Source organism: Polynucleobacter sp. IMCC 29146, from assembly GCF_021395195.1.
In the GTDB taxonomy this organism is placed as follows: Bacteria; Pseudomonadota; Gammaproteobacteria; order Burkholderiales; family Burkholderiaceae; genus Polynucleobacter.
This window is the reverse complement of the sequence record NZ_JAJVCR010000006.1, coordinates 1-57,263: the sequence shown is the minus strand read 5'-3', so window position 1 is coordinate 57,263 and position 57,263 is coordinate 1. Positions and strand designations below refer to the sequence as shown.

The window sequence follows — 57,263 nt, the reverse complement described above, 5'->3', positions numbered from 1 at the left end:
TCTGGCGATGCGGCTTTAATTAAAGCAAGTTTGCAGTGGGTAGAGGAATTAGCAGTAGACTAGGTAAAAACAACTCGCTAACTAAAAGCGGATGGCCGTTTAAATAATAGATGGTGCGTCGTGCCCACAATTGCGAGGGAAGGGCGGTATATTTTTTTTGACAAGCCCGCCATAGCGCTTGTCTGCGGCTTAGGTGGGCAACATCTCGCACAGTTTTACTTCTGCGTCCATGCGTATTGGCAAATAAAACTGCACCTAAGGGTTTATTGCCCAATTTTAAAATGAGTCGGTTATGGCCTGATGAACTGCTAGTGGGAATGACACTACGTGCCACAACCACTGGCTCACCCTGAATGCAAAGTAGCACTTCACGCACGCGACAACGCTGCAGGGATTTTTTAAATAAGCGGGATTCTTCGGGCAAAATAGTTTGGACCTCATCGGCCAGCACGATGACTTCCAAACGACGGCCAAAAGCCACTTCAATTTTTTTAGTTAGCGAGCCTGCATCACTAAGCCACCCTTGCCAAGCGGGCGGTGCAAGATGCAGCCCACCCTGGGCGCGTAAATTACCACCAGAATCGACTCGATTCCATGCAGAACGGAGGCGATTGTGGTGAACCAAAATTAATTACTACTATAGGATTTGCGCGGCGCGCCCGATTTGGGCTTCGCAAATTTAGGGCCAGTACGATTATCGGTGGGTCGGGCAGAACGTGATTCTGGGCGGGAGTCTGAACGCGCGGCATAGCCACCCGTGCTGGTTTTGCCAGCATAGCCACTACCATCTGATTTACCTGCATATGTACCACCAGTTTTGCCAGCGTAGCCACCGCCTCCGCCACCGCTACCAGAACGCCCACCACCAGCACCAGTTCGTCCACCGGGTCTGCCGCCACCGCCACCACCACCTGAACGACCACGACCGCCGCCAGGCCGGCCAGAGCCAGCGTTGGGGTTAGCGGTGGGCTCAAGGCCTGCGATGACAGATGAGGGAATATCTTGTTGGGTAAAGCGCTCAATTGCCCGAATTTTGACGCGATCACGATGTTCAACCAAGGTAATAGCGGTGCCATTGCGACCTGCGCGACCAGTTCTGCCAATCCGATGGGTATAGTCTTCGGGCTTCATGGGTAAGCCAAAATTAATGACGTGACTAATGCGTGGCACATCAATACCGCGCGCAGCAACATCGGTAGCAACCAAAATTTTTGTATGGCCTTTACGTAAGGAATCTAGGCGTCGCATACGCACTGCTTGGGGCATTGCGCCGTGTAAAGCACTGGCTTCATAACCATTCGCCCGCAAGGTATCAGCAATTTTTTCGCTTTCAACTTGGGTGCTAGCAAAGACCACAGCTTGATCTAATTCAGGATCCGAAAGTAAGTGGGCGAGTAAGCGATGCTTGTGCGCCATGTTATCGGCCCAATGTAATTTTTGGGCAATATTGGCATGAACATCACCAGCATGGGCTAATTCAATACGACCAGCTTGTTTAGTTAAGCGGGTTGCCAAGGACATTACCTTGGGATCAAAGGTCGCTGAAAACATGAGGGTCTGTTTGCGGCCACGACATAGTTGATCAATCGCTTCGAGATCTTCGGCAAAGCCCATATCGAGCATCCGATCGGCCTCATCGATGACTAAATGTTGCACATCATCTAAACGAATCGCACGGGTTTTATTCAAATCGAGTAATCGACCGGGAGTGGCGACAACTAAAAGCGCACCTTTAAGCGCTTGTATTTGTTTGCCATAGGGCATACCACCCATGACGATTGCAATGCGGATCCCTTTGATGCCGCGCGATAAATTAATCGCATCAGCAGCAACTTGTTGCGCTAATTCACGGGTTGGGCAAAGCACTAATATTTTCGGTTGTGCGCGCCCAGGTACTGGTGAACCATGGGGGTTACTAGTCACTAATTGATGTAAGAGGGGTAATAAAAAGGCGGCGGTTTTGCCGCTACCTGTTTGACTGCTTACTAGCCAGTCGCCACCACTCATTGCAGCAGGAATAACCTGTGCTTGAACAGGTGTCGCAGCAGTAAAGCCTAAGCCAGTAACATTGTTCAGCAGGGGTTCTGCTAAACCAAAAGAGGCAAACAGAGTTGGCTCTAAGGGATTCTTGCCTTTGCTAGGCGTGTGTGTTGTTTCATTTGTGTAAGTCATGTCTTCACATCCCATTTGGGATGTCTCCGGTTGTGCGCTTCGGTTCTTCTCTAGAGGAGATAGGCGAGCGCGATGGTCTATATAAGGCATCGACCATCAGACAAGCGGCAGCGGGGCTATAAACACAATTTTTAAGCAACTTTGAATTACAGTAGTGCTGAATATGTGAAGCAAAATCGCTGAAAATGTGTAAATTGCTGGGGGCGATGTTTCAAAAAGCCTCTTATTATGGCAGATTTGATCAATTAAAGCAAGGGTTTATCACTCGCAATGAATTGGACTGAGCTCGGTTTAAGTGTTGGTATTGTGAATTTCCCCACCTATCTTTTGGGTACGATCATCATCGTACTTTTACCCGGCCCAAACTCATTGTATGTTTTAACCATTTCTGCACAGCGGGGATGGCGCGCGGGCGCATGGGGTGCGTGCGGGATATTTTTGGGCGACTCGGTATTGATGTTGGCCATTGCTCTTGGTGTGACGAGTTTATTAACCGCTTCACCAATGACGTTTGCGGTGGTGCGTTATGTTGGTGCGGCTTATTTAGCGTGGCTCGGGTGGGGGCTTATTCGCGGCGGGGTAAGACGCTGGCCAAAGGCGCAAGCACTTACACCCAAAGACACTTTTGCGGCAATTCGTTTGGCTCAACTTCATCCTTTATGGGCTGCATTGGCTTTATCGCTGACTAATCCAAAGGCAATTTTTTTCTTTGTTTCATTTTTTTCACAATTTGTTGAGCCTACTTTTGCTTATCCAAGCTTGAGCTTTTTCTATTTAGCACTAGTTACTCAAATTTTGAGCATGGCATATTTAGCTATGCTGATTGGTACAGGACAATTTTTTTTACATTTATTTCAAACTCATTTACGTTGGTCAGCAATTTTATGGATGATGGTCGGTGGACTCTTTATTGTGTTTGGCATCCATTTGCTGATTGCTTAGGGCTCGGCTAAGATTAGTAAATACAAAGACCAACAATTACCAAGTTAAGATCAATCAAAATCCATCACAAAGGACAAGTTATGAATGGAGTGAAATTAGAAACAGCCACCTTGGGTGGTGGATGCTTTTGGTGTCTTGAAGCGGTTTACCAGCAGGTACGTGGAGTCACAGCTGTCGTTTCCGGTTATGCAGGTGGCGCAGGAGCCAACCCAACTTATGACGCAGTTTGCGCTGGCCTTACAGGACATGCAGAGGTGGTGGCGGTTGAATTTGATCCTCAGGAAGTCAGCTATCGCGATTTATTGGAAATCTTTTTTGTGATTCATGACCCTACGACCTTAAATCGACAGGGCAATGATATCGGCTCTCAGTATCGTTCGGTGATATATACCAATAATGCGGAGCAAGAGAAAACGGCCCATGAAGTGGTTGCCGAATTAACTCGCGAAAATGCGTATGGCGCGCCCATCGTCACGGAAATTCAAGCTAGCCCGATTTTTTATGCTGCTGAGGCTTATCACCAAAATTATTTTCGAGATCACCCGGCGCAAGGCTATTGCGCTGCCATCATTGCACCAAAGCTGAGTAAATTTAGAGCTAAATTTAAAGCGTTAATCAATTCCACTGCTTAAGTTGCTCAGCAAGCTTACTGCAACTCACTTTTTACACCACAACGGGTTTTGAACGCTTAGGGAGCTAAACGTGAAATACGCCAAGCAGGGTTGACGCTGGGTGCCGCTGTCTTGACTAGCTGATAACGAATGCGATCATGCAAGCGTGATGGGCGGCCTTGCCAAAACTCAATTTCTTCAGCCTGCAGGCAATATCCGCCCCAATGATCTGGGCGTGGAGGGTTATCACCAAATTGCTTTTCAAAGCGCTGCTCTGCCGCCTCTAAAAAATTGCGGTTGGGGATTTCAGTACTTTGGGGGGAGGCCCACGCGCCAATGCGCGAAGCTACTGGGCGCGAATGAAAGTATGCATCGCTTTCGGCGGTGCTAATGCGGCTAACCAACCCTGAAATGCGCACTTGGCGCTCGAGCTCATGCCAGTAAAATAACAACGCAGCTTGAGGTCGCTCGGCAAGCTCCTGGCCCTTCTGGCTTTGGTAGTTGGTAAAAAATGTAAAGCCGGTGATATCTGCACCTTTCAGTAGCACTGTACGCAAGGACGGTTTACCCGTAGCATCGGCGGTGGCCAAGGTCATGGCGTTGGGTTCTGGACACTGCGCGTTCATGGCTTGTTCAAACCAAGTATGAAAGAAAGTGAAAGGATCTGGCGGCACATCAGTTTCAGATAACTGCCCGCGAGCATAGTTTTTACGCAGTTCTGCAATGGTGTTCATGAATTCAGTATAAAGAGAGCTTATGAGTAAGGGAATAAGAGCAAATTTTGCCATCAACCAAGAGACTGGTGAGGCAGCGACCGAAGGCCTTGGGGTTGCGGTAAACCGCCGCTTTGGTGGGGTAGCTAAATTGTATGGCGATACCGCCTATGCGAGGTTTCAACAAGCTACTGTAGTGGTTGCGGGTCTCGGGGGTGTTGGCTCTTGGGCAGCAGAAGCCTTGGCGCGCTCAGCAATTGGTCATTTAGTCTTGATCGATTTTGATCATGTTAGCGAAGGCAATACCAATCGACAATTACCCGCTTTAGAAGGTGAGTTTGGGCGTGAAAAAGTGGCAGTAATGGCCGAGCGACTCATGCGTATTAATCCTGCCTTACGTTTAACTTGCCATGACGCTTTTTTAGAACCAAATAACTTAGATTTATTCATTCCCTTAGGGGCAATCGTTTTAGACGCAACTGACGCTCCTGAAACCAAAACTGCCCTCGCAGCATGGAGCGTGGCAAAGCAACAAGAATTAGTTATGTGTGGCGGGGTGGGCGGGAAAAGAGACCCGAGTTGCTTACGTGCTGATGACTTAGGACAAGCTATTCAAGACCCTTTGCTGGCAAAAATTCGGGCAGATTTGCGTAAAAACCACGGTTTTTCACGAGACTTAAAGAAAAAGATGGGAATTCGCGCCATCTACTCAAATGAGCCTCGAATGGGCAAAGCCATTGGGGGTTTAGCCTGCGCTGGCTATGGTTCAGCAGTAACGGTGACGGCGGGATGCGGTTTTTTAGCTGCTGCCGAGGTTTTGGCCTTAATTAGCCATAGAAAAGCCGCATAAATTTGCTAAACTCCTGACTTACTTAGTATTCTAAGTAGCAAAACTGTCAACAATTCATTTTTTGAGGCGTTGTATGGCTAGCTTCAAATAAAGGCTACTTCATTATGGCCGTTTTTTTTGAATCGAGTGGTTTTTGTTTGAACTTGCAGGAAACTGCTTTTTATTACCTATATAGGAGTTTTACATGAGCAAATTGATCATTGCTTTGGTTTCTGGTTTATTCGCAGTTAGTGTTTATGCCCAACCTGCTAAGCAAGCCCCAGCTGGTGATGCTGTACAGCCTAAGCTTGAAAAAGAGCAGCGCAAAGCTGAAACTGGCAAAGGTTTACCAACTGCTAAAGATTCAACTAAGGTTAAACAAGCCGCAGCTGGCGATGCAGTACAACCTAAACTTGAAAAAGAGCAGCGCAAAACTGAAACTGGTAAAGATTTAACTACTGCTAAAGATTCAACTTCGCAGAAGCAAAAGAAAGCTGGAGATGAAATTCAGCCTAAAATGGAAGATAAAACACGTGCTGCTGAAGGCAAAAAAATGCCTGCAAGTAAGTAATTTCTACCCGTTTTATGTAAAAAACCTCGGTTCGCCGGGGTTTTTTTTCGCCTCAATCCCCCAAAAACTTGGACAAATTTGCTAGAATTTCGCGTTATTTAGATTTCTAAGTAACAAAACTGTCAACGCTTTGCCTAGTAAGGCGTTGATTATTAAGCTTCAAATGAAAACTGCTTACCGAAAGCGCTTTATTGTGGTGAGTGGTTTTTAGTGGAGTGGTTTTTATTTGAACCTGCAGGCAACTGCAAATTTCTTACCTATATAGGAGTTTTACATGAGCAAAATTATCGCTGCTTTAGTTTCTGGTTTATTCGCTGTTTCCGTTTTTGCTGCTGAGCCAGCTAAAGATGCAAAAGCTGCACCTGCTGCCGCTGCTGCTAAGCCAGCTGCTGCTGCACCTGCTGCGCCTGCTAAAGATGCAAAAGCTGCTGCACCTGCTGCCGCTGCTGCTAAGCCAGCTGCTGACGCTAAGAAGTAATTTTTACTGCTTTAAAAAACCTCGGTTCGCCGGGGTTTTTTTTCGCCTGCGTTTTCACTTATTTCCCTGAATTTAGTTTTAAAAGCGCCTCCTGCTTGGCGCAAGATCAAAATTGATGGAATTGCATCAGGGATTTCCCTGTCAGAAATTTCGTATTTTGCTGTAGGAAGCTCAAGCAGGAATTTGATTTGAGTTATTGCTTGGCTAGAAATGCGAGCAAAGGCCAAGTAGTTTTTTCATTTCTATAACTTTTGGTAGTTTTAGGCTCTAGTGCTTTTCTCTGCGACTCCCTAGACTCTGCTTCGTTGCTTGCTTAGCAACGTCAGATCGAAAGGAGATCTTTTGCAAACAGAATCACACGGATTAAAACGCCATCTGAAGGTGCGGCATATTCGCCTCATGGCTTTAGGATCGACGATTGGAGTGGGACTCTTTTTGGGTTCAAGTACGGCAATCAAACTAGCTGGCCCCTCTATTTTGTTAAGTTACCTGATTGCCGGAATAGTGGCATTTATTGTTTTGCGTGCTTTGGGTGAAATGGCGGTTCATGAACCAGTCGCTGGTTCATTTGCTGCATACGCGAGCAGTTATGTGAGTCCGCTAGCTGGCTATATGGTCGGTTGGGGATATTGGACCTATTGGATTTTGGTTGGTATCGCTGAAGTGACTGCGGTGGGAATTTATATGGGTATTTGGTTTCCCGATATTCCACAATGGACTTGGGCACTAGCATCCATTGTGTCAATGGGTTTGATCAACTTAATTGCCGTCAAAGTATTTGGTGAATTTGAGTTTTGGTTTGCCTTAATTAAAGTGGTCGCGATTATTGTCATGATTGCTATTGGCGTAGCCGTTATTTTTCTAGGCTATACCAATGAGTGGCAGCCACTCGGTTTGGCAAACCTATGGCAGCACGGCGGTTTTTTCCCCAATGGTATTGAGGGTTTATTACTTTCTCTCGAGATGGTTTTATTCGCCTATGTTGGTATCGAGATGATTGGCTTGTCGGCAGGTGAAGCAGAAAATCCCCGCAAAACAATTCCGATGGCGATTAATTCCTTGGCTTGGCGTATTTTAATTTTTTATCTTGGTGCGTTATTGGTGATCTTGGCCATTTTTCCTTGGAATGAAGTTGGCCAGCAAGGCAGTCCCTTTGTGGTGATGTTTGAGCGCATTGGTTTACGTGAAGCAGCTGGTGTCATTAATTTTGTGGTCATCACTGCTGCCTTATCGTCATGTAATGCGGGTATTTTTAGTGGCGGTCGTTTGCTATATGCCTTATCAGTGAATGGCTACGCTCCAGAAAAATTGGCAGCTTTATCAGTTGGCGGGGTACCCCATAAGGCGGTCATCCTGACAGTTTTGGTAGCGATGGCGGGAGTGGCATTAAATTACTTTGCGCCAGCTGCGGCCTTTCATTACGCCATGGCTGGAGTCACTTTTATTGGCTTAATGGTTTGGGTAGCAATTTTATATACCCAACTGCAATTTCGCCGCTCCTTGTCACCAGCACAAACTACTGCGTTGGCATTTAAAACGCCCTGGTGGCCATTCTCGTCTTGGTTCGCATTGGCATTCATCGGTTTAGTCATCGCCATGATGGCAATGAGTGACTATGCCCGAGCGGCCTTAATTGTGGGACCGTGTTTATTGGGGCTTTATTTTGTCCTGTTTTTCGTATTGGGTTTACATCGTAAAAATCAACTTATTAGGGAGAAAATATGATTATTGGTTTACCACAAGAAGTAAAAAATAATGAATTTCGGATTGGACTTACACCAAGTAATGTGCGCGCCTTAAGTATGCAGGGCCATACCATTTTGGTGCAGTGTGATGCTGGAAAGCGCATTGGCTTTACTGATGAAATGTATCGCATTGCTGGCGCTAAGCTAACTGAAGCCGCTGAAGAAATCTTTGCTAGCGCAGACATGATTGTGAAAGTGAAAGAGCCGCAAGCAGAAGAATGTGCGCTGTTGCGGGAGGATCAAATTTTATTTACCTATTTGCACTTAGCTCCCGACCCATTACAAACCAAGGCGCTATTAGCATCTGGCGCGATTTGTATTGCATATGAAACCGTCACTTCAGGTAATGGCACATTACCTTTGCTTGCACCAATGAGCGAGGTTGCGGGCCGCATGTCGATTCAGGCTGCGGCTCATCATTTAGAAAAATCCCATGGAGGCCCAGGAATTTTAATGGCTGGGGTACCCGGTGTAGCACCAGCGAAGGTGGTAATTTTGGGTGCAGGAGTGGTGGGGCGCAATGCCTTGCAAATAGCGGTTGGTATTGGCGCTGATGTGACCATCTTTGATTGTGATATCGAGCGCTTAAGAGCAATTGATGTGATTTATGGGAACCGCGTTAAATCACTTTACTCTGATCCTAGTATTTTAGAGGATGCCGTCTATCAGGCGGATGCTGTAATTGGCGGGGTACTTTTACCTGGTGCCGCAGCGCCTAAATTGGTCACGCGCAAAATGGTCAGCAAAATGAAATCGGGTGCGGTGGTGGTCGATGTGGCAATTGATCAGGGGGGATGTTTTGAAACTTCACTTCCCACTACTCATGCCAATCCTACCTTTGAAGTGGACGGAGTAATTCATTACTGCGTTGCTAATATGCCAGGTGCTGTGGCCAGAACCTCAACTCTGGCCTTAACCAACGCAACTTTCCCATTTGTTGAAGCTTTGGCTAATCACGGTTTAAGTGCCGCCTTAGAGTTCGATCCGCATTTGCGCAATGGCTTAAGCGTTTATCGTGGTAGGTTAACCTCTGCACCTGTGGCGCAAGCACAAAGTTTGAACTATATTTCGGCAGATGAATTGCTTGAGGCTTGCACTTAACTAAAAGGTTAACTCAGATCACTAACTAAAGAGGCTAAGGTTTCGTGAGCGAGGGTTTCAATGTGGAAGGGGTAGCCTTTATGGTCACAGCCCACCATCATTTGTGCTCCCGCTTGCAAAACCTTTTTCATATCGTCGCTGAGCTCAAAGCGCATAAAGTGCACTGCAGACGTTTTTTCTTCAGAGCTGCGCTCTAAATCTTCATCGGCAATCGCGTAAACCCGTGGCTGGCCTTCAATCTCAATGAAGACATGATTTTCAACGCCAAGCAATTTACTCAAGGCAATTTTGCGATCGGCTTCATTGGGATACTCGAGCATCATCGTCGCCTTGAAATTCGAGCCGTTTGGTACCAATGGGTTGTAAGCGTCGAGCTCATCTTGAATGCCCGCGTCATCGAAGGTTTTTTCAACGCGGAGCATTTCTTGAATCTGATAGCGCATCAGAAATTCATTTTCGAAAATCATTGTCAAGTGATCACCTAAATGCACGGTGCGGATACGGCGCTCTTCAATGGCTTTGTGGCGCATTTCTGGGCGCTCCTTGTGATAAGCCTCGAGGCTTAAAAGGCTACTGCGGGTAATCATTCCCATTGTTGATTTATCCTATCTTTCTACTAGTTTACAGCCCATAGCCCTTAGCCATGAGAGTTAATGGGTGCGCCATAGGAGTCGGAGGCAAACCCAACTCAGCCATCCCTTGCTCGATATGGTGACCAGCCAGTTGGCAATCCGAGCTAATAAAATTAGGCTCTTCTTCCGCCATCCGTTTAAAAACCGGTTTACCGATTTTTTTCGCCATTTCATGAAATTCTTTTTTAACACCCCAAGTGCCAGAGTGACCTGAGCAACGCTCAACTACATTAACTACAGTACCGGGAATTAAACGCAAAGCTTCAGCAGTTTTTTGTCCCACATTTTGTACTCGTGAATGGCAAGCAAGGTGATAGCTTACATGACCTAATTCAGTCGTGAAATTGGTTTTCAGTAAGCCATCTTTATGGCGTGCGACTAAGTATTCAAATGGGTCCCACATCGCCTCTTTCACGGCTTGCACGGCAGTATCGCCTGGGAACATCAGTGGCAGCTCTTGTTTAAACATCAGGGTACAAGAGGGAATTGGGGTGAGGATCGCATAGCCAGCGCGAGCAAGTTCGGCTAGCTTAGGTATATTCTTTTCTTTATTGGCTGCCACTGACTCTAAATCGCCAAGCTCAAGTTTAGGCATGCCACAACAAGCTTCCTTCTCAACTAGTTCATAGGGTATTTCATTATGTTGCAAAATTTTAATGAGATCTTGTCCAATCCCTGGCTCGTTGTAATTGATATAACAGGTGGCAAAGATGGCCACTTTGCCCGGTGTTTTCTTGCCATCAATGACTGGAAAGGTAGATGATTTTGCTGCCAATTGAGGAAAGGTTTTTGTGGCGTATTCTGGAAGCCAGGCGTCTTTATGAACGCCGAGGGCGCCTTCTAACATCAAGCGCGCCAGTCCAGTTTTGTTTACCGCATTAACGGCTTGGGTGACAATTGGAATGCCCGCGAAGAAACCCATTTTGTCGGTGGCCGACAGAACTTTATCCCGAACAGTAGCTTTGTCATCTTGAAAGTTTTTGGCTTTTTGCCGCAACATTAAATGCGGAAAATCAATATTCCAAGGGTGGGGCGGCACATAGGGGCATTTGGTCATGTAGCACACGTCACAGAGGTAGCACTGATCAACCACCGTTTGATAATCGGCTTTGTTCACTTGTTCGAGTTCGCCGTCGGGGGTGCCGTCGATGAGATCAAATAAAGTTGGAAAGGATCCGCAAAGATTGACACAGCGTCGACAGCCGTGGCAAACGTCAAAGACGCGCTCTAATTCAGCATCAATTTTCGTCTGATCATAAAACTCAGGATTTTGCCAATCCAAGGGGTGGCGGGTCGGAGCTTCTAAATTACCTTCAGTCATTGCCATTACTATCCTTCAATATGCTTTTCAATATTGGAGAGTGTATGATTCTTCAGCTTAATAGCCAAATTGTATTAATTAAAGATCTCAATAGTAATTAACTAAATAGTCGAATATGTTTGATTTTTCAGCCTTCATCGTTTCAAGCTCGGTCGTCGCTTTGGCTGAAATTGGCGATAAAACGCAACTTCTGTCTTTAATGTTGGCCGCGCGATATCCCAAACAAGCTGGGCCCATTATTGGTGGAATTTTGCTTGCCACCTTGTTTAATCATGCAGGCGCTGCATTGGCGGGTCATTGGGTAGCAGACTTACTGAGCCCCATTGTCATGCAGTGGATTTTGGGGGTCGGTTTTTTATTGATTGGTTTCTGGTTGCTGATTCCAGATCATTTCCATGAAAGCAAAGAGCGGCGCGTCGCGAATCGAGCGTGGCCAGTTTTTATTTTTACCACGACTATTTTCTTTTTGGCAGAAATGGGTGATAAAACCCAAATTGCGACAATTGCGCTCGGCGCTCGTTACGACAGCGTGACTTCAGTAACCTTAGGTACCACAGTAGGGATGATGTTAGCCAATATTCCAGCAGTTTGGTTGGGGCGTAAATTTACCGAGCGCCTACCAATTCAATGGGTGCATGCCATAGCAGCAGTAGTGTTTATCGCCTTAGGGGTGGGCACCTTCATTTTCGCCTAAGCCTACAATACGGTGATGAAAAACGATTTGCCATTAAGCTTTCGAAGGCTTGAATACACCCCTCCACCCTTTACATTTACGCAAGTCGCTTTAGATTTCGCGCTTAATCCTGAGCGCACCATTGTGAAGAGTCGAATTTCAGTTGAACCTACAACCGGTGAGCACACTTCTCTAGTGCTTCAAGGGCAAGACCTAGAATTTATTAGCTTGCGAATTAATGGCACCCCCCATCGTCAATTTGAAATTACGCCCGAATTATTAACCATTCACGCTTTACCAAATCAAGGTAAAGATGCATTTGTTTTAGAAATCATCACCGCTTGTGTGCCAGCTAAAAATACCTCCTTGATGGGACTGTATGTTTCGAATGGTAATTTTTTTACCCAATGCGAGGCTGAAGGATTTCGAAAGATTACTTACTTTTTAGATCGACCTGATGTGATGGCACGCTATCGCGTCACTTTGCGTGCAGTGGAAGCTGATTTTCCGGTATTACTTTCAAACGGAAATTTAATCAGTACCGAGCGCTTAGAAAATGGGTGGCATAGTGCAGTTTGGGAAGATCCTTTTCCAAAGCCTTGCTACTTGTTTGCTTTGGTGGCTGGTAAGTTAGCGTGCGTAGAAAAAAAACTCACTGCGGCTAGCGGTGCTAGTAAGCTACTGCAGGTATGGGTTGAGCCTCACGATTTAGAAAAAACTCAACATGCCTTGGATTCATTGGTACATGCGATTCAATGGGATGAAAAACGATTTGGTTTAGAGCTTGACTTAGAGCGCTTCATGATTGTGGCGGTGAGCGATTTCAATATGGGGGCCATGGAAAATAAAGGCTTAAATATTTTCAACACCAAGTATGTGCTGGCCCAGCCAGAGACAGCAACCGATGCTGATTTTGCAGGCATTGAAAGTGTGGTTGCGCATGAATATTTTCATAACTGGACTGGTAATCGGGTCACTTGTCGTGATTGGTTTCAGTTGTCATTAAAAGAAGGCTTAACTGTTTTTCGAGATCAAGAATTTTCAGCTGATCAAATTGGTAGTGAGTCGGGTAGGGCAGTTAGTCGCATTGCCGATGTGCGCTTATTACGAGCGGCGCAGTTTCCTGAAGATGCTGGTCCAATGGCCCACCCAGTAAGACCTGATGCCTATCAAGAAATTAATAATTTTTATACCGTAACGATTTATGAAAAAGGCGCAGAGGTCGTGCGCATGTACCAAACTTTATTAGGTCGCGATGGTTTTCGTAAAGGCATGGATCTTTACTTTAAACGACATGATGGACAAGCAGTCACTTGCGATGAATTTTTAGCTGCGATGGCAGATGCTAATGGACGAGATTTAAGTCAATTTGAGGCTTGGTATAGCCAAGCTGGCACTCCACGCGTAAAGGTCGGAGAAAATTACGACTCAACTACGCAGCAATATCAATTAACCTTAACCCAAACTTGCACCTCGAAGGCAAGCCAGGCAGAGCTTAAGCCATTTTTAATTCCACTATTAATGCGTTTGTTTGTACCCGTACAAAACTTATCTGCTAATACACGAGCAAATCCACAGCCCAGTCAAATACAACCATGTGGCACAGAACAACTATTAGAATTCAGTGCCAGCTCACAAACTTGGACTTTTTATGATGTGCCCCAACGGCCAATTCTGTCGCTTAACCGTGGGTTTTCTGCGCCCATTATTTTAGATTTTGCACAGAGCGAAACCGATTTATTGATGTTGCTAGCAGGTGACGATGACCCCTTTAATCGTTGGGAGGCGGCACAGAAACTGGCATTAGAATTAATCTTAGCTGGACGTTTGCCTGATGCGCGTCTTCTTGCCGCCTATCGTAGCATTCTGCTTGACGCGGAATTAGATCCCGCATTTAAAGATTTGGTCTTTACCTTACCTGCTGAAAGTTATTTGTACGAGCACTGCGTATCGATTGAGCCTTTACAAATTTATGCAGCGAGGCAGGCGTATCGCCTAGCCCTAGCTAAAACCCTGCAGCCCGATTGGCTCCGTGCTTATCAACAGATGCAAACTTCGGGGCCTTACTCGCCTGATTCAGTTAGTGTAGGCAAGCGTGCTTTAAAAAATCTTGCTTTAAGTATGTTGTTATTAGCGAATCCGCAAGACCTCAGTATTCAGCAATTGGCGCTTGATCAATATCAGCAAGCCAACAATATGACCGATCGTTTTGGTGCTCTCGCTGCCTTGGTATTGCAGGGCGCATCTAAAGCGACAGATTGTTTAGCTGATTTTTATCAGCGCTTTGCTGATAATCCACTAGTGATAGATAAATGGTTTACTTTGCAGGCCATGTGCTCGCTTGATGCCCCCTTAGAGCGAATCCGCAGTTTACGAAATCATCCTGCTTTTAAAATGACTAACCCTAATCGGGTGCGGAGCTTAATACATGCTTTTTGTCTAGCTAATCCAGCAGGGTTTCATCAATGGGATGGTAGCGGCTATGCTTTTTGGGCAGAAACTGTGCAAGCGCTTGATTTAATTAATCCGCAAGTAGCAGCCCGCTTAGCGCGCGCTGCTGACCGTTGGCGTTCTTTTGCCGAGCCTTATCAAAGCAAGATGCGGGCAGCTTTAGAGCAGGTGGCAGCAAACGCTAATCTTTCGGCTGATGTGCGAGAGGTAGTGAATAAAGCTCTAGAATAAGCAGATGAATTTCAAATCCTATTTAGCCGCATTCCGTCTTCAAGATCAAGCTTTGCCAGTGGGATTACAAGAGCTATTGTTGGCGCTAAGCCAAGCTTGTATCGGCTTGAGTCAAGCAGTTGCCCAAGGCCCCCTCATTGGCTTGTTGGGCACGGCTGGTACTGACAATGTGCAAGGTGAGATACAACAAAAGCTAGATATCATTGCCAACGATGCCTTAATTGCAGAGCTGAGCGGCTGTAGCGCTCTAGCAGGTATTGCCTCAGAAGAAATGGAGTTGCCCATTACCGTGGGATCGGGTAGCGGGGATTATTTAATTTTATTCGATCCGCTGGATGGCTCTTCTAATATTGATGTGAATGTATCGATTGGTACGATTTTTTCTATTTTAAAAAAACCTACTCCTAATGTGCCACTAGAGCCAAATGATTTCTTGCAAGCAGGTTCGCAGCAAGTCGCTGCTGGATATGTGGTGTATGGCCCACAAACAACTTTAGTAATGAGCTTAGGCGCGGGCGTTGACCTTTTCACGCTGGATCCATTAACAGACCAATTTATTTTAATAAAACAGGGCATCAGCATTCCACAAGCTGCCAAAGAATTTGCCATCAATATGTCGAATCTACGGCACTGGGCTAAACCAGTGCAACGCTATATTGAAGAGTGTCTAGCTGGCACAACTGGGGTGCGGGCAAAAGATTTTAATATGCGTTGGATCGCCTCGATGGTGGCCGATGTGCATCGAGTCTTGATGCGCGGCGGTGTATTTATGTACCCATGGGATCAGCGTGAGCCCAATAAGCCAGGAAAGTTACGGTTAATGTATGAAGCAAATCCACTGAGTTTTTTAGTGGAACAAGCCGGCGGGCAGGCGATTGACGGTAAACAGCGAATTTTAGAAATTCAGCCGACTGCGCTTCATCAGCGGGTATCAGTAATGCTGGGCGCGGCTGAAGAAATTGAACTGTTACGTGCTTATCATTTACCCCTAAGCTAAAATTTCTATTAGAGTTAAGCCGGAATAGCTCAGTTGGTAGAGCAGCGCATTCGTAATGCGAAGGTCGGAGGTTCGATTCCTCTTTCCGGCACCACCTGTTAGTACCATTTAGCACCAATTTCAATATACTAGTGTAGTGCCAAGAGAGTTGATCACCGTATTAAATAATTAGGCTGAAATAATTAGGCTGCCGTTTTAATCTGCGATAGAAAAGGAAATAGACATGAAAGCCTTTGCACTTTTTTTCACCCCATTATTTTTAGTGGCCTGCGCTGGGGCCAATGTCAAGCCGATCGTCGATATGCAGGGCGTTAATCAGGCTAAATACGATACCGATTTACAGCAGTGTCAGGCTTATGCAACTCAGCAAGATGGGGCAGCAAAGTCTGGTCTTACTGATGCGGCCATGGGAGTAGCTGCTGGCGCTTTATTGGGGTTAGTGGCAGGCGGCACGGGCTCTAATATTGCTCAGTCTGCCGGAGTTGGTGCCATTGTTGGCGGTGGCTATGGACTTTATCAAGGCAATAAGGCTCAAGAAGCCGTGGTGACTAATTGCCTAAAAGGTCGTGGTTATAAGGTCCTTAATTAAGTAGGGGTTTTTACTAAGTATTGAACCCCGCCAGCCACAGAAGTTTTTTTTATTGATGCTGGTCAACAGAAGTTTGCCTTTTTTAAAGAAAAATCAGCGCATCAGTTCTTAATAGTCAAGGTAAGATTGGGAACTAACATTAATGGAGGGGAATCATGAAACAACAAAATCGGTTATTTTTAGCTATTTGTGTCGCAGTAGCAACTATTAGCATTAACCCAGCTTGGGCAGCTTGGGAACCTACTAAACCAGTTGAATTTATTATTCCTGCCGGCCCAGGTGGCGGAGCCGATCAAATGGCACGCATGATTCAAGGCATCATTACTAAAAATAATTTGATGAAACAATCAGTTATTCCAGTCAATAAAGCAGCTGGCGCAGGTGCAGAAGGCTTCTTGGCAATGAAAGAAGCTAAAGGCGACCCCCATAAAATTGTTATTACGCTTTCAAATTTATTCACTACGCCTTTGGCAACTGGAGTGCCATTTAATTGGCGCGATATGACGCCAGTAGCGATGATGGCTTTAGATCAATTTGTTTTGTGGGATAACGCGGAAAAACCGTATAAAACTGCGAAAGAGTTTATTGATGCGGCTAAGGCTGCCGGCCCAGGTAAATTTAAAATGGGGGGTACCGGCTCTAAACAAGAAGATCAAATTATTACCGTTGCCTTAGAAAAGGCTACCGGTACCAAATTTACCTACATTCCTTTCAAGGGGGGTGGTGATGTGGCAGTGCAGTTAGTTGGTAATCACATTGACTCTTCCGTCAATAATCCGATTGAAGCAGTTGCGCAATGGCGAGCAGGCAAATTACGGGCCTTGTGCGTATTTGATGAAAAGCGCATGCCCTATAAAGAAAAAATTACTCCTACTCAATCTTGGTATGACGTACCTACTTGTAAAGAAGTTGGCGTACCAACCGACTATGTGATGTTGCGCGGTATTTTTATGTCGCCTGGAGTATCCCAAGATCAAGTTGATTACTTCATTGGTGTTCTCAAAAAGGTACGCGAGACGCCAGAGTGGAAGAAATTTATGGCTGACGGCGCCTTTAACCAAACCTTTATGACTGGTCAGGAATATGTAAATTGGCTTGGTAAAAATGAGGCTTTACACGTCAAGCTCATGAAAGAAGCGGGCTTTATCGCGCAGTAATCATTGTTAGTCAATAAGGCTTCTACTGCGATATTTAGAAGCCTTATTTTATTTAAATACTTTATCTTTAATCGATTGAACTATGTCTGAACCTGCAAAGCAAGAAATGGTCGTTAGCGTTAGAACGATGGAAATTATTACTGCCTTACTATTTTTAATATTTGGATTTGTGGTGATGACTGGCAGTATTAAGTTAGGTGCATCGTGGGGCAGTGATGGACCACAATCGGGCTACTTTCCTTTTTACATTAGCTTAATTATTTTGCTGTCAAGTACGGTTACTTTGTATCAAGCAGTATTTCAAAACAAGCAAAAAAAAGACGACGCTTTTGTTGAAAAAGAGCCGTTCCGTCAAGTGATGGCGGTTTTTCTTCCAGCCCTTGTTTTTGTCTTGGGCGTGCAACTCATTGGCATTTATGTGTCAGCTGCAATTTACATTGCCGTATTTATGGTTTGGCTAGGTAAGTACGCTTACTGGAAGGCGATTGCCGTTGGTGTGGGGGTGAGTGTGGCCTTATATGTCCTCTTTGAAATCTGGTTTCAGGTACCACTACCGCATGGCTCTTGGTTTAACCCCTTAACCTTTTTAGGTATGCAATAAAAATTTACATAGATAGTTGCACGGCATTTTTAGGAGTTTACGTTGGAAGAAATTAATTTATTGTTTCAGGGTTTTGCGGTTGCAATGACACCGTTTAATTTATTGCTGATGCTCGTTGGCGTAACGTTGGGCGTGATCATTGGCGTATTACCAGGTTTAGGTGGCGCCAACGGCATTGCGATTTTATTGCCGCTCACCTTTACGATGCCACCTACTTCAGCCATCATCATGCTCTCGTGTATTTATTGGGGCGCTTTGTTTGGCGGAGCAATTACTTCGATCTTATTTAATATTCCTGGCGAACCATGGTCGGTGGCAACGACATTTGACGGTTATCCAATGGCGCGTAATGGAAAAGCAGGGGCTGCCTTAACCACGGCTTTTACTTCTTCATTTGTGGGCGCATTTTTTGCCATTGTGATGATCACTTTCTTGGCGCCATTGGTGGCGAAGTTTGCTTTGCAATTCGGGCCACCTGAATTTTTTGCTGTTTATTTTTTAACCTTTTGTAGCTTTGTGGGTATGAATAAAGGCTCACCGTTTAAAGTGATTTCCGCCATGATGCTGGGTTTTGCCTTGGCTACGGTTGGCATGGACACAGTTACTGGTCAATTACGCTTAACTTTTGGCAATCCTGAATTAATGCGTGGTTTTGATTTCTTAATTGCGGTGATCGGCTTATTTGGCATTGGCGAAATTCTTTTATCGATGGAAGAGGGCCTGTCATTTTCTGGGGCAACCGCCAAGATTCGTAGTCAAATTGTTTGGGAGACTTGGAAGCAGTTACCCAAATATTGGGCTACTTCCTTACGTAGTTGTTTAATTGGCTGCTGGATGGGTATTACGCCTGGTGGGGCAACTCCCGCCTCTTTTATGTCTTATGGCGTGGCAAAACGGGTTTCTAAGCGGGGCGAAAACTTTGGCAAGGGTGAGATGGAGGGTATTATCGCTCCCGAAACAGCGGCCCATGCAGCTGGCACTGCCGCCTTGTTGCCAATGCTTTCTTTGGGCATCCCAGGTTCGCCCACGGCAGCCGTGTTATTGGGTGGCCTATTAATTTGGGGTTTGCAGCCGGGTCCCTTACTGTTTGTCGAGAAACCAGACTTTGTTTGGGGCTTAATTGCCAGTATGTATTTGGGTAATTTGGCAGGGTTATTTGTCGTTTTAACCTGCGTACCTTTGTTTGCATCGATTTTGCGTATTCCCTTTTCGATCATTGCACCCGTCATTATTGTGATCTGTGCGGTCGGGGCTTATACCGTTCATAACGCGAATTTCGATGTTTGGTTGATGATGGGTTTTGGTGTCTTGGGCTATCTTTTTAAGAAGCTAGATTACCCAATGGCACCGATGGTTTTGGCGTTAGTGCTGGGTGACCGAGCTGAAGATTCCTTCCGCCAGTCGATGTTGCTCTCCCAGGGTAGCTTAGAGATCTTTTTCTCAAATTACCTAGTTGGTACCATTACGGCCCTCGCCTTAGGCCTTTTACTCTGGCCTTTAATTGGCAAATTCACCAAAAAACGCGCTGTAAAAGCGGGTATTAGCTAGTTAATCCCCCCCAACAAGACCCAGCCTCCCCCATCAGCGCCCTACAGACAATAGCCCCTCAGCGGGGCTATTTGTCCTTTATCTATATAGGTATATCCCCTAGGTGGTTTATCTGCAAAATCTGTAAAATTTTGTTGACAAGTCGAAGTGTAATTTTTATATTACACATGTAGTCGAAGTGGTTTTACAGTTTCATACAGTTGGCTTTAGTCATAAAACCCTCGTGCGGGTTTGGCACGAAAGTAGTTCGTCTTTCTAGGGGAGACAAAAACAATGTCAAACGGAAATGTAAGCCTTACGGGCTTAAACGACGCTGAATCGGAAGAGTTGCACCGCAATCTGATTCAAGGGACCCAGTTTTTCGGCATGATCGCAGCTCTTGCCCATTTACTGGCTTATATCTACTCGCCTTGGCTTAAATAAAAAGAGGAGATCAATATGATTTACGGAAAAATGTGGACCGTTGTAAAACCCACTGTTGGCATTCCTATTTTTATTGCAGCTGTAGCGATTAGCTCTTTCTGCGTTCACTTAGCAATTGTTTCTAACACCACTTGGGTCAAAGCTTTTTTACAAGGCAATGCACCGATGATGGCGAGTTCAGCAGCAACGATGGCAGCACCCATGGCAGCACCCATGGCGGCAGCACCTGCAGCGAAGAAGTAAAGTACTTTAGCTTTTCGTGCAAGGCTGGGATCGCACATCCCAGCCTTTTTCATTGCAGCGCTAAGGTAAAATTTTTTAGATGAACCGAGTTACCAAAAAGTTAATTCAAGGTTGGTCTGAGCTAGGCTCACGTTATTTACCTTTTGCTGATGCCGCCTCAGCCGATTTACCCTTATCTCGCCTCTTACGACTATCCTTGTTTCAAGTTTCAGTTGGTATGGCTCTAGTGTTATTAGTTGGCACCCTAAACCGCGTAATGATTGTCGAGCTGCATGTGCCCGCCTCAATTGTTTCGGTGATGATTTCATTACCAATTCTGTTTGCCCCCTTTCGTGCCTTAATTGGCTTTCGTTCAGATAACCACCAGTCGGCTTTAGGGTGGAGAAGGGTACCTTATATCTGGATGGGTACCTTAGTGCAATTTGGTGGCTTGGCAATCATGCCATTTGCTTTATTGGTTTTATCGGGTGGCGGCCAATCTAGTCAAGCGCCTGTCTGGATTGGCTGGGCGGCTTCGGGCTTAGCTTTTCTTTTTGTGGGCGCAGGAGTGCACATTACGCAAACCGTTGGACTTGCTCTGGCTACCGATTTAGCGCCAGTCGAGGCGCAGCCGAAAGTCGTCGGTTTAATGTATGTCATGCAACTTTTCGGCATGATAATTAGTGCCTTAGTTTTTGGTTTAGCGCTGGAACAATTTAGCCCCGCGCGCTTAATTCAGGTAATTCAAGCCTCGGCAGTGATCACCATCGTGTTGAATGTGATTGCGTTATGGAAGCAAGAAACCCGAGCTCAAGTGCGTAGTCGCGTTAATCAGACCGAGCCTTCATTTATGCAATCATGGCGCACCTTTACGACCGGTGGTCATGCCGTACGCCGTTTGGTCGTAGTAGGTTTTGGCACCATGGCTTTTAGTATGAATGATGTGCTGTTAGAGCCCTATGGTGGTGAGTTGTTGAAAATGAGTGTGAGTGCAACCACTGCCTTAACTGCCACCTTAGCCATTGGCGGGTTATGGGGCTTTACTTGGGCCTCTAGGGTCTTAAGTCGCGGCAGCGATCCTTTTCGGATGGCAACGCTGGGTGCTTATGTCGGTATTCCCGCATTTATTTTTGTCATTGCAGCTGCGCCTTTGCAGGCCACCATTGTCTTTATTATCGGTACTTTTTTAATAGGCTTTGGCGGTGGTCTCTTTAGTCACGGCACCCTTACGGCGACGATGAACTTTGCGCCTGCCGACCAGCGGGGCTTGGCTTTAGGAGCCTGGGGTGCTGTTCAGGCTTCGGCAGCAGGGATTGCGGTCGGCTTGGGCGGGGTGATTCGCGATCTCGTAGTGGCCTTAGAAAATGCCAAGCTTCTACCAGAGGCCTTAAATGGCCCGGCAATTGGCTATTCCTTGGTTTATGCTTTGGAAATTGTCTTATTAATCGCTACAATTTTGGCAATGCTGCCGCTTTTACGGACCCGAAGTAGTTGTACCTAAGCTATTTTCTTATAAAATAGCTTAACCCTATCATAAGGAGACTTAACATGAGCGTTGTGCAAATTTTGTTTATTGTCTGGTTGGTTGTTTCAGTGATCACAATCATGCGAATGGTGAAACCCAATCGAAAATAATTTGAGTTTCACATACATTCAATTAAGTGAATGTTGAATGCCTCATTTTGTTAATGGCTTTGTTACGATGAAACGATTGCGTTCCTTTGCTGCAGTCTGCACAGCAATTGCATTGCTTGTCGGTAGCTTGTCGCCCGCTGTAGCTGCCATGCAAACAGGAAGTGCATCGGCCACCAGCCTGACAATGGAAATTTGTCAGGCGCAAGGGGATAAAGTAGCGGCGTTAACGATTGATCTTAGTACTACCGCAGAGTCGGCGCCGAGCAATCCTCTTGGCATGAATCACGATTGCCCACTTTGTATCATGTCCCATGCCCCAGTTGCGATTAATATCAGTATGGCAACGTCGGTTGTGCCAGTTGGCGCGCTTACACAAGCTTTTCCTGCGCTCTTTTATGTTTCACCCAAAACACTTTTTGTTTGGACTTCTCAGCCCGCTCGGGCACCCCCTACCCAGATCTAAAACTTGACCTCTTGGCCTAAAGCCTAGAGGTTTATCTTGCTTTTATTGCGCTCTGTTGCGCATTGATGGCAAGTAGGCTTAATTTAGTTTCTGGGAGTTTGCAATGCATTTCCGTCATTTTCAGGGGGCGCGACACTTCAAAAAGCGCAACTTACAAACTGTAGCCATAAATAGTGCAGGTTTTCTGTGGACTGTAGGGTACTTTTGTCTAGCGCAAGCGCAAATTGCGCCACCACCCGATTACGATCAAAAATTAAGTGGCGTGACAGTTAACGCTACCCGTTCAGATACACCATTAGATCAAATTCCCTTAAACACCACCATTCTGACCAAGGAGGTTTTGGAGTTAGCGCCCGATCAAACCATCGATCAAATTTTAAAAAATCAGCCAGGTGTCTTTTTAAATGATCAGCCTTATTACGAGAAAGATCCGACTGGTCAAAGTTTGAACGTACGTGGTTTAGGCAATGCTCGTACTTTGGTATTGGCAGATGGGTCGCCCTTAAATGATGCTTTCTACGGCACGATTATGTGGAATTTAGTGCCACTTTCTTCGATTGATACGGTTGAGTTTATACGTGGGGGTATTTCAAGCTTATGGGGTAACTGGGGTATGGGTGGGGTAATTAATATGAATACCCGCACACCTAAAAATAGCCAGCAAGAAGTCTCGGCCAATTACGGTACTTTCAACACTGTGAACCTAGCAGCATCGAAAGATATCATGGCTACCGAGAATATGCAGTTACGCATATCGGCCGACTATTTAAATACTGGCGGCTACACAAATATCGCGACGATCTCCCCAGCCGCAGCAAATAGTGTTAAGCCTGGCATGGGGGCAGCGGCCGCACAAAATTCCAACGTCCGTTTACAAAGCTACTTTAAGGCTGGTAGTGATACAAAAGGGTTTGTGCGGATAGGTTATGGCACGATGGCTGACTACTCTAATGCCATGAGTATCGCTACCAATTTAAAACAAACTACCGATATTGCTGCTGGCACGACGACCAAATTAAGTGAGAGCGATAAGGTGCTTGTTAATTTGTTTTATCAAAATACGGCTTTTAATAAACAAAATGGTTCTAATGCCGCAGTAAGTTCGGTTTTTAATGCACAGAAGTTGGCCACTAACACCCCTTACATTAGTTCAAATTACTATGACCCATATTCCACTACTGGTGCTGGAGTGCAATACATTAAGGATATGAAGGGCTTGGTAGACCAAGTTTTAGTAGGGGTAGATGGACGGAATATTTCTGGTTCTAACTTAACTAATAATTTAACCACTACTGGCGCTGTAAGCTCAGTAAATTATGCCCAGGGGCAGCAGAATTTTTATGGCGTAATGGGACAAGCGAAATCAACTACTAGCTTCATTCCACTACAAACTACCTTAGCTTTACGGGTCGATAACTGGAGCAGTTCAACCCCGACCTATTACAACACTGGTCCCGATGGTAAAAACGCGAGCTATCAAAATATCTCGAATCAAAATAAAACCATTTTGAGTCCGAATTTAGGTTTTTTATACGAGTTATCTAAAGAGTGGAACTTACGCAGCTCTATTTATCAAGCCTATCATGCACCAGGCTTAAATAACACCTTAAGATCTTATGCCTCATCAAGCGGGGGCAATAATTTTGCTAACCCAAATTTAACTGTTGAAATTATGAAAGGCTTTGAAGCTGGCACAGATTACCGTTGGAAAGAAGGCTTTTTGCAGCTAACCGCTTTTACTAATCAAATAACTAATGCCATTACGACCTACAACTTAAAAGCCAATAATGCGACAGACGTGGCCTTAGCCCAGCAATTGTGTGGCGCGGCAAAGGGCAGTAATCCGTTGAAAGCAGCTGCAGGCAATTGTGTTTCAACTAGTATTAATTACTATACGAATAATCAAAATCTGCAAAGTCAGGGCTTAGAAATGCAGTTTCATCACAATCTCTCCCCTCAATGGGCTGTAGATGCTGGTTATTCACTCACTAATACCGTTTTAACGGCAAGCTCGACAAGCGATCCAACCGGCAGTCAAGTCGCCGGCGTACCGCAGAATATTGGCAATCTTGGAGTAACTTGGTTTCCAGTGCCTAAGGCGAGCGTCACTACCACCATGCGCTATGTGGGAAACTCGTGGATGGATACCGCCCATTCCTTACCTGTACCAGCCTATGCAATCTTTGGATTAAGGGCTAATTACGAAATCAATCAAGCCATTACTTTATATGCTACTGCAGTCAATATGTTAAATCGGCAGTACATTACTTTTGGCTCGGGTAGCAATAACAATAGCTATGTGCTGGGAATGCCGCAAGCATTCACAGTTGGTGGCAAGTTTACTTTTTAGTCGATCGGTGATGATGAAGAGAATAGTAATTGTGAAAGAAGCTATTTTGAAATTGACCTATCCAGCTTCCTGCAGAATCTTGATTTGGACGCTCTGCTTGCTTAGCGCTGGGACCTTTGCGCAAATGCCCGAACATGATCATAGTCAAATGATGGATAAAGCGTCACATCAGATGATGCACCCGCAGATGGAAGTCTGCAAGGGGACTAGTCTTGAGTGTGCCAATGCAGCAACACCATTTTTAACGAGCGCGGGACAACTCTTTTTAATTTGGACTGCAGGCGGCGCTGTATCTCTATCCCATTCTGCTGATTTAGGTATGACATTTAGTACGCCAGTAGAAATTGCTAACCATCAAAAGAAGCTTGACGTAGGCAGCGATGCAAGGCCGCAAATAACGGTTGACCCAAAAGGCAATATATTTATTGCCTATGCTTTTTTTAAAGATAGTAATTGGAATGCGCAAATTAATACCGCGCGTTCGACAGACAGTGGTAAAACGTTTACTCAAGCACAAGCGCTGATTCAGGGTGGGGCTAGTGAACGATTTCCGATCTTGGCGGCGGATGCCAAGGGCAAGATTCATCTTGCCTGGATTGATAAGCGCGTGGTCCAGGCTGCGAATAAGCAGGGCAATAAAAAATTGGGTGGTTCGATTGCTTATGCTAGCTCAATCGATGGCGGCGTGAGCTTTCAAGCTGAAACCATTGTGAATCAAGAAAGCTGCGAATGTTGTCGCATAGGCATGGCCTTAAACCCGCAACAATTTCCTGTATTGGCCTATCGGGGAATATTTCCAGGTGGGGTGCGTGATCAGGCGACCCAAGTTCTCTCTTTCAAGCAGCAGACCTCACAGGGCTTACCGACGAAAGCGAATGATGGTGTAGGCCCAATTCAGCGGGTGGCGATCGACCATTGGAAAACGGATGTTTGTCCACACCATGGGCCAGCAATAGCGATTGCAGATACTGGAACAACACATGTTGCTTGGTTTACCCAGGGGAGTGCGCGACAAGGTGTCTTTTATGCCAATTCGAATAATGAAGGCAAAACTTATTCACCGCCACGTCAATTAGGTAATGCGAATAGGAATGTTGCTCGCCCATATTTATTAACCATAGGCAAAGAAGTATGGCTGGTGTGGAAAGAATTTAATGGCGAAAAGGCAATTATTTATCTGCAGTACTCAAAGGACGATGGCAAGACTTGGTCGATTGCTAAACCGATTGCTGAGGCAGTAGGCTATACCGATCATCCTTTACTCATTAATCAAAACAAAAACGTATTTTTATCCTGGCTGACGCGCGCTCAGGGTTATCAACTGTTATCGATTGGACAAGCCGAATGAAGCGTTATTTATCAATGCTAGCAGCCACATTTTTTATGCTGCCTGCCGTGCAAGCAAGTGAGTCAGTAAAGGCCTATCAAAATGGCACCTGGGCACAGCTCAGTAAAGCTAACTTAGGTGAGCCACTAGCAGTGCACTTTTGGGGAGTGACTTGTGCGCCTTGTATGGCAGAAATGCCCCAATGGGGTAAATTTCTCAGTCAAAATAAACAAGCTAAAGTGATATTTGTGCAAGTCGACGATGTTCCGCCAGAGATGGTGCAAAAAATGTTACAGCGGGCAAAGTTACAGAACGCAAATAATTTTTCTGTTTTTCAACCCTTTGATGACGCGATGCGTTATGAGGTTGATCCTCAATGGCATGGCGAAACGCCAATTACCATTTTAATTAATAAAAATGGGCAGTGGCAGCGCAAAACAGGGCCGATTCAATTCGCCGCATTAAAGGCTTGGTTTTTAAAACAGCAATGATTAATCGAAACTAATTATATTTAAAACAATTTTATTTACAGTATTTTTATCTCAGGAGAAGCAAATGAATTCAGCAAATCAAAGGCAACGAATGATGCAAGTAGTAATGTTTGTCAGCGGTATAGCACTAGCCTTTAGTGTTGCCGCACAAGATGCGCAAGTCGGTAAAATAAAAATTGAGGGTGCTTACACTCGCACCACTGTACCTGGTCAAAAAGTAGCCGGCGGTTTTATGAAAATTATTGATCAAGGCCCAGCTGATCAATTAATTAGCGCTAGCACACCCGTAGCTGATGAGGTGCAATTGCATACGATGTCGATGGAAGGCAATACGATGCAAATGCGCCAAGTGAAGGCGATTGATGTACCTGCTGCTGGAACAGTTGAATTAAAGCCTGGCGGCCTTCACTTGATGCTGATTGGCATTAAGACGCCATTAAAGGCGGGCGACTTCATTCCCGTGAAATTAAAATTTGCTAAAGCAGGCGAGGTAGAGGTGAAACTACCCGTGCAACCAATGGGTCACACGGGGGCGCATTAACTATTGAACTTGGGTCAGGTATTTGCTAGCCCAAGTTCAAATCTGTGACTGCACCTTTGCTGGCGCTGCTAGCAAGGTAAGCATACTTGGCTAAAAGGCCGCGGGTGTAGCGGGGCTTGGGTTGCTTCCAAGCGGCGCGACGTTTGGCAATTTCAGCTTCGCTCACATTGAGTTGAATGAGTAATTTATTGGCGTCGATCGTTACTGAGTCACCTTCTTCAATTAAGGCAATGGTGCCCCCAACAAATGCTTCTGGGGCAACGTGACCAACGACCATTCCCCAAGTGCCTCCCGAGAAGCGGCCGTCGGTAATTAAGCCTACTGATTCACCTAGGCCTTGGCCTACCAGGGCGGAGGTTGGCGCCAACATTTCGCGCATACCTGGGCCGCCCTTAGGGCCCTCATAACGAATGATCATGACATCGCCCGGTAGAATTTTTTGCGCCATGATCGCAGCCATTGCATCATCTTCCGAATCAAAAACGCGGGCTGGACCCGTTATAGATGGATTTTTTAGTCCGGTAATTTTTGCTACACAGCCCTCAGGTGAAATGTTGCCTTTTAAAATTGCTAAATGGCCGTGCGGATATAAAGGGTTGTCGAGCATGCGGATCACGTTTTGATCAGCGCGCGGCACTGAAGGCACATCTTTTAATACTTCAGCAATGGTTTTGCCGGTAATGGTCATGCAATCACCATGGAGTAAGCCTCCATCGAGCAAAATTTTCATTACTTGGGGAATGCCACCAGCTTGATGTAAATCGGTCGCTAAATAATTGCCTGATGGCTTCATGTCAACGATGACGGGTACGCGTTTACGAATGCGCTCGAAATCATCAATCGTCCATTCAATTTCTGCTGCACTGGTAATGGCCAAGAAATGCAAAACTGCATTGGTTGAGCCGCCAACTGCCATGATCACACTGACGGCATTTTCAATTGATTTTTTAGTGATGATGTCACGGGGGCGCAAATTATTTTTAATCGCCTCAACTAGAACAATGGCTGACTCATGGGCGCTGGCGACCTTTTCAGCGTCTTCATTGGCCATGGTTGAGGAGTAGGGCAAGCTCATACCTAGTGCTTCAAATGACGAGCTCATGGTATTGGCGGTATACATGCCGCCGCAAGAACCGCTTCCAGGGCAGGCGTGTTGTTCGACGCCTTTGAGATCAATTTCGCTTAAGCGACCAGAAGTAAATTCGCCTACTGCTTCAAATGCGGAAACAATATTGAGCTCTTTGCCTTTGTAGTGACCGGGTTTAATCGTGCCACCATAGACATAAATACCTGGCACATTGGTGCGCGCTAAGGCCATCATGCCGCCGGGCATATTTTTATCGCATCCACCAATCACCACGACCCCGTCTTGCCATAAGCCGTTGACGCAGGTTTCAATGCTATCGGCAATGACTTCACGTGAGACCAGGGAATATTTCATTCCTTCAGTGCCCATGCCAATACCATCTGACACAGTAGGGGTTCCAAATACTTGGGCTTTAGCACCCGCTTCCTCAAGCGCTGTAATCGCCGCATCGGCTAATTTCTGTAAGCCACTATTACACGGGGTAATAGTCGAATGGCCATTGGCTACCCCGACCATGGGTTTGACAAAGTCCTGCTCTTGGTAGCCCATGGCGTAGTACATTGAGCGGTTGGGCGCGCGGGCCACACCCTCTGTAACCGCACGTGAACGGGAATTAAGGGGACGGTCGGCGCTATTACTTTTAGGGCCAACAGGACTTTTATTTGTCATATCACTTCTCCAAAATATGCAATTTAGGCATGCAAAAGACGCCTAAAGTAAGACTTTACAAGATTTATGCTGGGTTTATCCCTAGGGCTAGTATCTTTTAGATAAAATTATTGTTTAAATCGTCTGTTAATCATGAGCAAAAATAAGGTACCAACGATTCGTTCTTTGGCATTTATTGAGGCCAGGGAAAGGCTTGGCCTGAGCACGGAAGCAGTGGCACTCAATGCCTGTCTTTCAAAAAAGCAAATTGAGCAAATTGAGAATGGTGAGCACAGTGCGTTTTACTCGCCCACCTTAAAATTGCGCTCAGCTCAAAGAGTTGCCACCATTTTGGGCCTAGAGGAGGCGGATTATCTTGAAGTGGAAATTGAAGCCCCTCCACCCCCAGTTGCAGTCATATCAGAACCAGCACCAACACCAGCAACAACACCAGCAACAACACCAGCAACTCCTTCTCCTCCTCCAACTCTGGCGCCCACCCCTGCACCATTCTTAGAAATGGAAAAGGCGTCAGCTCCGATTTTAAAAGCGGGTATTGCACCCACCGATTTACAAATAAAAGATAAGCAGAGAAAATTATTTTTGTTTGCTAGCATGGCGGCGGCGCTTGTTTTTGCGATTATTAATTTTGGCCATGATTTTGCTATCGAAACTGCGCCAGTTTCTTTGACGCCAGTGCCTCCCGCAGTTGTACACTCAGCGCCACTAGCTACTGCACCCGAATTAATTCAAGAGCCCGCTGTTTTAACACCTGAGCGAACGCCCGTTACCATGGTGGAAGCTAGTTCCAAAACTGCAGCTGTAACCAGTGATGTGGCTTGCCCAAGGCCAGAAAATAACCCTGTAATGTATAAGACTAGTACACCAAGCAAGGCCGGCGATATGGTATATGTGCAAAGCTTAAGTCAGCAGGTGGTTTGTGTCATCGACTCAGCCGGCAAAGAACAGAGCAAGACACTCGAGGCGGGCGCCTCGTATTCATTTTATGGTGCACCACCATTCAAACTATTGACAGCAAATCTTGCGCAAACCGAGATTTTTTTTCAAGGCCTACGCGTAAGACCGAGCAACCCTGAAGCAAAAACGCTTATCTTAGAAGAGACGAAGTTTTAGATTGCCGATTCGTTCGCTTCACCAGTACGAATGCGGATGACTTGTTCAACTGAGGTGACAAAAATTTTGCCATCACCAATTTTGCCAGTATGTGCTGCTTTCGTAATCGCCTCGATAACGCGCTCGACTGAATCATCTGCAACGACAACTTCTACTTTTACTTTTGGTAAAAAATCAACCACATATTCTGCGCCCCGATACAGTTCAGTATGGCCTTTTTGCCGGCCAAACCCTTTAACTTCAGTAACAGTTAGGCCAGTAACGCCAACGTCTGCCATGGCTTCGCGTACTTCGTCAAGCTTGAACGGTTTAATGATGGATGTAATCAGCTTCATCTAATTCTCCTCAATAGATGGGGTAATCATACCCTTAGATGGGCTAACTTAGGCGCGAAAAGCTGAAGTAATGGGATAACGCCAATCGCGACCAAAGGCGCGGTTAGTGATGCGGACGCCTGGTGGGGCTTGGCGTCGTTTATATTCATTGAGCTTGATGAGACGTGTTACCTTTTCAACACTAGCAGCCTCGTAGCCCGCGGCAACGATTTCCGCCAGCGATTGGTTTTGTTCCATATAGCGTTCCAATATAGCGTCGAGCACTTCATAACTGGGTAAGCTATCTTGATCAGTTTGGTTATCGCGTAATTCGGCTGATGGTGCCCGCGTGAGAATACGTTCAGGAATAATTGGAGTAAGTTGATTGCGATAATGGCAAAGTCGATAGACCAAGGTTTTAGCAATATCTTTAATCACCGCAAAGCCTCCGGCCATATCGCCATAAAGCGTGCAATAACCGACTGCCATCTCACTTTTATTGCCCGTAGTTAAAACTAAGCGACCCGTTTTATTCGAGAGCGCCATTAATAATGTGCCGCGTACCCGCGCTTGAATATTTTCTTCCGTAGCATCGGGTGCTAAGCCAGTAAATTGTTCTGCTAAGGCTGCTTCTAATGCAGCCACTGGCTTGCTGATCGGAATTTCATCGTATTGCACGCCGACATTGTTAGCGAGTTCACGCGCATCTAGCCATGAAATATCTGCCGTATATGGCGATGGCATCATCACTGCGCGCACTTGATCAGCACCCAGCGCATCTACGGCAATAGCGAGTACCAAGGCAGAATCAACACCCCCAGAAAGACCGATGATCACGCCAGAAAAATGATTTTTTTGGACGTAATCACGCACCCCCATGACTAAGGCTGCATACACTTGGGCCTCTATTGAGCTCATGTTTTTGTCATTAGCAGTAAGCGCAGTGACATCAGCTTCGGGCTCTCCAAGTGAAGTGATGTTGACTAACCCCAGACCGGTTTCAAATTGGGGCATCGTAAAGGCAGTTTGACCATGAGAGTTCAAGACAAAAGAGCCCCCATCAAATACCAATTCATCTTGCCCACCCACCATGTTGACGTACGCTAAGGGTAGTTTAGTAAGGTTAACTTGCTCCCGCAGCACATTCAGGCGTAAGGTATTTTTTTCCAGGTGGTAGGGTGAGGCATTTAACACCGCCAATAAGCGCGCACCTGCATTTTTAGCCTGGAGTGCAGGGCCTTCATGCCAAGCATCTTCACATAAGAGTAAGCCAATAGGGAACCCATCCACCTCAAAGATACAAGGCTGATTGCCAGGGATAAAGTACCGCACTTCATCAAACACTTCATGATTCGGTAATTGTTGTTTTGCGTAGCTGGCGATGACTTGGCCGTCACGCAAGACAGAGGCACAATTTTGTAGGCCTACGGCAGAACGCTGGGGGTGCCCAACTACAACAGAGAGGTTTGGGTAAGCCCCGAGGGTTTTGCATAGCTCAGCCAGGATATTTTCAGCCGCGGAAATAAATGCCGGCCGCAACAACAGGTCTTCTGGTGGATAGCCAGTTAAGGCTAACTCGGGGGTTAAGAGTAGTTTGGCGCCAGCAGCATGAGCAGCCTGCGCCGCAGCGGCAATTAATGCAGCATTACCCTCTAAGTCACCTAATTTAGGGTTTAGTTGCGCTAAAGCAAGCTTAATCAAGCCTTTTTTCCCTCTTTTTCCTCTCGATAGCGTTTTACACCCTCGAGAATTTCATGGTGGGCATCGGCAACCCCGCCCCAACCACTCACTTTGACCCATTTCCCGACTTCTAAATCTTTGTAATGCTCAAAAAAGTGCTTAATTTGGTTGAGGCGTAAGGGGTTCATGTCTTCTGGCTTCTGCCAATGGGTATAAATCGACAGAATGCGGTCTTCTGGTACGGCTAGTAGCTTGGCATCCTGCCCAGCCTCATCTTCCATTTGTAAGAGCCCAATAGCCCTACAACTGACCACCACGCCTGGAATGAGTGGGAAAGGGGTGATAACCAGCACATCCACGGGGTCGCCATCGCCAGCAATGGTTTGGGGAATATAGCCATAGTTACAGGGGTAATGCATCGCCGTACCCATGAAACGATCGACAAAAATAGCCCCCGTTTCCTTATCAACCTCATATTTAATGGGGTCGGCATTCATCGGAATTTCAATAATTACATTGAAGTTGGTGGGGGAATTTTTGCCTGGGGTGACATTATCAAGACTCATGAGGGTTTTTCCGGAAAAAATTAGTGGATACCCTGATATTAGCAAAGTGAGAAGTTATAGTTTGTGTTGGATACTTCTTAAGTTCGTTTTTTTGGAGATTTAAGCTATGAGTAATGTCACATTGGGTCTGTATTTTTCTTTGGTTTGCGGCGTGATTGCTGTGCTGTATGGCTTCTTTATGCGGCGCTGGATTTTGAAACAAGATACTGGCAATGCCAAAATGGAAGAAATTGCCGCGGCAATTCAGCAGGGCGCGGCTGCATATTTATCCCGTCAGTACAAAACGATTGCGATTGTTGGAATTGTCTTAACAATTTTGATTGGCCTCTTTTTAGACATTGCCACGGCCATGGGGTTTGTGCTTGGTGCGGTGTTATCGGGCGCCTGCGGCTTTATTGGCATGAATGTGTCGGTCAGAGCGAATGTGCGCACTGCCCAAGCAGCTACGGTCGGCATGAATGAAGCCCTGAACGTCGCTTTTAAAGGCGGTGCAATTACCGGCATGCTGGTGGTTGGCTTAGGCCTACTTGGTGTGGCTTTATTTTTCATGTTCCTGGTTTCCATCGGGGGCGGGCAAGATCTCTCGGCGGTATTGCATCCCTTAATTGGTTTTGCCTTTGGTTCCTCACTCATTTCCATTTTTGCGCGTTTAGGGGGCGGTATCTTTACTAAAGGCGCCGATGTGGGAGCCGACTTAGTGGGCAAAGTTGAGGCAGGTATTCCTGAGGATGACCCACGGAACCCTGCTGTTATTGCCGATAACGTGGGGGATAACGTCGGCGATTGCGCCGGCATGGCAGCTGACTTATTCGAAACGTATGCCGTGACCTTAATTGCGACGATGGTCTTGGGCGCAATGATGGTTTCCGGCGCACCTATTGCAGCCATTATTTATCCCTTGGTCTTGGGCGGCATTTCGATTATTGCTTCGATCATTGGCTGTTCTTTTGTGAAAGCCACACCCGGTATGAAAAATGTGATGCCAGCCTTGTATAAAGGTTTGGTGGTAGCGGGCGTACTTTCCTTAATTGCGTTTTATTTTGCAACCCAATTTATTATTCCCGACGATGCTTTAGGAATTCCTGGCAGTCAATGGCGTTTATTTGGTGCTACTGTAGTGGGCTTATTACTCACTGCAGGATTAGTTTGGATTACCGAGTACTACACAGGTACCGATTTCAAACCCGTGAAGCATATTGCCGAAGCATCGACTAAAGGTCACGGTACGAACATTATTGCTGGCTTAGGCATTTCGATGAAGTCAACTGCGATCCCAGTTATTTTTGTTTGTATCGCGATTTATGCGGCGTATTGGTTGGCTGGTATTTTTGGTATCGCCATTGCAGCTACCTCCATGCTCTCGATGGCCGGCATTGTGGTGGCGCTTGATGCGTATGGCCCAATTACCGATAACGCCGGAGGTATTGCTGAAATGGCAGGCTTGCCACAAGCTGTGCGCGATATTACCGATCCTTTAGATGCAGTTGGTAATACGACTAAAGCAGTGACCAAAGGTTATGCGATTGGTTCAGCAGGTTTAGCGGCACTGGTTTTATTTGCGGATTACACCCATGCGCTTGAAGCGATTGGTCAACAAGTCACCTTTGATTTATCCAATCACTTAGTGATTATTGGCCTATTTATTGGCGGCATGATTCCTTACTTATTTGGTGCGATGGCGATGGAAGCGGTAGGTCGTTGCGCTGGCGCAGTGGTTGATGAGGTGCGCCGTCAGTTCCGCGATATTCCCGGCATTATGGATGGCACAGGTAAGCCTGAGTACGGCAAAGCGGTCGATATGTTGACTTCAGCTGCGATTAAGGAAATGATTATTCCGTCGCTCTTGCCCGTGGTGATTCCGATTGTGGTTGGTCTGTTATTGGGTCCTGCTGCCTTGGGCGGCTTGTTAATGGGTACGATTGTCACAGGTCTATTCGTGGCGATTTCCATGTGTACTGGTGGCGGTGCTTGGGATAATGCCAAGAAATATATCGAAGAAGGTAACTACGGTGGCAAAGGTTCTGAGGCTCACAAAGCTGCAGTTACTGGTGATACCGTTGGCGATCCTTACAAAGATACTGCTGGACCAGCGATTAATCCGCTGATCAAGATTATCAACATCGTCGCTTTATTGATTGTGCCTTTGTTGCCAATCATGCGCTAACAATAAGAGGGGCAAGCTTTACTCAAGCCCCTCTAAATAACGCTGAGCATCCAGTGCGGCCATGCAACCTGTACCCGCACTGGTAATTGCTTGACGATAAATGTGGTCTTGCACATCACCTGATGCAAATACCCCAGCAATATTCGTAGCCGTAGCGTTACCTTGTAAGCCCGAATGGGTTTTGATGTAGCCGTTATGCATTTCAAGCTGACCAATAAATAATTCGGTATTGGGTTTATGGCCAATGGCGATAAACGCGCCAGTGAGCGCGATATCTTCGGTTTTGCCATTTGCTTGACGAATCCGCACACCTGTTACGCCTTTTTCATCACCCAACACTTCTTCTAAGGTCGAATTGAGTTTGAGCTCAACTTTCCCCTCGGCTACTTTAGCCATCAGGCGATCATTCAAAATGGGCTCAGCCCGAAATTTATCGCGCCGATGAATCACCGTCACCTTTTTGGCAATGCCAGTGAGGTAGAGTGCTTCTTCAACCGCAGTATTGCCACCACCAACAACGCAGACGTCTTGATTTTTATAAAAGAAGCCGTCGCAGGTGGCGCAACCTGAAACGCCGCGCCCCATAAACGCTTCTTCACTGGGTAAGCCCAAATATTGGGCCGATGCGCCAGTAGCAATGATGAGGGCATCACAGGTATAGGTGCCAGAGTCACCTACAAGGCGAATCGGCTTTTCTTGTAAGGCAGCCGTATGGATGTGGTCAAAAATAATTTCGGTATTAAAGTGTTCCGCGTGCTTTAAAAAGCGCTCCATGAGTTCCGGGCCTTGAACTCCTGCAGGGTCGGCTGGCCAATTCTCAACATCAGTAGTGGTCATCAGTTGACCGCCTTGGGCCAAGCCAGTAATTAGGGTGGGCTGTAAATTAGCTCGGGCCGCATACACTGCAGCTGTATAGCCTGCGGGGCCAGAGCCAAGAATGAGAACTTTGCTATGTTTGATATTCGTTGTATTCATCCCTAAATTATAGGTTTCCTTGGGGTGGGGGTGTTTACAATCAAGGAAATATGGCTCGAACCGTCTTTCCTCAATCGAATTCAACCCAACCCCCTAATTCCAGCGGGCAGGGCAGAATGCCCCGCTTATTATTGGAAGCCCGCTGGTTTGTTTCGCTGGGTTTATGTTTGGCTTTATTTGCAATTCTGATTACGTATTCCAAATTAGATCCTGCTTGGTCACACGCTAGCTTTGATTTACCAACCAATTTAGGGGGTCGGACGGGCGCCTGGATTGCCGACCTAATGCTTTATGTCTTTGGTCTGTCCGCATTTTGGTGGGTTATCTTGTTTGGTAGGCGCGTTTTTACCGGTTGGAAAGAGTTATGGAGCACTCCAATGCCCCCCGACCCCGAAGCGAAGCCCGACTCCTTGTTACTGCGATGGTTGGGCTTTGGCCTCACTTTGCTTGCCAGTATGGGCTTGGAATCAATTCGCTTACATTCTTTGGCAATTGCATTACCTAGGCCCCCTGGGGGAGTTTTAGGTGAGTTAATTGGCGATCCTTTGCAAATGGCAGTTGGCTTTACCGGCGCAACAATCATTTTATTATTTGCGCTGTGCGCAGGCTTATCGCTCTTCCTCCACTTTTCTTGGCTCAATTTGGCCGAACAAGTTGGGCGGTATATGGAGCTCGGGTATCGGCGCTTGCGCGAACGGCGTGAAAGCGAAGTCGATCGTAAAGTGGGTGAACAGGCCAGTGTAGAGCGCGAAGAGTTTGTCGAGGAAGTGCGCGGTCGCATTGAAATTATGGCGCCAGTCCAAATTGTGCGCAGTGAGCCCGCGATTGTGCAAAGCGTGCGCGTGCAACGAGAAAAGCAACAACCTCTTTTTATTGATATTCCTGATTCTGAATTACCCCCACTGGCACTTTTAGATGCAGTGCCCGAGGCTAAAGAAACCATTTCTGCTGAGGTAATGGAATTTACCTCACGCTTAATTGAGCGCAAGCTGGATGAATTTGGCGTCGAGGTCAAAGTCATTGCCGCCTATCCAGGACCAGTTGTTACGCGTTACGAGATCGAGCCAGCAGTTGGCGTTAAGGGTAGCCAAATCGTTAACTTGTCGCGCGACCTTTCGCGATCTTTGGGTCTTGTGAGTATGCGGGTGGTAGAAACCATTCCCGGTAAAACTTGCATGGCTCTCGAGTTGCCCAACCCCACTCGTCAATCGGTATATCTCTCGGAGATTTTAAGTTCTCAGGTTTATAACGATAACCACTCTTTATTGACACTGGCCTTAGGTAAAGATATCTCTGGCGCGCCAATGGTGGTTGACTTAGCGAAGATGCCACACTGCTTGGTAGCAGGTACTACTGGCGCTGGTAAATCGGTGGGTATTAACGCCATGATTTTGTCTTTGTTATTTAAGGCTAAGCCAGATGAAGTGCGCCTCATCATGATTGACCCAAAGATGTTAGAGATGTCGGTGTATGAGAAGGTGCCGCATTTATTGTGCCCCGTTGTGACTGATATGAAGCAAGCCTATAACGCGCTGAATTGGGCCGTTAATGAAATGGATCGCCGTTACAAATTAATGAGCAAGTTTGGCGTACGCAATTTAGCCGGCTTTAATCGCAAAATTGTTGAAGCAGAAGAAAAGGGCGAGAAACTAACTAATCCCTTTAGCTTAACCCCCGATGATCCAGAGCCGCTGTATAAAGCCCCCGTGATTGTGGTGATCATTGATGAGTTAGCCGACTTAATGATGGTCTCAGGCAAAAAGATTGAAGAGCTCATTGCGCGTATCGCACAAAAAGCGCGCGCTGCAGGCATTCATTTGGTGCTAGCGACGCAGCGTCCCAGCGTTGACGTGATCACCGGCCTAATCAAAGCCAATATTCCGACGCGTATTTCGTTTCAGGTCAGTAGCAAAATTGATAGTCGAACCATTCTGGATCAGCAAGGTGCTGAGGCTTTATTAGGCATGGGCGACATGCTCTATATGGCTCCTGGTACTGGCCTACCGATTCGGGTGCATGGCGCTTTTGTCTCGGATGATGAAGTGCACCGCGTGGTTGACTGGTTAAAAGAAAAAGGTGAAGCCAATTACATTGATGGCGTGCTTGAAGGCGCCGATGAATCGACGATGGATGTCTTGAATGGCGGCGGTAGCGGTGGTGAAGCCGACCCCTTATATGACCAGGCAGTTGCGATCGTGCTGGAAAACAAACGCGCTTCCATTTCCTTAGTGCAACGACATCTACGCATTGGCTACAACCGCGCTGCTCGTTTACTGGAAGATATGGAAAAAGCGGGTTTAGTTTCGAAGATGAGCGGTAGTGGGAATCGCGAAATTTTTGGCCGGAAGGCTGAGGAGTAATGCGCATTACAGGTTTGCATTGTTGTCTGGTAGTAAGTTTGGCGATCTATGGTTCCTATGCGATAGGAGTAGCCCCTAATAAAGCCTCGCAAACTAGTGCCGCAATCAATTCGGCCGCTCCTTACGGCGCTAGTACCGACACCGTTTCTGCTACTGAACAATTACGCCAATTTGTGCGCAACTCTAAAACGGCAGAAGGTGATTTTGTGCAGCAGCAATTGCGTGCACCAAAACCGAATGAGTCGCAAGATAAAGGTTTGAAAGTGATTCGTCAAACACAAGGCCATTTTTATTTTCAGCGGCCTGGGCGGTTTGCCTGGGAGACCAACAAGCCTTATGAACAAAAGCTAATTAGTGATGGCAAGCAATTAATTATGTGGGATAAAGACCTAAAGCAAGCTACTTATCGGCCAGTAGGCGATGCTCTTGCGGCCACACCTGCAGCAATTCTGTTTGGCGAGGCAGCACTGGATGAGCACTTTGATCTGGTTGAAGATATCGAACACAATGGCTTGCGTTGGGTTGATTTAAAGCCGAAAGTAAAAAAAGGCGGTGCACCTGGTAATCCAGATTTGGCTTACACTAAAATTTCAGTAGGAATGAAGGGTGGCTTACCAAGCGCTTTAGAATTACTTGATGGCCTAGGCAATGTAGTGCTGGTGAGCTTTAGTCAATATCAATTAAATGTAAACTTCGCACCGAGTCGGTTTAGTTTTAATCCCCCGATAGGAACCGAAATAGTGAAATTAAAATAAACCGATGATTGATCCCCAACTTTTACGTAAAGATATCGAGAGCGTTAGAGCGCGCCTCTTCAACCGTAAGTTTGAACTTGATGTGGCGCAATTTGCCCTTTTAGAAAATGAGCGCAAGCTATTACAAACTCGTACCGAAGATTTACAGGCCAAGCGCAATCAATTGGCTAAAGCTATTGGCATGAAAAAAGGGAAAGGTGAAGACGCTAGCGCTGAAATGAATGAGGCCACGCAAATTAATCTCGATATGGAAATGGGCGCTGCGCGCCTAGCTGTGGTGCAAACAGAGCTACACGATTTTTTAATGGGTATCCCTAACTTACCCGATGCATCTGTACCTCTTGGTAAGGATGAAACTGAAAATCAAGAAATTAAAAAAGTGGGCACTATTCCTTCTTTTACTTTCGACATAAAAGACCATGTTGATTTAGGTGCGCCATTAGGTCTAGACTTTGAGGCTGGCGCTAAGATTAGTGGCGCACGCTTTGTCGTTTTAAAGGGCCCGATTGCCCGATTGCATCGTGCATTAAGTCAATTCATGATTGATTTACACGCTACTGAGCATGGCTACCAAGAAATTTATGCGCCCTATATTGTAAATGCGGCATCCATGCGCGGTACGGGACAACTACCCAAGTTTGAAGATGATTTATTTCGGGTGCCGCGCAAAATGGGCGCAGAAGACGGAGGCATTGAGGAGGAGAACTTTTATTTAATTCCTACAGCAGAGGTACCCGTGACTAATTTAATGCGTGATGAGATCGTCGCTGCTGAGCAGTTACCCTTGAAATTTGTAGCACATACTCCTTGTTTTCGATCTGAAGCGGGTAGTTATGGGCGCGATGTACGTGGCATGATTCGCCAACATCAATTTGATAAAGTTGAGCTAGTGCAAATTGCTAAGCCCGATGAATCGATGGCTGCACTTGAAAACCTTACTAGCCATGCAGAGAAAGTGCTTGAGCTACTCGAGCTACCGTATCGCCGGGTTTTACTTTGCACCGGTGATATGGGTTTTGGTAGTACTAAAACCTATGACTTAGAAGTCTGGATTCCATCACAAAAAGCCTATCGTGAAATTAGTTCTTGCTCGAATATGGGCGATTTTCAAGCCCGCAGAATGCAGGCGCGCTTTAAGCTGGGACAAGCTAAGCCTGAAATGGTGCATACCTTAAACGGCTCGGCCTTAGCGGTGGGAAGAACCTTAGTAGCATTACTAGAAAATAATCAACAGGCCGATGGCAGTATTGCAATACCTAAGGCTTTACAGGGCTATTTGGGTGGGTTGGATGTATTGAAACCAGCGCGTTAAAATAAAATTAACTTTAATTTCAGTCGCTTACTATTTCTAGCTAAAGTCTTATCTAGAGTAACGATTGCTTCAGCCTTGAGTTGTATTGCCGTAGCAAGATGAAGGGCATCAGCCGATCTTAATTTGGATGAGCTATCGAGCGTAAGGATGGCAGCACTGTAAAAATTTTTGTTATCAATAGAAAGTAATTCAATATTGGTGTTGCAAAGTTGTTGGAATACGCCCCAAGATTCATGACTTTGTTTTTTATTTACTTGCCCTGTTCTTTCTTTAATACTGAGCGCGCTGGCAAATTCTGTAAATGCCCATGTAGAGGAAATTAATTTCGTTTTGCAGCTTTGGTACCAATCGGCTACATCATTACTTTTGGGTTCCCGTGTGCATAGTGCCACTAAAACGCTGGTATCAACATAAATCATTAATAACGCGCCTTGGAACGAAGCTCTTCAATAACTGATGAACCCATTGGCATAGATGCACGTACGCGTTTAAGCTCGGCAGATAAGGCTGTTCGATCGAAAGTGATGGGGCGAAGATGTAATGAGCCATCTAGGCTGAGTGTTACTTCAACTTGGTCACCATCTTTGAGGGGTATTTGACGGATAAATTCAGCCGGAATTCGTACGGCTAGACTATTGCCCCATTTAGAAATTTGTAAGTTCATGGCGTATCGAGACTTTCAAGTAAAAAAACTATACCTATTTTATGGATATACACTAATGTATATCCATTGTAGTACAGAAAGCGAGAAAACCGCAGGTATAATTTGATTAACTCGGAGAGGTGGCAGAGTGGTCGAATGTACCTGACTCGAAATCAGGCGTACTGTCAAAGGTACCGTGGGTTCGAATCCCACCCTCTCCGCCATAACCTATATAAATTAATAGCCATTAGCTATGCTACGATTTAGGCATAGATTTTCCACATTTCATAAAAATAGTAACTAAGGGCAGATGTATGAAAGTTAAATCATTAATAGTAGGCATTGGATTCATTAGCCTTACTACCCCCGCTTTAGCCCAGTCCGTCTTTGAAGGCTTTTATGGACAAGTTGGTATTGGTTATGAGAACTCAACCCCAAGCTATTCAGGCGGCACTTTGAATGGCATCACCTCTGGGCCGCTTTATTCTTATGGCATGTCAGGTGGCACGACCAATAGTTTTGCAGCTACGGCAACGGTTGGCTATTACTTTCCAGTAACAGGTAACTTTCTCCTTGGTATTGGTGCGGAGTATTCACCCTTATCAGGCACTAGTAGTAATGCTACTGTGACGATTCCAGCGCTCAAATACAGCGAATCCCAATCAATTAAAAAAGGTGACTCGTATAACCTCTTTATTTCTCCTGCTTACGCTATTGATAAAGAGAAGCTGGCTTACGCTAAGGTGGGCTACTCTAGCGCCAATTATGAAATCGGTGGAGGCAACGACACCTATAACGGTTACTCCTTAGGTCTTGGCTATCGCCAAATCATTCAAGGCAACTGGTACGGCTTTGCTGAAGTCAATTACACGAGCTACGGCAATCAAAATGTCGCTACTAATGCATCAGGCACAGCGAGCTTTAAAGTCACTAATGCCCTAGTAGGCGTTGGTTATAAGTTTTAGTACATGAATAACTAAGGATAAATCATGCGTACCTATATAACTTCACTACTCTTAGCAACAACCCTCATACTGGCGTCTTGCGGTGGCGGTAACGATATAGCCTCAAGCGGAGCTAGTGCCGTAAGTGCGGCTGCTCCAGTAACAACAAATGATGCTACGACTACTGCATCAACACCTGCTACCACCGCTACTGAACCTAAAATTAATGGTCAGGTTGATGAGCGCACTGGTGTAGCGCCAGTAATTGCCAAAGCAAACCTAGGACACCAATATTGCGTCACCTGCTCAAGCTGCCATGTTCCTATGGATAGAAATCTCTCCTTCTGCCCACCCCGGACCAACTAGACCTTAGTCTAATTGATTGGTGTACAGAGCGCCCTAACTACCCACCGTTTGTATCCGTAAGTCGCGCGCAGCAATACGCACCTTTTCGGCTTCCTCTCTGAGGGTTTTAATTTCTGTAGGGGATAGGCGTTCAATATTAGAGTAGTCTAATTTCCATTGCGCGTCTGTCGACCAAATTAATGGTGACTGAACGGTAGTGCGGGGTGCAGGGGCAGATTCTAGAATGCGTAATGCCAGTTCAAAATTGGTATCTTGTGAGGCTACATCATTGGGTATAGCAGCCGCATTCCCCAAGGGGAAGTCGCTAAATAACAGTCGTGGCACACCGCAATATTCAACGATATCTTTAGCTGCTCCCATAATGACCGTGGCAATGCCTTGCTCTTCAAGGTAGCGCGCCAACAAACTTTGGCATTGATGGCAAATGGGGCAGTTGGGAATGAGGATGGCTACGTCCACCCCATCGGCTTTACAAAGCCTGGCAATTGCTGGTGCATCCACTTCAAGCGTGTGACGTTGACTACGATTGCTGGGTAAGCCATAGAATCGTGGCGATAAAGCGCCGAGGCGCATACTTGCGACTGCTCTTCTAGCGGCAGCCAAAGGAAACCACGCATTCATTTCGGCCATATCGGCATTTTTACGATCTACCCCTACGTGTGAGATCCGTAAATCCGGGTCTATTGTCGTTGGACCTGAGTACACCTCATAAAACTTGGCTAGTGCGTTATAAGCAGAGCCGGGGCCTTGATTGCCTTTGTCGGCTTGGTAAGGAGCGGCGGTAGTGATTAAAGCTAGAGTCGATTCCCTGAGAGGCTTTTTTAATGGGCTAAATGGCACGGTTAGATAGTGTGCCCAGACATATGGGTTTTCATAGCCAAGCCCTAAATAATAGGAGCGCGTGCGTTGCATATAAGAAACTGGCTGATCCCAGGAAGGGGCGAACTCGAGCTCTTCAACCATGGTATTTTTCTGTGTGGCGGTCATGGGGAAAACCTTTTTCAATCAATCAAAATGAAAAGATAAACAAGCGTAAAACGAGTTTAATTGATCCTTCCAAACCCTGATAATAATTGCTTTTTCTGGATAATTGAAGAATTTATAAGGATGAACAATGCAAGGTAATTGGATGATCAAGTTATGGTAAATTATTTTGAATAAATTTACCTTGGGCCGTATATAGTGATCAATAAAAATCCGCCTTTATTACTATCCCTGGCTTGTCTATTTTTAGTGTCATCTTGCGGGGGTGGTTCAAGTGGCACATCATCTGCATCTACCTCAAGCAGCACCTCATCGCCTACAAGCGTGGCAGCCACCACCTTGTCGGTAGCCGACGCTTTGTTTCATGAGAAAGCGTTATCGGCTAGCGGCCAATTAGCCTGTTCTGGCTGTCATACCGATGAAACTGCGCATTCAACAGCTGCTAATGTTGCATTACCGCTTGGGGGCGCATCAATGAATCAGCAAGTTTTTCGGGCCGCTCCCAGCATTCTTTATAAAGCCGCAACCCCTGCATTTAGTTTTGATGCCGAGGGCAATGCAGTTGGTGGTTTTGATTGGGACGGTAGGGTAAATACGCTAGCAGCGCAAGCTTCCGGTCCCTTGTTAGCAGTGAATGAGATGGCTAATGCTAGTGTGGCAGACGTAGCAAGCAAGGTACGACGCCTATCTTATTTTAGTGATTTTGCCGCCGTATTTAATTTACCCACTAATGCATCTGATCAACAGGTGTTTGACACTTTATTAACAGCTTTGCAAACATATCAACAAATTGATCCCGATTATTTACTTTTTAATAGTAAGTTTGATCGATTTTTAGATGGCACTGTAGCTCTCAGTTCGCAAGAGGCGCGTGGCTTAGCTACTTTTAATGATCCTAATAAAGGCAATTGCGCAAGTTGTCATACTAGTCAAGTGGGGCCCGGGGGCACAAGACCTGTGTTTACTAACTTTAAGTATGCCGCGCTAGGTTTGCCACGTAATACAAATATCGAGGCCAATGCCGACAGTTCTTTTTATGACATGGGCTTGTGTGGCCCAGTAAGAACAGACTTATCCGCTAGAACGAATTTATGTGGCCAATTTAAAATTCCCACCTTAAGAAATATTGCTTTGACAGCGCCTTATTTTCATAACTCAAGTATTGCTACTTTGTCTGATGCGGTAGGGTTTTATGCGACTCGCGATATCAACCCCACGCGTTGGTATCCAACAGTGAACGGCGCAGTACAAAAATTTAATGATTTACCAGCAGCATTGCGAGGTAATGTGATTCAAACTAGGCCTTTTGGCCTCGCTAATGGTGCTACCCCGATTATTAATGCTGAGGATGTTGCCGATATCACGGCTTTCCTCTTAACTCTCAGTGACGACAAGACTGCTGCGCCAGGAAGACCAACCGTAGGGCGGTAAGATTGTGGTTGATCAAATATAATGATAATGACCTATTCATCTGCTTTTGAGCTAAATTTGCTGATGAGTAATTTAATTCAACTTGGAGCTGCAAATGACTGAGTCATCATCAAATAAACCGGAATTTGGTAAAGAACAACAAGAAGAGGCTATCGGCATAGTCGCTTTCTACCTCATGCCTGTATGCGTTGCCATTGTGGTGTTAATTGGGGTTTATTTTGCTAAACAGTGGGCGGGTTAATTGCGCCAATTAACTTACCTTGGTTTTTTTCTTATTCCCTTTAGCCTCATTTCCTGCGGTTCAATTCAAGAGGCGGCGCAAGAAGATTGCGCTGGGGCAGGTTACCGGGCAGGATCTGCCGACTACAACAGCTGCGTTTCAGCGCGTATTCGTGAGCGTAATGCTGATTACAGCAACACTTTTTTGCCAAGTAACCAAGGTTTTCAGTCGACAGACTCGAAATAAGGACTTATTTAAGGGTTAACCCTAATAAGCACTCTGGCTTTTTCAAGCATTTCGCTTAGTTTGAGCTTAGTCAAGAGTTTTTAGGCGCCATTCATCAATAATGAATAGACTTTGTAATTCGTTATTTATCAAATGATTTATAAATCTAATACAATAGTAGATACGTTTTTAAGGTTACCTTGTTTTATTTTGCTATGACGTTAATCAATAAAGATTAGGACTAATGAATCATCCCAAACCTGCTGGTGAAATGAAGGCTGTTGCAGTAGCAACCATAGATGACTTAAGGCAGCGCATTCGTCAAAAAAGCAAAATGAAGGGTCGCCAGCCAGATGATATTTCTGTTGCCGAGGTGCAGCAATTAATCGGTCTAGCGCCTTATCGACGGGACTTATTAATTGAATATTTACACCAGTTAAATGATGAGTATCGTGCTTTGCATGATCGGCATTTAGTCGCTTTATCTAAAGTTATTAATGTGTCGATGGCAGAGGTGTATGAGGTTGCAACTTTCTACCATCACTTTGAAGTAGTTCGTGGAGATGACCCTGTAGCGGAAATTACCATTCGGGTTTGCAATGGCCTCTCTTGCGAATTACATGGCGCACAACATTTATTAGCGCGTTTGCCAAAAGTTTTGGGCGAGGGAACCAACTTTGCTAATGTCAAAGTGATACCTGCGCCTTGCGTGGGACGCTGTGAACAAGCCCCCATTGCCGTGGTTTCGCAATATCCTGTTTTGTTTGCCTCGGTCGATAAAGTCGTTGCGGCCGTAGAAACCAAATCAACCCATCAGCCGATGGGTAAAAATGATGGTGATTTCAATCCCATTAATTATGTGGAGAAGGGTATTTCTCCACAGGGCACTAATCAGCTAATGTCACCAGCGTATGTTGGTTACGAGGCGTATCGCGCTAAAGGTGGTTACCAATTAGCAAGCGATGTGAGTACGGGTAAGCATAGCCCTGAGGCTGTATTAGTAGCCATGGAGAATTCAGGTTTACGTGGCCTAGGTGGTGCGGGCTTTCCTGCGGGTCGCAAGTGGCGGATTGTGAAAGACCAAGCCGCACCGAAATTGATGGCAGTGAATATTGACGAAGGCGAGCCAGGTACCTTTAAAGACCGCACTTATTTAGAGCGTGATCCCCACCGTTTTTTAGAGGGCATGCTGATTGCCGCTCAAGTAGTTGGTATCGAGACTTGTTACATCTATTTACGTGATGAATATCATGGCTGCCGTGAATTATTACAAGCAGAATTAGCCAAACTACAAGCTAACCCGCCATGCGCTTTACCTCGAATTGAATTGCGCCGTGGTGCTGGCGCCTATATTTGCGGTGAAGAGTCGGCGATGATTGAAAGTATTGAAGGTAAGCGTGGGGAACCGCGTATGCGTCCACCCTATATTGCCCAAGTTGGCTTATTTGGACGTCCTACCCTTGAGCATAATATGGAAACGCTGTATTGGGTGCGCGATATTGTGCAGCGTGGCCCTGAGTGGTTTAGTTCATTCGGTTTGAATGGTCGTAAAGGCTTACGTAGTTTTAGCGTCAGCGGCAGAGTAAAAGAACCTGGCGTGAAGTTGGCGCCAGCAGGCATTACGATTCAAGAACTGATTGACAATTATTGTGGTGGCATGCAAGCAGGCCATACGTTCTATGCTTATTTGCCGGGTGGTGCATCAGGCGGTATATTGCCAGCGACAATGAATACCATTCCACTCGATTTTGATACGCTGCAGCCCTATGGTTGCTTTATTGGCTCTGCAGCAGTGATGGTGCTAAGTGAGCAAGATAGCGCTCGTAATGCCGCTTTAAATATCATGCACTTTTTTGAGCATGAGAGTTGTGGGCAATGCACCCCTTGCCGGGTTGGTACAGGTAAGGCCGCCACTTTAATGCAAGCCAAACAGTGGGATCAATCAACCTTAGAAGACTTGGCTACGGTCATGGTTGATGCCTCGATTTGTGGATTGGGCCAAGCTGCACCGAATCCGATTCGTTGTGTCCAAAAATACTTCCCGCAGGAGATTGCATGAACGCACCCGTAAATCCGCAGGAACTCGAATTACAAACGGTGGAGTTCAAGCTCGATGGCAAAACAATTATTGCTTATGATGGCGAAACAATTTTAAAAGCAGCTAAACGCCATGGCATTGATATTCCCCATTTGTGCTTTAAAGATGGTTACGCACCCGATGGCAATTGTCGTGCCTGCGTGGTTGAAATTAATGGCGAGCGTACTTTAGCCCCCAGTTGCTGTCGCAATGCCACTGCTGGTATGGAAGTCAAGGCCCAAAGTGAACGTGCCGTTAAAAGCCAGAAATTAGTTTTAGAAATGCTCCTCTCGGATATGCCTGATAAAGGCTATAAGTGGATCGGCGATGACGAGAGCATGCAGTTTGGTGAGTTAAGTAGTTGGGCTAAGCAAATGGATGTCACCGTTCGCCCCGAATTAAAAGCGCTGCGTCGTGAGCAAGCTAAGGCAGATATTTCGCATCCTGCCATGGCAGTGAACTTAGATACTTGCATTCAATGTAATCGTTGCTTACGGGGCTGTCGCGATGAGCAAGTAAATGATGTGATTGGTTACGCGATGCGTGGTAGCCATAGTGAAATCGTATTTGATTTGAACGATCCCATGGGCGAGAGTACTTGTGTAGGCTGTGGCGAGTGCGTACAAGCTTGCCCCACCGGCGCATTGATGCCTAAAGGGTTAATCGGTTCACAAAAAGTGGATAGTAAAGTTGATTCAGTTTGCCCATTTTGCGGTGTCGGCTGCCAAATTACTTACAACATTAAAGATAATGTGATTGTTAGTGTTGACGGTCGCGATGGCCCTGCAAACCACAATCGTTTATGTGTGAAGGGTCGCTTTGGCATGGATTACATTCATAGCCCGCAGCGCCTTACTAAGCCCTTGATTCGTAAAACGGGTGTACCTAAGGATGAAACTGCGTCGCAAGACCCGAATGATTGGTCCAGCATATTCCGTGAAGCGACTTGGGAAGAGGCTTTAGATGTTGCAGCGAGTAAGCTAAAGGGCTTGAATGAAAAACATGGCCGCAAAGTCTTGGCTGGTTTTGGCTCGGCTAAGGGCAGTAATGAAGAGGCTTATTTATTTCAAAAACTAGTACGCACTGGATTTGGTAATAATAATGTCGACCATTGCACGCGCTTATGTCACGCCTCTAGCGTGGCAGCGTTATTAGAGGGTGTAGGTTCAGGAGCGGTAAGCAATCAGGTTAATGATGTGGAAAACTCCACCATGATTTTATTGATTGGCGCAAACCCGACAGTGAATCATCCAGTAGCTGCTACTTGGTTTAAAAATGCGGCTAAACGTGGTACTAAGGTGGTGTTAGCCGACCCACGTGTTACACAAATGGGTAAGCATGCGTGGCGCATCATGCAATTTAAACCTGATACTGATGTGGCGATGTTAAATGCAATGATCTACACCATCATTGAAGAAGGTTTGTGCGATCAGGAATTTATTAAAAATCGTACTAGTAACTTTGAAGCCCTCAAAGAAAATGTCAAGGGTTATAGCCCAGAATTAATGGCGCCTATCTGCGGTATTCCATCAGAAACATTACGTGAAGTAGCGCGCGAGTTTGCGACGACGAAGTCGGCAATGATTTTATGGGGCATGGGTGTTAGTCAACACGTGCATGGTACCGATAATGCCCGCTGCTTAATTGCTTTATCGACCATTGCAGGTCAAATTGGTAAGCCAGGTTCGGGCTTACATCCCTTACGTGGACAAAACAATGTTCAGGGTGCTAGTGATGCGGGTTTAATTCCGATGATGTTTCCCAATTACCAGCGGGTCGATAACGCTAATGCGCATGATTGGTTTGAAAAATTCTGGAGGACCCCATTAGATTCAAAACCTGGCTATACCGTGGTCGAAATTATGGAAAAGATCTTGGCACCGGATAGTGACCCCGATAAAATTCGGGGCATGTACATCATGGGCGAGAATCCTGCCATGAGTGATCCCGATTTAAATCATGCACGTCATGCTTTGGCTTCGCTAGAGCATTTAGTAGTGCAGGATATTTTCATGACTGAGACGGCTTTGTTGGCCGATGTGGTCCTGCCAGCGAGTGCTTGGCCAGAAAAAGTTGGCACAGTGAGCAATACCGATCGCATGGTGCAAATGGGTAAGCGTGCGATTCATCCGCCAGGCGAGGCAAAACCCGATTTATGGATTCTGCAAGAGTTGGCTAAACGCATGGGCCTCAATTGGAAGTATGCGGGGCCTGATTCAGGTGTTGCAGAAGTGTTTGATGAAATGCGTCAAACAATGCACGCAGCAATTAAAGGCATTACTTGGGATCGTTTAGAGCGTGAATCGAGCGTTACTTATCCCTGCTTAAGTCCTGAAGATCCAGGCCGACCGATCGTATTTGATGATGCTTTTCCAACAGCGGATGGCAAAGTCAAGCTGGTTCCCGCGGATATTATTCCCGCGGATGAACGCCCAAATGATGAATATCCTTTCGTTTTAATTACCGGCCGTCAACTTGAGCATTGGCATACTGGCAGCATGACGCGACGTGCGACCATACTGGATACGATTGAGCCGATGGCTACTGTCTCCTTGTGTGGGGATGATATGGTGCAGTTAGGCGTAACCACTGGTGATGTAGTGACGGTTGCTTCACGGCGTGGCACAATTGCAATTCATGTGCGGCGTGACGATGGTACTCCGCGTGGCGCAATCTTTATTCCTTTTGCTTATTATGAGGCTGCGGCAAACTTAATGACTAATGCCGCATTAGATCCCTTTGGCAAAATACCTGAGTTTAAGTATTGTGCTGTTTCAGTTATTAAGGGTGGTGATGCTGCGGTTAAATTAGGTTACGGTACCAACGATGAAATATCTAGCGACAAGGTAGCAGCGCACACCTAAAGTGGATACTGCATTGCAAAAAAACGCTGAATTGCCAGTGCTGATTATTGGCGCTGGTTTAGCAGGGCTCACAGTGGCTCTGCATCTTGCTAAAACCCAAGCCGTGATTGTGATGGCTAAGCGTAGCTTGGGTGAGGGCGCTACTGCATGGGCGCAGGGCGGAATTGTTGGCGTGCTAGATCAGGCCGATAGTGTTGATGCGCACGTTGCCGATACCTTAAACGCTGGCGCGGGTTTAGTCGATGAAACAACTGCGCGATATATTGCGGAAGAGAGTGCCGCGGCAATACAGTGGCTTGTTGATCAAGGCGTGCCTTTTACCACTGATGTAGCGGGCCCGCTAGGTTTGCACTTAACTCGCGAAGGTGGTCATAGTCATCGCCGCATTGCACATGCTGCGGATGCTACAGGCAAGGCAATTCATGAGGTGCTCTTAGATCAAGCGCGGTCGCATCCGAATATTCGTTTAATTGAACATTGGATTGCACTCGACCTTATTACGAATCGACACTTGTCGAGTAAGGATAAGAAAAAATTACCCAATCGCTGTTACGGCGTTTATGCATTAGATATTAATAATTCCAAAGTAGAGACCATTGCGGCTAAAGCCGTAGTTTTAGCTACTGGTGGGGTTGGTAAGGTCTATCGCTATACCAGCAATCCCGATACGGCTACGGGCGATGGTATCGCTATGGCCTGGCGCGCTGGATGCCGAGTGGGTAATATGGAATTTATCCAGTTTCATCCAACTTGCTTGTATCACCCCAGTGATCGTACTTTTCTAATTACTGAGGCCTTGCGTGGAGAGGGCGGCTTACTCAAGCTGCCTGAAGGTGGCGCTACCCAAGGCCTACGTTTTATGCCTGAACATGACGAGCGCAATGAATTAGCGCCGCGTGATATTGTGGCACGCGCAATCGATTTTGAAATGAAAAAATATGGCTTAGATCATGTGAATTTAGATGCCACCCATTTAGGTGCAGCGTTTATTCAAGAGCATTTTCCAATGATCTATGCGCGTTGCTTTAGCCTTGGAATTGATATTACTCAGCAAGCTATTCCTGTGGTACCTGCTGCTCACTATACCTGCGGTGGGGTAGTGACCGATTTGCATGGCCACACCGATTTACCTGGCCTATACGCTGTAGGTGAGTCTACTTATACGGGTCTGCATGGTGCAAATCGCTTAGCAAGTAACTCATTACTAGAATGTGTTGTCATTGGCAAAGCAGCTGCTGCTGATATTGATTTAGCAGTCACTCCTGAATTACCAAATTTACCTTTATGGGATGAAAGCCAAGTTGAAAATGCTGATGAGCAAGTGGTGATTGCCCATAATTGGGATGAATTACGCTCATTAATGTGGAATTATGTTGGCATTGTGCGCACGACTAAACGGCTTGAGCGTGCCTTACATCGCATTGAGCTATTGCATCATGAAGTGCAGGAATACTATGCCAACTTTAAAGTGACTCGCGACTTAATTGAATTGCGTAATCTGTTAGATTGCGCTGAGCTGATTGTGGAATCGGCCTTAATGCGTAAAGAAAGCCGTGGCCTACACTATAGTCGCGACTACCCTAATACAGGGGCAGTTTCTCTCCCAACAATTTTGACACCTAAGCAGTAGGCTGAATTTAGCTAGACCGCTTAAGCTAGCATCCGCATTGAAAAATCAACAGCCTGCACATCTTTGGTCAGTTTACCAAGCGAAATTCGGTCTACACCTGTAGCTGCAATAGCACGCATCAACTCGATGCCAATACCTCCTGAAGCTTCTAATAGTGCTCTGCCTTGATTAATGGCTACCGCTTTGTGCATTTTTTCGATTGAGAAGTTATCAATCAAAATATTTTTTGCACCCGCTTTAATAGCTTCATCTAGTTCAGCTAAATTCTCCACCTCAATCTGAATGCTGACACCTTCATTGAGTTTTTCTGCGGCATCAAGCGCTGCACGAATGCTACCAGCTGCAGCGATGTGATTTTCTTTGATCAAAATACCATCCCATAAAGCCATCCGTTGGTTTTCACCACCGCCAATGCGCACTGCATATTTTTGCGCTTGGCGTAGGCCGGGTAAGGTTTTGCGGGTATCCAGCACAACACAGCCATTGGGGTTGGGACTTAGGCCAACTATCGCTTCCACATATTTTCTAGTGTTAGTAGCGGTAGCAGAGAGGGTTTGAAGAAAATTAATTGCGGTACGCTCTCCTGAGAGTAAGGCACGTACATCCGCTTTAATTTCGCACACTGGCGTATCGACAACCATCCAATCCCCTTCTTGATAAAACCAAGTCAGTACGGCTTTAGGATCAAGCGCTTGAATTGTCCCTTCAAACCAAGACTTACCACACAGCACGGCTTTTTGTCGTACGCTTAGCTGGCTTCGCCCTATTTTGCTGGGCACAAGTTGCGCAGTCCAATCACAAACGCCAATATCTTCCCTCAAGGCATCTTGAATATTGCGCGTACGGGCTTGGTCTAAAGTTTCGTTGGCATCAAACATGAGATCGCAAGTAATCCTTAAGCTGCGCCAATGTGTTTGACAAAGCCATGCTGGGCTTTAGCTAATAAATCGGGATGCTGGCTCGTGAAATCGAGCATCCGATCGATACAGATGAGGGCCTTTATTCTGGTGGCCTCTTCAATGAAAACTTCACCTGTTTGATTTTCTAGTGCATCCAGAATGCCTTGCAGTCCATTCATCGCCATCCAGGGGCAATGGGCACAGCTTTTACAGGTAGCGCTAGTTCCCGCAGTCGGGGCTTCGATCAGTTTTTTATTGGGCGCCAATTGACGCATGCGGTGCAAGATGCCTTTATCGGTTGCGACAATGTATTCATTAGCAGAGCCCTCAACTACAGCCTTAATCATGGCAGAAGTCGAGCCCACCACATCGGCAAGTGCGATAACTGCAGCCGGTGATTCTGGGTGAACCAATATTTGGGCCCGCGGATATTGCAAGCGCAATAATTCCAGCTCGGTGGCTTTAAATTCATCATGGACAATGCAGGCACCATTCCAGAGCAACATATCGGCTCCAGTTTGCGCTTGAATGTAATGTCCTAAATGTCGGTCGGGAGCCCAGAGAATTTGTTTGCCCTGTTCTTTGAGGTGATGGACGATAGCTAAAGCACACGAACTGGTAACCATCCAATCTGCTTGGGCCTTAACGGCGGCACTCGTATTGGCATAGACTACTACGGTGTGCTTAGGGTGAGCGGCACGAAAGTCAGCGAATGCATCGGCAGGACACCCCAAGTCGAGTGAGCAAGTTGCATCCAAGTCAGGCATAAAAATGCGTTTTTCGGGGCTGAGAATTTTCGCCGTTTCACCCATAAAGCGGACGCCAACGACGATTAAATTTTTCGCTGCATGGGCTTTACCAAAGCGCGCCATTTCAAGGGAGTCAGCCACAAAGCCACCAGTTTCCATGGCTAAGTCTTGAATTTCACCATCGACATAGTAATGCGCCACGATCGCCGCATCTTTCTCGATTAAGAGGGTTTTAATGCGGTTAATCACCGCAGCCTTTTGGTCTCCCGAGATCTGGGGAGGTGTTTGAGCCCAAGCTTGCGCAGTGCAGGTTCTACCAGCGCCATCTTGCTGGGGATAATCAAAAGAAATGGGTTTTGACGAGGCTGGCATAGCCACAGAAACAGGATTCATACCAAATCTTAACCCGAGCGGCGGGTTGGTGCTTTAGTTGGTAATTTCATCGAAAATGCAGGATTCTCGACTCGAATACAATAAAGCTATGAAAAAAATTATCCCTATATTTGCTCTTGGCCTCATTAGCTTCAGCTTGCCTGGTCTTAGTCAGGCTCAAACTACGAGCCCTAATCCTATCCCAGCTATTGGGGCGAGTGGATCTGCCGCAACTGCAGACAAGAAAATGACCACGGTCTCAGAGACGAACGCTGAATTTTTTGCGACCGTCAATGGGCAGCCGATTTCGACTGGCTTGTTAGCCTTAAATATTCGCAATGCCATGGGTCAGGGTCAAAAAGATGGCCCTGAATTACAAAATGCCCTCAAGCAGGAATTAATTAACCGCAAATTGTTAACTGATGAAGCCACTAAAAAAGGTTTAGAGCGTTTGATTGATTTTCCGGATCAATATACGCAACTTAAGCAAACTTTATTGATTCAAGCCTTAGTTGAAAATCATTTCAGCACTAACCCCATTACCGATGCGCAATTGCAAACTGAATACGAGCGGCAGCGTAAATTGGTAGGCGAAAGTGCATCTGCGTTTCAGTATTACTTAAGTCAAATTGTTGTGCCTAGCAAAGCAGATGCAGAAGATTTAATCCGCCGCTTTCAAAAAGGGGAACCTTTTGGAACAATGGCACAAGCATACTCGATCGATCAAGCCACGAAAGGTAGTGGCGGCCAATTGGGGTGGTTGTTTCCTGGTCAAGTGATTAAGCCAATTGCCGACGTGGTTGTCAAAATGAATAAAAGCGCAATTACTACTACCCCTATTCAAACTTCTGAGGGTTGGGTGATTATTCGCTTAGACGATAAACGGCCCTTTAAATTTCCATCCTTAGAAGAGGCGAAGCCGCAACTTCGCCAAGCCATGGTGCAGCAATATTTAGTTGAAACCGTAAAGAAATTACGGGAAACCGCGAAGATTGTGCAGTAATTTCTTACGATGAAAAAACGTCTTCCTGCGGTTTTTTCTGGAATTTTGGCAAGTGTGTTGATTTGCATTTGCTCGCAAGTGTTTGCGGGTGAGAAGGTCGCTTATCAAAATTGGATCGTTGATATGAGTGGGGTGACCACTGAGGCGTATACCGCGAATGATTCTAATTCTTCTTTTGGGCTTTTTTGCAGCGGTGAAAAATGCCTCTTTTATTTACATCAAGCCCTGCAGTGTCAGCCGAATGCTAAATATTCAGTGCTCATGAATAGTGCCAATCTATCTACCGCTTTGTCGATGCAATGTACGCAAATTGGTAATAATTTATTTCAAATCCTCGACCCTTTTAATGCTGTACTAGAGGCCTTAAAATCGGGCGAGACCATTGGTTTTGCTGTAGCTTTGCAGTCGGGCGCCTTTGGCGTAACGCGTTTTAGTTTGGCTGGTAGCGGTGATGCAATTAAACGCGCACTTTCTGAGGCAGCGCGTAGTTCTCAACGGGGTAGCCCACAGACTCAGCCACCACCCAATTCACCTGGTACTAAAGGCCTTAAAGATATTATGATTTAAAACGAATAACTGGCAGAGATCCAGCCGCGGGGTTGGGTAGTGGTGCCGTCAGTATTAGTTGGTTGCCCATATTGGTTATATAAGGGGTTTTTACCCACCATCCACGCTACGCTGCCGGCGACATTCCAATTTTGATAGTTCCATTTCAAACCAAAGCCAGCGCCCATCAGAGAGTAGGTGTTATTCGCATTGGTTTGCCCTTGCCAACCCGCAAAAGTAGCTTTGTATTGCTGCACAGCACCCCAATCGTAAAACGCTGACAAGGTGAGATTTTGCGGTAATTGCCGGCGCAACTCTAAGGTTGCTAGAGCACCCTGAGAGCCAGGACTTTGCGCCACAGGATAGGCACGCACACCGTAAGGACCACCCAAGTAAAACTGCTCAGCCGAATTTAAATTCACTGAAGCAAATTGACCAGAGAGCGCGACATAAACCGAGTTGAGTCCATCTTCGGTAAGCTGTTGATTGCGACTACCCGAGAAATTGAGTTTTGCAAAGGTAGTTGGAGTATAGGCTCCATAGCCTTGAATGCTGGTCGCAGAAATCGCTAAATTACCCAAAACAACCGTGGCAGAGCCGGTGGAAATAGCGCCACCACCAAAACTGTCATATTTATTACCTGACATACCAAACGACAGATTATTAATGGTGTAACTACTAATCGTTGAGCCTGAAGTTTGGTTTTTATTCATATAACTTTTAATGTCATATGCCATACTGGTATTTAAATTGGCACCTTGAGAGCGAATGAGGGGATACGCAGCGGTAAGGCCAGTGGTCCAGGCATCGCCAAAGCCACTATTGTTAGAGGTATAGCTGCTCACATTTTTATAATTTAGATAAGTACCTGCGATACCTAAACGCAAGCCATCATTGGTGGCTGGCAAAGAGTAGGCCCCCTGAACGTAGGCGGAGCCATCAGAGGCAATACCGTTAATGGCAGCTTGATCACCAAACCCACTGGGGTTATTTAAATTGATCGCCACAGTAGCTTGGTTTGAGCCAGTGGTTCGGCTACCATAGTTATTTAATTCCCCACGACCCTGTACTAATGGCGCATCGGAAAGCTGCATTTTTAAAGCTGTTTCACCATCATTAGCACCCGGTTCAAGTTGACTAGCAACAATGACGCCAGGCGTTTCATTAAGAATAATGAGCGCTCGCTCAACCTTGGCAAGGTTGAGATAATCACCAATGGGATTGGCATCGGTAATGTATTTGGCGGCTAAATCTTTACTAAAGCGGGTAGGGCCTTGGGGTGTTTCCACAATGACACTACTGAGCTTGGCTTCAGTGACTAAAATCTTGACGATGCCATTGGCAATCTTTTGGGGTGGCAATATCGCTTGCACGGTATAGCCATTTTTTCGATAGTAATCGATGACTGCATCACAGGCCTTTTGCAGATCATCAAAATTAACCGAGCGGCTGACCCACGGGCGCAATACTTCTTGAATCTGCACCTCAGGCAGAATATTGATACCCTCTACAACAAAGGACTTCACAACAAAGCGAGTTTCACCATCTTTAGGCGCAGTTTGTTGTAAGGGCTCTGGTTTTCCAGGTTGGGGTAAGGCAAGCGGTGAGGGTAAGGGTAGTTGTTGCTCTAAATTTTGTTGCAATGCGCCTGCATCGACTTGGGCATTCGCTGGCAGAGCAATAACGCTAGCCGTCAAGAAGAGAACAATGGATTGCCAAAACGGGAGATTCAGTTGCATTGACGGCTTATTTTTGGGCATTATCTAGCGAGCTTTTAATTATAAAAATTAGCAATCAATATACAACTTAGCTGATTATTATATTAACACTTGATTGCCGAGCCTAGTTAGCCCTTAGGCTAATATTGGTCGCCGCAGTTTTTAGGCTTATTGCTAAAATAGTGGTATGGAAACTAAAGGTTATGTATATCTGATTGAGGACGATGTCTCGGTACAGAAATCCCTTACGCGCGCCTTAAGCAAACAGGGGCTTGAGGTTATTGGCTTTACCACAGCCTCAGCTTTTTTGGCTGCAGCACCCAAACATACGCCTGAAATGATTCTATTAGACATGCAAATGCCGGGGATAACAGGCTTACAGCTACAGGAAAAAATGAACAAGCAGAGTCGCTTAACACCAATCATTTTTATCAGCGGCCAAAGTCACCCGCAGCAAATTATTGAAAGTCTAAAAAAAGGTGCAGTGGATTTTTTTCTCAAGCCATTTAATTTGGCTGATTTAATAAAAGCTATATTTCGGGCGCTGGAGCTAGATCATGGGCTCGCTCGGCGCTTAAAATTACACCAAAGTATCGCAGACCGTTTTTCTACACTCACAGAACGTGAAAAGGAAGTATTCGAGTTATTAACACTAGTGAACTGACCTGATTTTTAGTACCACTCCAAAAGAGAGGATTTTTGATAATCTTCACCCTAAAGGAGTGCTAAATATGGCAAAAGGCCAACGTCTTAAACCCGAGCAAATCGTCACCTTATTGCGTC

At 46.0% G+C, this 57,263-nt stretch carries 56 protein-coding genes and 2 tRNA genes (1 of these 58 running past the window's edge); 41 read left to right on the top strand and 17 right to left on the bottom strand.

All coding sequences use genetic code 11. From position 1 onward, the window contains the following. Positions 1–63, top strand: the final stretch of a protein-coding gene (locus tag LZT22_RS08680) for a uroporphyrinogen-III synthase (RefSeq protein ID WP_233924734.1). Its footprint begins 786 nt before the window's first position; 63 of the gene's 849 nt are visible here — the last part of the coding sequence; its start codon lies off the left edge, out of view; the stop codon is at positions 61–63. On the opposite strand, the gene LZT22_RS08675 is transcribed toward LZT22_RS08680, so the two are convergent. Beyond that, positions 20–625 carry a chorismate lyase gene (locus LZT22_RS08675; protein WP_233924733.1) on the bottom strand — a complete coding sequence of 202 codons (606 nt, stop codon included), beginning with the start codon at positions 623–625 and terminating at the stop codon, positions 20–22. The two genes, LZT22_RS08680 and LZT22_RS08675, sit on opposite strands and share 44 nt — an antisense overlap. Before the next feature lie 2 nt (positions 626–627). After that, a complete protein-coding gene (locus tag LZT22_RS08670) occupies positions 628–2,172 on the bottom strand; it encodes a DEAD/DEAH box helicase (protein WP_233924731.1) in 1,545 nt (514 codons plus the stop codon). A gap of 270 nt (positions 2,173–2,442) precedes the next feature. On the opposite strand from LZT22_RS08670, the gene leuE reads away from it, so the two are divergent. Both leuE and msrA read left to right on the top strand, forming a co-directional pair. Further along, on the top strand, positions 2,443–3,114 hold the full coding sequence (gene leuE, locus LZT22_RS08665) for a leucine efflux protein LeuE (protein ID WP_233924730.1): 672 nt from the start codon (positions 2,443–2,445) through the stop codon (positions 3,112–3,114). 80 nt (positions 3,115–3,194) lie between these two features. Next, entirely contained in the window at positions 3,195–3,746 is a 552-nt protein-coding gene (msrA, locus tag LZT22_RS08660) for a peptide-methionine (S)-S-oxide reductase MsrA (protein ID WP_233924729.1), read from the top strand. Between the two features lie 56 nt (positions 3,747–3,802). On the opposite strand, the gene pdxH is transcribed toward msrA, so the two are convergent. Continuing rightward, complete coding sequence (gene pdxH / locus LZT22_RS08655) at positions 3,803–4,459, bottom strand: pyridoxamine 5'-phosphate oxidase (RefSeq protein WP_233924728.1); 657 nt, start codon at positions 4,457–4,459, stop codon at positions 3,803–3,805. Between the two features lie 22 nt (positions 4,460–4,481). Between pdxH and LZT22_RS08650 the strand changes: the two genes are divergently transcribed. The 3 genes from LZT22_RS08650 (at position 4,482) to LZT22_RS08640 (ending at position 6,316) form a co-directional block, all read left to right on the top strand. After that, on the top strand, positions 4,482–5,288 hold the full coding sequence (locus LZT22_RS08650) for a ThiF family adenylyltransferase (protein ID WP_233924727.1): 807 nt from the start codon (positions 4,482–4,484) through the stop codon (positions 5,286–5,288). Positions 5,289–5,472: 184 nt separating this feature from the next. Then, a complete protein-coding gene (locus LZT22_RS08645) occupies positions 5,473–5,838 on the top strand; it encodes a hypothetical protein (protein WP_233924726.1) in 366 nt (121 codons plus the stop codon). Between the two features lie 274 nt (positions 5,839–6,112). After that, the gene (locus LZT22_RS08640; RefSeq protein ID WP_233924725.1) at positions 6,113–6,316 is read left to right on the top strand and encodes a hypothetical protein; all 204 of its coding nucleotides are present in this window, start codon (positions 6,113–6,115) and stop codon (positions 6,314–6,316) included. A gap of 11 nt (positions 6,317–6,327) precedes the next feature. Here the strand turns inward: LZT22_RS08640 and LZT22_RS08635 are convergent, their stop codons facing one another. Then, on the bottom strand, positions 6,328–6,543 hold the full coding sequence (locus tag LZT22_RS08635) for a hypothetical protein (RefSeq protein ID WP_233924724.1): 216 nt from the start codon (positions 6,541–6,543) through the stop codon (positions 6,328–6,330). Positions 6,544–6,715: 172 nt separating this feature from the next. Between LZT22_RS08635 and LZT22_RS08630 the strand changes: the two genes are divergently transcribed. Together LZT22_RS08630 and ald are read left to right on the top strand one after the other, a co-directional pair. Further along, on the top strand, positions 6,716–8,041 hold the full coding sequence (locus LZT22_RS08630; RefSeq protein ID WP_233924831.1) for an amino acid permease: 1,326 nt from the start codon (positions 6,716–6,718) through the stop codon (positions 8,039–8,041). Further along, the gene (ald, locus tag LZT22_RS08625) at positions 8,038–9,162 is read left to right on the top strand and encodes an alanine dehydrogenase (RefSeq protein ID WP_233924723.1); all 1,125 of its coding nucleotides are present in this window, start codon (positions 8,038–8,040) and stop codon (positions 9,160–9,162) included. The genes LZT22_RS08630 and ald overlap by 4 nt, the downstream gene beginning before the upstream one ends. A gap of 8 nt (positions 9,163–9,170) precedes the next feature. Here the strand turns inward: ald and LZT22_RS08620 are convergent, their stop codons facing one another. Beyond that, complete coding sequence (locus tag LZT22_RS08620) at positions 9,171–9,755, bottom strand: DUF3501 family protein (RefSeq protein ID WP_233924722.1); 585 nt, start codon at positions 9,753–9,755, stop codon at positions 9,171–9,173. A 28-nt stretch (positions 9,756–9,783) separates the two neighbouring features. Next, a complete protein-coding gene (locus LZT22_RS08615; RefSeq protein ID WP_233924721.1) occupies positions 9,784–11,121 on the bottom strand; it encodes a heterodisulfide reductase-related iron-sulfur binding cluster in 1,338 nt (445 codons plus the stop codon). A gap of 109 nt (positions 11,122–11,230) precedes the next feature. Here LZT22_RS08615 and LZT22_RS08610 point away from each other — a divergent pair, with 109 nt between their 5' ends. From LZT22_RS08610 to LZT22_RS08535, 16 genes are all read left to right on the top strand, one after another. Further along, a complete protein-coding gene (locus LZT22_RS08610; protein ID WP_233924720.1) occupies positions 11,231–11,809 on the top strand; it encodes a TMEM165/GDT1 family protein in 579 nt (192 codons plus the stop codon). Between the two features lie 15 nt (positions 11,810–11,824). Continuing rightward, positions 11,825–14,470: an aminopeptidase N gene (gene pepN, locus LZT22_RS08605; RefSeq protein WP_233924719.1), complete on the top strand. Its 2,646-nt coding sequence runs from the start codon at positions 11,825–11,827 to the stop codon at positions 14,468–14,470. A gap of 4 nt (positions 14,471–14,474) precedes the next feature. Next, positions 14,475–15,467 (top strand): class 1 fructose-bisphosphatase, encoded by a 993-nt coding sequence (locus LZT22_RS08600; RefSeq protein WP_233924718.1) that lies wholly within the window; start codon positions 14,475–14,477, stop codon positions 15,465–15,467. An 18-nt stretch (positions 15,468–15,485) separates the two neighbouring features. Continuing rightward, positions 15,486–15,561, top strand: a tRNA-Thr gene (locus LZT22_RS08595). 129 nt (positions 15,562–15,690) lie between these two features. Then, positions 15,691–16,056 (top strand): glycine zipper family protein, encoded by a 366-nt coding sequence (locus tag LZT22_RS08590; RefSeq protein ID WP_233924717.1) that lies wholly within the window; start codon positions 15,691–15,693, stop codon positions 16,054–16,056. Between the two features lie 155 nt (positions 16,057–16,211). Further along, positions 16,212–17,213, top strand: coding sequence for a tripartite tricarboxylate transporter substrate binding protein (locus tag LZT22_RS08585; RefSeq protein ID WP_233924716.1), 1,002 nt, complete (start codon positions 16,212–16,214; stop codon positions 17,211–17,213). 82 nt (positions 17,214–17,295) lie between these two features. Continuing rightward, the gene (locus LZT22_RS08580; protein WP_233924715.1) at positions 17,296–17,814 is read left to right on the top strand and encodes a tripartite tricarboxylate transporter TctB family protein; all 519 of its coding nucleotides are present in this window, start codon (positions 17,296–17,298) and stop codon (positions 17,812–17,814) included. Positions 17,815–17,856: 42 nt separating this feature from the next. Next, complete coding sequence (locus LZT22_RS08575) at positions 17,857–19,362, top strand: tripartite tricarboxylate transporter permease (protein WP_233924714.1); 1,506 nt, start codon at positions 17,857–17,859, stop codon at positions 19,360–19,362. A 273-nt stretch (positions 19,363–19,635) separates the two neighbouring features. Then, complete coding sequence (gene pufB / locus LZT22_RS08570) at positions 19,636–19,785, top strand: light-harvesting antenna LH1, beta subunit (protein ID WP_233924713.1); 150 nt, start codon at positions 19,636–19,638, stop codon at positions 19,783–19,785. Positions 19,786–19,800: 15 nt separating this feature from the next. Next, entirely contained in the window at positions 19,801–20,028 is a 228-nt protein-coding gene (locus LZT22_RS08565) for a light-harvesting protein (RefSeq protein ID WP_233924712.1), read from the top strand. A gap of 79 nt (positions 20,029–20,107) precedes the next feature. Further along, positions 20,108–21,508 (top strand): PucC family protein, encoded by a 1,401-nt coding sequence (locus LZT22_RS08560; RefSeq protein WP_233924711.1) that lies wholly within the window; start codon positions 20,108–20,110, stop codon positions 21,506–21,508. A 201-nt stretch (positions 21,509–21,709) separates the two neighbouring features. Then, positions 21,710–22,105 (top strand): DUF2946 family protein, encoded by a 396-nt coding sequence (locus LZT22_RS08555; RefSeq protein ID WP_233924710.1) that lies wholly within the window; start codon positions 21,710–21,712, stop codon positions 22,103–22,105. 103 nt (positions 22,106–22,208) lie between these two features. Then, a complete protein-coding gene (locus tag LZT22_RS08550) occupies positions 22,209–24,455 on the top strand; it encodes a TonB-dependent receptor (RefSeq protein ID WP_233924709.1) in 2,247 nt (748 codons plus the stop codon). Between the two features lie 124 nt (positions 24,456–24,579). After that, on the top strand, positions 24,580–25,803 hold the full coding sequence (locus LZT22_RS08545) for a sialidase family protein (protein WP_233924708.1): 1,224 nt from the start codon (positions 24,580–24,582) through the stop codon (positions 25,801–25,803). Beyond that, a complete protein-coding gene (locus LZT22_RS08540) occupies positions 25,800–26,273 on the top strand; it encodes a TlpA disulfide reductase family protein (protein ID WP_233924706.1) in 474 nt (157 codons plus the stop codon). Before LZT22_RS08545 ends, LZT22_RS08540 begins: the two co-directional genes overlap by 4 nt. A 64-nt stretch (positions 26,274–26,337) precedes the next feature. Continuing rightward, positions 26,338–26,814 carry a copper chaperone PCu(A)C gene (locus tag LZT22_RS08535; protein WP_233924705.1) on the top strand — a complete coding sequence of 159 codons (477 nt, stop codon included), beginning with the start codon at positions 26,338–26,340 and terminating at the stop codon, positions 26,812–26,814. A 25-nt stretch (positions 26,815–26,839) separates the two neighbouring features. On the opposite strand, the gene ilvD is transcribed toward LZT22_RS08535, so the two are convergent. Next, entirely contained in the window at positions 26,840–28,570 is a 1,731-nt protein-coding gene (gene ilvD / locus LZT22_RS08530) for a dihydroxy-acid dehydratase (RefSeq protein ID WP_233924704.1), read from the bottom strand. A 132-nt stretch (positions 28,571–28,702) separates the two neighbouring features. On the opposite strand from ilvD, the gene LZT22_RS08525 reads away from it, so the two are divergent. Beyond that, entirely contained in the window at positions 28,703–29,683 is a 981-nt protein-coding gene (locus LZT22_RS08525; RefSeq protein WP_233924703.1) for a RodZ family helix-turn-helix domain-containing protein, read from the top strand. Here LZT22_RS08525 and glnK read toward each other — a convergent pair. Genes glnK through ppa form a run of 3 tightly spaced genes read right to left on the bottom strand, consistent with a single transcriptional unit; the run spans position 29,680 to position 32,243 of the window. Then, entirely contained in the window at positions 29,680–30,018 is a 339-nt protein-coding gene (glnK, locus tag LZT22_RS08520) for a P-II family nitrogen regulator (protein WP_233924702.1), read from the bottom strand. The genes LZT22_RS08525 and glnK overlap by 4 nt on opposite strands. A 48-nt stretch (positions 30,019–30,066) precedes the next feature. After that, on the bottom strand, positions 30,067–31,695 hold the full coding sequence (locus LZT22_RS08515; protein ID WP_233924830.1) for an NAD+ synthase: 1,629 nt from the start codon (positions 31,693–31,695) through the stop codon (positions 30,067–30,069). Beyond that, the gene (gene ppa, locus LZT22_RS08510; protein WP_233924701.1) at positions 31,695–32,243 is read right to left on the bottom strand and encodes an inorganic diphosphatase; all 549 of its coding nucleotides are present in this window, start codon (positions 32,241–32,243) and stop codon (positions 31,695–31,697) included. Before ppa ends, LZT22_RS08515 begins: the two co-directional genes overlap by 1 nt. A gap of 106 nt (positions 32,244–32,349) precedes the next feature. Between ppa and LZT22_RS08505 the strand changes: the two genes are divergently transcribed. After that, positions 32,350–34,407, top strand: a complete 2,058-nt coding sequence (locus LZT22_RS08505) for a sodium-translocating pyrophosphatase (protein WP_233924700.1) — start codon at positions 32,350–32,352, stop codon at positions 34,405–34,407. 18 nt (positions 34,408–34,425) lie between these two features. On the opposite strand, the gene trxB is transcribed toward LZT22_RS08505, so the two are convergent. Next, entirely contained in the window at positions 34,426–35,382 is a 957-nt protein-coding gene (gene trxB, locus LZT22_RS08500) for a thioredoxin-disulfide reductase (RefSeq protein ID WP_233924699.1), read from the bottom strand. A 50-nt stretch (positions 35,383–35,432) separates the two neighbouring features. Here trxB and LZT22_RS08495 point away from each other — a divergent pair, with 50 nt between their 5' ends. The 3 genes from LZT22_RS08495 to serS are packed head-to-tail and all read left to right on the top strand — an operon-like array spanning position 35,433 to position 39,809. Next, complete coding sequence (locus LZT22_RS08495) at positions 35,433–37,742, top strand: DNA translocase FtsK (RefSeq protein WP_233924698.1); 2,310 nt, start codon at positions 35,433–35,435, stop codon at positions 37,740–37,742. Further along, positions 37,742–38,497, top strand: coding sequence for an outer membrane lipoprotein carrier protein LolA (locus LZT22_RS08490; protein WP_233924697.1), 756 nt, complete (start codon positions 37,742–37,744; stop codon positions 38,495–38,497). The genes LZT22_RS08495 and LZT22_RS08490 overlap by 1 nt, the downstream gene beginning before the upstream one ends. A 4-nt stretch (positions 38,498–38,501) precedes the next feature. Continuing rightward, the gene (gene serS / locus LZT22_RS08485; protein ID WP_233924695.1) at positions 38,502–39,809 is read left to right on the top strand and encodes a serine--tRNA ligase; all 1,308 of its coding nucleotides are present in this window, start codon (positions 38,502–38,504) and stop codon (positions 39,807–39,809) included. Here serS and LZT22_RS08480 read toward each other — a convergent pair. Then, complete coding sequence (locus tag LZT22_RS08480; protein ID WP_233924693.1) at positions 39,806–40,228, bottom strand: type II toxin-antitoxin system VapC family toxin; 423 nt, start codon at positions 40,226–40,228, stop codon at positions 39,806–39,808. The genes serS and LZT22_RS08480 overlap by 4 nt on opposite strands. Then, positions 40,228–40,473 carry an AbrB/MazE/SpoVT family DNA-binding domain-containing protein gene (locus LZT22_RS08475; protein WP_233924692.1) on the bottom strand — a complete coding sequence of 82 codons (246 nt, stop codon included), beginning with the start codon at positions 40,471–40,473 and terminating at the stop codon, positions 40,228–40,230. The genes LZT22_RS08480 and LZT22_RS08475 overlap by 1 nt, the downstream gene beginning before the upstream one ends. A 113-nt stretch (positions 40,474–40,586) precedes the next feature. Between LZT22_RS08475 and LZT22_RS08470 the strand changes: the two genes are divergently transcribed. From LZT22_RS08470 to LZT22_RS08460, 3 genes are all read left to right on the top strand, one after another. Then, positions 40,587–40,676, top strand: a tRNA-Ser gene (locus tag LZT22_RS08470). A 90-nt stretch (positions 40,677–40,766) separates the two neighbouring features. Further along, positions 40,767–41,417 carry an outer membrane protein gene (locus LZT22_RS08465; protein WP_233924690.1) on the top strand — a complete coding sequence of 217 codons (651 nt, stop codon included), beginning with the start codon at positions 40,767–40,769 and terminating at the stop codon, positions 41,415–41,417. A 24-nt stretch (positions 41,418–41,441) separates the two neighbouring features. Continuing rightward, entirely contained in the window at positions 41,442–41,762 is a 321-nt protein-coding gene (locus tag LZT22_RS08460) for a hypothetical protein (RefSeq protein ID WP_233924688.1), read from the top strand. A 33-nt stretch (positions 41,763–41,795) separates the two neighbouring features. Here LZT22_RS08460 and LZT22_RS08455 read toward each other — a convergent pair whose 3' ends face one another. Then, positions 41,796–42,749 carry a reductase gene (locus LZT22_RS08455; RefSeq protein ID WP_233924687.1) on the bottom strand — a complete coding sequence of 318 codons (954 nt, stop codon included), beginning with the start codon at positions 42,747–42,749 and terminating at the stop codon, positions 41,796–41,798. A 195-nt stretch (positions 42,750–42,944) separates the two neighbouring features. On the opposite strand from LZT22_RS08455, the gene LZT22_RS08450 reads away from it, so the two are divergent. The 6 genes from LZT22_RS08450 to nadB all read left to right on the top strand — a co-directional run bounded on the left by LZT22_RS08450 (position 42,945) and on the right by nadB (position 51,193). Then, entirely contained in the window at positions 42,945–44,177 is a 1,233-nt protein-coding gene (locus tag LZT22_RS08450) for a cytochrome c peroxidase (protein WP_233924686.1), read from the top strand. Between the two features lie 94 nt (positions 44,178–44,271). After that, positions 44,272–44,418: a hypothetical protein gene (locus LZT22_RS08445; protein WP_233924685.1), complete on the top strand. Its 147-nt coding sequence runs from the start codon at positions 44,272–44,274 to the stop codon at positions 44,416–44,418. After that, positions 44,419–44,643 carry a hypothetical protein gene (locus LZT22_RS08440; RefSeq protein ID WP_233924684.1) on the top strand — a complete coding sequence of 75 codons (225 nt, stop codon included), beginning with the start codon at positions 44,419–44,421 and terminating at the stop codon, positions 44,641–44,643. A gap of 223 nt (positions 44,644–44,866) precedes the next feature. Next, a complete protein-coding gene (locus tag LZT22_RS08435; RefSeq protein ID WP_233924683.1) occupies positions 44,867–46,681 on the top strand; it encodes an NAD(P)H-dependent oxidoreductase subunit E in 1,815 nt (604 codons plus the stop codon). Next, entirely contained in the window at positions 46,678–49,563 is a 2,886-nt protein-coding gene (gene fdhF, locus LZT22_RS08430; protein ID WP_233924682.1) for a formate dehydrogenase subunit alpha, read from the top strand. The genes LZT22_RS08435 and fdhF overlap by 4 nt, the downstream gene beginning before the upstream one ends. 13 nt (positions 49,564–49,576) lie before the next feature. Beyond that, positions 49,577–51,193 (top strand): L-aspartate oxidase, encoded by a 1,617-nt coding sequence (gene nadB, locus LZT22_RS08425; RefSeq protein ID WP_233924681.1) that lies wholly within the window; start codon positions 49,577–49,579, stop codon positions 51,191–51,193. A 20-nt stretch (positions 51,194–51,213) separates the two neighbouring features. Here nadB and nadC read toward each other — a convergent pair whose 3' ends face one another. Further along, positions 51,214–52,071 (bottom strand): carboxylating nicotinate-nucleotide diphosphorylase, encoded by an 858-nt coding sequence (gene nadC / locus LZT22_RS08420; RefSeq protein ID WP_233924680.1) that lies wholly within the window; start codon positions 52,069–52,071, stop codon positions 51,214–51,216. A gap of 17 nt (positions 52,072–52,088) precedes the next feature. Next, positions 52,089–53,234 (bottom strand): quinolinate synthase NadA, encoded by a 1,146-nt coding sequence (nadA, locus tag LZT22_RS08415; protein WP_233924679.1) that lies wholly within the window; start codon positions 53,232–53,234, stop codon positions 52,089–52,091. An 88-nt stretch (positions 53,235–53,322) separates the two neighbouring features. On the opposite strand from nadA, the gene LZT22_RS08410 reads away from it, so the two are divergent. Continuing rightward, positions 53,323–54,216 carry a peptidylprolyl isomerase gene (locus LZT22_RS08410; protein WP_233924678.1) on the top strand — a complete coding sequence of 298 codons (894 nt, stop codon included), beginning with the start codon at positions 53,323–53,325 and terminating at the stop codon, positions 54,214–54,216. 9 nt (positions 54,217–54,225) lie between these two features. Next, a complete protein-coding gene (locus LZT22_RS08405) occupies positions 54,226–54,783 on the top strand; it encodes a hypothetical protein (protein WP_233924677.1) in 558 nt (185 codons plus the stop codon). Here the strand turns inward: LZT22_RS08405 and LZT22_RS08400 are convergent. Further along, positions 54,780–56,501, bottom strand: a complete 1,722-nt coding sequence (locus LZT22_RS08400) for a ShlB/FhaC/HecB family hemolysin secretion/activation protein (protein ID WP_233924676.1) — start codon at positions 56,499–56,501, stop codon at positions 54,780–54,782. The two genes, LZT22_RS08405 and LZT22_RS08400, sit on opposite strands and share 4 nt — an antisense overlap. Before the next feature lie 166 nt (positions 56,502–56,667). Here LZT22_RS08400 and LZT22_RS08395 point away from each other — a divergent pair, with 166 nt between their 5' ends. After that, the gene (locus LZT22_RS08395) at positions 56,668–57,144 is read left to right on the top strand and encodes a response regulator transcription factor (protein ID WP_233924675.1); all 477 of its coding nucleotides are present in this window, start codon (positions 56,668–56,670) and stop codon (positions 57,142–57,144) included. The last annotated feature ends 119 nt before the right edge of the window (positions 57,145–57,263 follow it).

Excerpts from the sequence above, each read along its gene's own strand:
- LZT22_RS08670 (WP_233924731.1), bottom strand. The coding sequence starts at position 2,172 with ATGACTTACACAAATGAAACAACACACACGCCTAGCAAAGGCAAGAAT.
- leuE (WP_233924730.1), top strand. The coding sequence starts at position 2,443 with ATGAATTGGACTGAGCTCGGTTTAAGTGTTGGTATTGTGAATTTCCCC.
- msrA (WP_233924729.1), top strand. The coding sequence starts at position 3,195 with ATGAATGGAGTGAAATTAGAAACAGCCACCTTGGGTGGTGGATGCTTT.
- pdxH (WP_233924728.1), bottom strand. The coding sequence starts at position 4,459 with ATGAACACCATTGCAGAACTGCGTAAAAACTATGCTCGCGGGCAGTTA.
- LZT22_RS08650 (WP_233924727.1), top strand. The coding sequence starts at position 4,482 with ATGAGTAAGGGAATAAGAGCAAATTTTGCCATCAACCAAGAGACTGGT.
- LZT22_RS08645 (WP_233924726.1), top strand. The coding sequence starts at position 5,473 with ATGAGCAAATTGATCATTGCTTTGGTTTCTGGTTTATTCGCAGTTAGT.
- LZT22_RS08640 (WP_233924725.1), top strand. The coding sequence starts at position 6,113 with ATGAGCAAAATTATCGCTGCTTTAGTTTCTGGTTTATTCGCTGTTTCC.
- LZT22_RS08630 (WP_233924831.1), top strand. The coding sequence starts at position 6,716 with ATGGCTTTAGGATCGACGATTGGAGTGGGACTCTTTTTGGGTTCAAGT.
- ald (WP_233924723.1), top strand. The coding sequence starts at position 8,038 with ATGATTATTGGTTTACCACAAGAAGTAAAAAATAATGAATTTCGGATT.
- LZT22_RS08620 (WP_233924722.1), bottom strand. The coding sequence starts at position 9,755 with ATGGGAATGATTACCCGCAGTAGCCTTTTAAGCCTCGAGGCTTATCAC.
- LZT22_RS08615 (WP_233924721.1), bottom strand. The coding sequence starts at position 11,121 with ATGGCAATGACTGAAGGTAATTTAGAAGCTCCGACCCGCCACCCCTTG.
- LZT22_RS08610 (WP_233924720.1), top strand. The coding sequence starts at position 11,231 with ATGTTTGATTTTTCAGCCTTCATCGTTTCAAGCTCGGTCGTCGCTTTG.
- pepN (WP_233924719.1), top strand. The coding sequence starts at position 11,825 with ATGAAAAACGATTTGCCATTAAGCTTTCGAAGGCTTGAATACACCCCT.
- LZT22_RS08600 (WP_233924718.1), top strand. The coding sequence starts at position 14,475 with ATGAATTTCAAATCCTATTTAGCCGCATTCCGTCTTCAAGATCAAGCT.
- LZT22_RS08590 (WP_233924717.1), top strand. The coding sequence starts at position 15,691 with ATGAAAGCCTTTGCACTTTTTTTCACCCCATTATTTTTAGTGGCCTGC.
- LZT22_RS08585 (WP_233924716.1), top strand. The coding sequence starts at position 16,212 with ATGAAACAACAAAATCGGTTATTTTTAGCTATTTGTGTCGCAGTAGCA.
- LZT22_RS08580 (WP_233924715.1), top strand. The coding sequence starts at position 17,296 with ATGTCTGAACCTGCAAAGCAAGAAATGGTCGTTAGCGTTAGAACGATG.
- pufB (WP_233924713.1), top strand. The coding sequence starts at position 19,636 with ATGTCAAACGGAAATGTAAGCCTTACGGGCTTAAACGACGCTGAATCG.
- LZT22_RS08565 (WP_233924712.1), top strand. The coding sequence starts at position 19,801 with ATGATTTACGGAAAAATGTGGACCGTTGTAAAACCCACTGTTGGCATT.
- LZT22_RS08560 (WP_233924711.1), top strand. The coding sequence starts at position 20,108 with ATGAACCGAGTTACCAAAAAGTTAATTCAAGGTTGGTCTGAGCTAGGC.
- LZT22_RS08555 (WP_233924710.1), top strand. The coding sequence starts at position 21,710 with ATGAAACGATTGCGTTCCTTTGCTGCAGTCTGCACAGCAATTGCATTG.
- LZT22_RS08550 (WP_233924709.1), top strand. The coding sequence starts at position 22,209 with ATGCATTTCCGTCATTTTCAGGGGGCGCGACACTTCAAAAAGCGCAAC.
- LZT22_RS08545 (WP_233924708.1), top strand. The coding sequence starts at position 24,580 with ATGCCCGAACATGATCATAGTCAAATGATGGATAAAGCGTCACATCAG.
- LZT22_RS08540 (WP_233924706.1), top strand. The coding sequence starts at position 25,800 with ATGAAGCGTTATTTATCAATGCTAGCAGCCACATTTTTTATGCTGCCT.
- LZT22_RS08535 (WP_233924705.1), top strand. The coding sequence starts at position 26,338 with ATGAATTCAGCAAATCAAAGGCAACGAATGATGCAAGTAGTAATGTTT.
- ilvD (WP_233924704.1), bottom strand. The coding sequence starts at position 28,570 with ATGACAAATAAAAGTCCTGTTGGCCCTAAAAGTAATAGCGCCGACCGT.
- LZT22_RS08525 (WP_233924703.1), top strand. The coding sequence starts at position 28,703 with ATGAGCAAAAATAAGGTACCAACGATTCGTTCTTTGGCATTTATTGAG.
- glnK (WP_233924702.1), bottom strand. The coding sequence starts at position 30,018 with ATGAAGCTGATTACATCCATCATTAAACCGTTCAAGCTTGACGAAGTA.
- ppa (WP_233924701.1), bottom strand. The coding sequence starts at position 32,243 with ATGAGTCTTGATAATGTCACCCCAGGCAAAAATTCCCCCACCAACTTC.
- LZT22_RS08505 (WP_233924700.1), top strand. The coding sequence starts at position 32,350 with ATGAGTAATGTCACATTGGGTCTGTATTTTTCTTTGGTTTGCGGCGTG.
- trxB (WP_233924699.1), bottom strand. The coding sequence starts at position 35,382 with ATGAATACAACGAATATCAAACATAGCAAAGTTCTCATTCTTGGCTCT.
- LZT22_RS08495 (WP_233924698.1), top strand. The coding sequence starts at position 35,433 with ATGGCTCGAACCGTCTTTCCTCAATCGAATTCAACCCAACCCCCTAAT.
- LZT22_RS08490 (WP_233924697.1), top strand. The coding sequence starts at position 37,742 with ATGCGCATTACAGGTTTGCATTGTTGTCTGGTAGTAAGTTTGGCGATC.
- serS (WP_233924695.1), top strand. The coding sequence starts at position 38,502 with ATGATTGATCCCCAACTTTTACGTAAAGATATCGAGAGCGTTAGAGCG.
- LZT22_RS08480 (WP_233924693.1), bottom strand. The coding sequence starts at position 40,228 with ATGATTTATGTTGATACCAGCGTTTTAGTGGCACTATGCACACGGGAA.
- LZT22_RS08475 (WP_233924692.1), bottom strand. The coding sequence starts at position 40,473 with ATGAACTTACAAATTTCTAAATGGGGCAATAGTCTAGCCGTACGAATT.
- LZT22_RS08465 (WP_233924690.1), top strand. The coding sequence starts at position 40,767 with ATGAAAGTTAAATCATTAATAGTAGGCATTGGATTCATTAGCCTTACT.
- LZT22_RS08460 (WP_233924688.1), top strand. The coding sequence starts at position 41,442 with ATGCGTACCTATATAACTTCACTACTCTTAGCAACAACCCTCATACTG.
- LZT22_RS08455 (WP_233924687.1), bottom strand. The coding sequence starts at position 42,749 with ATGACCGCCACACAGAAAAATACCATGGTTGAAGAGCTCGAGTTCGCC.
- LZT22_RS08445 (WP_233924685.1), top strand. The coding sequence starts at position 44,272 with ATGACTGAGTCATCATCAAATAAACCGGAATTTGGTAAAGAACAACAA.
- LZT22_RS08435 (WP_233924683.1), top strand. The coding sequence starts at position 44,867 with ATGAATCATCCCAAACCTGCTGGTGAAATGAAGGCTGTTGCAGTAGCA.
- fdhF (WP_233924682.1), top strand. The coding sequence starts at position 46,678 with ATGAACGCACCCGTAAATCCGCAGGAACTCGAATTACAAACGGTGGAG.
- nadC (WP_233924680.1), bottom strand. The coding sequence starts at position 52,071 with ATGTTTGATGCCAACGAAACTTTAGACCAAGCCCGTACGCGCAATATT.
- nadA (WP_233924679.1), bottom strand. The coding sequence starts at position 53,234 with ATGAATCCTGTTTCTGTGGCTATGCCAGCCTCGTCAAAACCCATTTCT.
- LZT22_RS08410 (WP_233924678.1), top strand. The coding sequence starts at position 53,323 with ATGAAAAAAATTATCCCTATATTTGCTCTTGGCCTCATTAGCTTCAGC.
- LZT22_RS08405 (WP_233924677.1), top strand. The coding sequence starts at position 54,226 with ATGAAAAAACGTCTTCCTGCGGTTTTTTCTGGAATTTTGGCAAGTGTG.
- LZT22_RS08400 (WP_233924676.1), bottom strand. The coding sequence starts at position 56,501 with ATGCAACTGAATCTCCCGTTTTGGCAATCCATTGTTCTCTTCTTGACG.
- LZT22_RS08395 (WP_233924675.1), top strand. The coding sequence starts at position 56,668 with ATGGAAACTAAAGGTTATGTATATCTGATTGAGGACGATGTCTCGGTA.